At 43.0% G+C, this 45,247-nt stretch carries 33 protein-coding genes, 3 pseudogenes and 1 riboswitch; of the genes and pseudogenes, 12 read left to right on the forward strand and 24 right to left on the reverse strand.

The window, feature by feature from the left end; translation table 11 throughout:
* Positions 1-116 precede the first annotated feature (116 nt).
* The 4 genes from IQ234_RS03680 to speA all read right to left on the reverse strand — a co-directional run bounded on the left by IQ234_RS03680 (position 117) and on the right by speA (position 7,262).
* On the reverse strand, positions 117-626 hold the full coding sequence (locus IQ234_RS03680; protein ID WP_002770856.1) for an inorganic diphosphatase: 510 nt from the start codon (positions 624-626) through the stop codon (positions 117-119).
* 1,096 nt (positions 627-1,722) lie between these two features.
* A complete protein-coding gene (locus IQ234_RS03685) occupies positions 1,723-2,901 on the reverse strand; it encodes an AI-2E family transporter (RefSeq protein ID WP_002732401.1) in 1,179 nt (392 codons plus the stop codon).
* A 228-nt stretch (positions 2,902-3,129) separates the two neighbouring features.
* Positions 3,130-5,145, reverse strand: coding sequence for a ribonuclease catalytic domain-containing protein (locus tag IQ234_RS03690; protein WP_193956082.1), 2,016 nt, complete (start codon positions 5,143-5,145; stop codon positions 3,130-3,132).
* 77 nt (positions 5,146-5,222) lie between these two features.
* The gene (speA, locus tag IQ234_RS03695; protein WP_193956083.1) at positions 5,223-7,262 is read right to left on the reverse strand and encodes a biosynthetic arginine decarboxylase; all 2,040 of its coding nucleotides are present in this window, start codon (positions 7,260-7,262) and stop codon (positions 5,223-5,225) included.
* A gap of 289 nt (positions 7,263-7,551) precedes the next feature.
* On the opposite strand from speA, the gene IQ234_RS03700 reads away from it, so the two are divergent.
* Together IQ234_RS03700 and recR are read left to right on the forward strand one after the other, a co-directional pair.
* On the forward strand, positions 7,552-8,085 hold the full coding sequence (locus IQ234_RS03700) for a DUF4330 domain-containing protein (protein ID WP_004160799.1): 534 nt from the start codon (positions 7,552-7,554) through the stop codon (positions 8,083-8,085).
* 220 nt (positions 8,086-8,305) lie between these two features.
* Complete coding sequence (gene recR / locus IQ234_RS03705; RefSeq protein WP_043999193.1) at positions 8,306-8,896, forward strand: recombination mediator RecR; 591 nt, start codon at positions 8,306-8,308, stop codon at positions 8,894-8,896.
* Here recR and IQ234_RS21900 read toward each other — a convergent pair.
* The 5 genes from IQ234_RS21900 to IQ234_RS03730 all read right to left on the reverse strand — a co-directional run bounded on the left by IQ234_RS21900 (position 8,891) and on the right by IQ234_RS03730 (position 12,223).
* Positions 8,891-9,127, reverse strand: a complete 237-nt coding sequence (locus IQ234_RS21900; protein ID WP_416209665.1) for a cyclic nucleotide-binding domain-containing protein — start codon at positions 9,125-9,127, stop codon at positions 8,891-8,893. The genes recR and IQ234_RS21900 overlap by 6 nt on opposite strands.
* 12 nt (positions 9,128-9,139) lie before the next feature.
* Complete coding sequence (ctpB, locus tag IQ234_RS03715) at positions 9,140-10,465, reverse strand: carboxyl-terminal processing protease CtpB (protein ID WP_416209666.1); 1,326 nt, start codon at positions 10,463-10,465, stop codon at positions 9,140-9,142.
* Between the two features lie 142 nt (positions 10,466-10,607).
* Positions 10,608-11,027: an NUDIX hydrolase gene (locus tag IQ234_RS03720; RefSeq protein WP_042790584.1), complete on the reverse strand. Its 420-nt coding sequence runs from the start codon at positions 11,025-11,027 to the stop codon at positions 10,608-10,610.
* A gap of 66 nt (positions 11,028-11,093) precedes the next feature.
* Positions 11,094-11,453 carry a four helix bundle protein gene (locus IQ234_RS03725; protein WP_002787450.1) on the reverse strand — a complete coding sequence of 120 codons (360 nt, stop codon included), beginning with the start codon at positions 11,451-11,453 and terminating at the stop codon, positions 11,094-11,096.
* A 71-nt stretch (positions 11,454-11,524) separates the two neighbouring features.
* Positions 11,525-12,223 carry an OB-fold nucleic acid binding domain protein gene (locus IQ234_RS03730; RefSeq protein WP_193956086.1) on the reverse strand — a complete coding sequence of 233 codons (699 nt, stop codon included), beginning with the start codon at positions 12,221-12,223 and terminating at the stop codon, positions 11,525-11,527.
* An 89-nt stretch (positions 12,224-12,312) separates the two neighbouring features.
* Between IQ234_RS03730 and folD the strand changes: the two genes are divergently transcribed.
* From folD to IQ234_RS03750, 4 genes are all read left to right on the forward strand, one after another.
* Entirely contained in the window at positions 12,313-13,170 is an 858-nt protein-coding gene (gene folD / locus IQ234_RS03735) for a bifunctional methylenetetrahydrofolate dehydrogenase/methenyltetrahydrofolate cyclohydrolase FolD (protein WP_193956087.1), read from the forward strand.
* A 114-nt stretch (positions 13,171-13,284) separates the two neighbouring features.
* Complete coding sequence (locus tag IQ234_RS03740; protein WP_193956088.1) at positions 13,285-14,295, forward strand: hypothetical protein; 1,011 nt, start codon at positions 13,285-13,287, stop codon at positions 14,293-14,295.
* 9 nt (positions 14,296-14,304) lie between these two features.
* Complete coding sequence (locus IQ234_RS03745; protein WP_193956108.1) at positions 14,305-14,478, forward strand: hypothetical protein; 174 nt, start codon at positions 14,305-14,307, stop codon at positions 14,476-14,478.
* A 39-nt stretch (positions 14,479-14,517) separates the two neighbouring features.
* On the forward strand, positions 14,518-14,850 hold the full coding sequence (locus IQ234_RS03750) for a hypothetical protein (protein ID WP_193956089.1): 333 nt from the start codon (positions 14,518-14,520) through the stop codon (positions 14,848-14,850).
* 277 nt (positions 14,851-15,127) lie between these two features.
* On the opposite strand, the gene ppsA is transcribed toward IQ234_RS03750, so the two are convergent.
* The 3 genes and pseudogenes from ppsA to IQ234_RS03765 form a co-directional block, all read right to left on the reverse strand.
* Positions 15,128-17,569: a phosphoenolpyruvate synthase gene (gene ppsA / locus IQ234_RS03755; protein WP_193956090.1), complete on the reverse strand. Its 2,442-nt coding sequence runs from the start codon at positions 17,567-17,569 to the stop codon at positions 15,128-15,130.
* Between the two features lie 366 nt (positions 17,570-17,935).
* Positions 17,936-18,067, reverse strand: a pseudogene (locus tag IQ234_RS03760) (UPF0175 family protein); the annotation flags it as partial.
* Positions 18,068-18,368: 301 nt separating this feature from the next.
* On the reverse strand, positions 18,369-19,817 hold the full coding sequence (locus tag IQ234_RS03765) for a M16 family metallopeptidase (protein WP_193956091.1): 1,449 nt from the start codon (positions 19,815-19,817) through the stop codon (positions 18,369-18,371).
* A gap of 1,004 nt (positions 19,818-20,821) precedes the next feature.
* Here IQ234_RS03765 and glnA point away from each other — a divergent pair.
* Both glnA and thiC read left to right on the forward strand, forming a co-directional pair.
* Positions 20,822-22,243, forward strand: coding sequence for a type I glutamate--ammonia ligase (gene glnA, locus IQ234_RS03770; RefSeq protein ID WP_193956092.1), 1,422 nt, complete (start codon positions 20,822-20,824; stop codon positions 22,241-22,243).
* Positions 22,244-22,776: 533 nt separating this feature from the next.
* A riboswitch (TPP riboswitch) is annotated at positions 22,777-22,873 on the forward strand.
* 8 nt (positions 22,874-22,881) lie between these two features.
* Positions 22,882-24,264 carry a phosphomethylpyrimidine synthase gene (gene thiC, locus IQ234_RS03775; RefSeq protein WP_193956093.1) on the forward strand — a complete coding sequence of 461 codons (1,383 nt, stop codon included), beginning with the start codon at positions 22,882-22,884 and terminating at the stop codon, positions 24,262-24,264.
* Positions 24,265-24,351: 87 nt separating this feature from the next.
* Here the strand turns inward: thiC and IQ234_RS03780 are convergent, their stop codons facing one another.
* Positions 24,352-24,891: a phycobiliprotein lyase gene (locus tag IQ234_RS03780; RefSeq protein ID WP_193956094.1), complete on the reverse strand. Its 540-nt coding sequence runs from the start codon at positions 24,889-24,891 to the stop codon at positions 24,352-24,354.
* Between the two features lie 378 nt (positions 24,892-25,269).
* On the opposite strand from IQ234_RS03780, the gene IQ234_RS03785 reads away from it, so the two are divergent.
* Positions 25,270-26,190 carry an NAD(+) kinase gene (locus tag IQ234_RS03785; protein ID WP_193956095.1) on the forward strand — a complete coding sequence of 307 codons (921 nt, stop codon included), beginning with the start codon at positions 25,270-25,272 and terminating at the stop codon, positions 26,188-26,190.
* 62 nt (positions 26,191-26,252) lie between these two features.
* On the opposite strand, the gene IQ234_RS03790 is transcribed toward IQ234_RS03785, so the two are convergent.
* The 7 genes and pseudogenes from IQ234_RS03790 to IQ234_RS03820 form a co-directional block, all read right to left on the reverse strand.
* Positions 26,253-28,757, reverse strand: a complete 2,505-nt coding sequence (locus tag IQ234_RS03790; RefSeq protein WP_193956096.1) for a plasma-membrane proton-efflux P-type ATPase — start codon at positions 28,755-28,757, stop codon at positions 26,253-26,255.
* Between the two features lie 395 nt (positions 28,758-29,152).
* Positions 29,153-29,611, reverse strand: a pseudogene (locus tag IQ234_RS03795) (ribonucleotide-diphosphate reductase subunit beta); the annotation flags it as partial.
* Positions 29,612-29,654: 43 nt separating this feature from the next.
* Positions 29,655-30,332, reverse strand: a complete 678-nt coding sequence (locus tag IQ234_RS03800) for a GIY-YIG nuclease family protein (protein WP_193956097.1) — start codon at positions 30,330-30,332, stop codon at positions 29,655-29,657.
* A gap of 296 nt (positions 30,333-30,628) precedes the next feature.
* Positions 30,629-31,234: pseudogene (locus tag IQ234_RS03805) on the reverse strand (ribonucleotide-diphosphate reductase subunit beta); the annotation flags it as partial.
* Between the two features lie 53 nt (positions 31,235-31,287).
* Entirely contained in the window at positions 31,288-31,734 is a 447-nt protein-coding gene (locus tag IQ234_RS03810) for a DUF29 domain-containing protein (protein ID WP_193956098.1), read from the reverse strand.
* 214 nt (positions 31,735-31,948) lie between these two features.
* Positions 31,949-32,347: a DUF29 domain-containing protein gene (locus IQ234_RS03815; protein WP_193956099.1), complete on the reverse strand. Its 399-nt coding sequence runs from the start codon at positions 32,345-32,347 to the stop codon at positions 31,949-31,951.
* Positions 32,348-32,427: 80 nt separating this feature from the next.
* The gene (locus IQ234_RS03820; protein ID WP_193956100.1) at positions 32,428-34,740 is read right to left on the reverse strand and encodes a ribonucleoside-diphosphate reductase subunit alpha; all 2,313 of its coding nucleotides are present in this window, start codon (positions 34,738-34,740) and stop codon (positions 32,428-32,430) included.
* A gap of 570 nt (positions 34,741-35,310) precedes the next feature.
* On the opposite strand from IQ234_RS03820, the gene IQ234_RS03825 reads away from it, so the two are divergent.
* Positions 35,311-38,226, forward strand: coding sequence for a plasmid replication protein, CyRepA1 family (locus tag IQ234_RS03825; protein ID WP_193956101.1), 2,916 nt, complete (start codon positions 35,311-35,313; stop codon positions 38,224-38,226).
* A 125-nt stretch (positions 38,227-38,351) separates the two neighbouring features.
* On the opposite strand, the gene IQ234_RS03830 is transcribed toward IQ234_RS03825, so the two are convergent.
* From IQ234_RS03830 to IQ234_RS03840, 3 genes are read right to left on the reverse strand one after another with little or no spacing between them, the layout of a single operon-like run.
* Positions 38,352-39,020 (reverse strand): histamine oxidase, encoded by a 669-nt coding sequence (locus tag IQ234_RS03830; protein WP_193956102.1) that lies wholly within the window; start codon positions 39,018-39,020, stop codon positions 38,352-38,354.
* Between the two features lie 6 nt (positions 39,021-39,026).
* A complete protein-coding gene (locus IQ234_RS03835; RefSeq protein WP_193956103.1) occupies positions 39,027-40,442 on the reverse strand; it encodes a mechanosensitive ion channel domain-containing protein in 1,416 nt (471 codons plus the stop codon).
* A gap of 9 nt (positions 40,443-40,451) precedes the next feature.
* Positions 40,452-41,102 carry a nitroreductase family protein gene (locus IQ234_RS03840; protein WP_193956104.1) on the reverse strand — a complete coding sequence of 217 codons (651 nt, stop codon included), beginning with the start codon at positions 41,100-41,102 and terminating at the stop codon, positions 40,452-40,454.
* 461 nt (positions 41,103-41,563) lie between these two features.
* On the opposite strand from IQ234_RS03840, the gene IQ234_RS03845 reads away from it, so the two are divergent.
* Positions 41,564-42,988: a PP2C family protein-serine/threonine phosphatase gene (locus IQ234_RS03845; protein ID WP_193956105.1), complete on the forward strand. Its 1,425-nt coding sequence runs from the start codon at positions 41,564-41,566 to the stop codon at positions 42,986-42,988.
* 13 nt (positions 42,989-43,001) lie between these two features.
* Here IQ234_RS03845 and IQ234_RS03850 read toward each other — a convergent pair whose 3' ends face one another.
* Positions 43,002-44,243 carry an AmpG family muropeptide MFS transporter gene (locus IQ234_RS03850; RefSeq protein WP_193956106.1) on the reverse strand — a complete coding sequence of 414 codons (1,242 nt, stop codon included), beginning with the start codon at positions 44,241-44,243 and terminating at the stop codon, positions 43,002-43,004.
* 307 nt (positions 44,244-44,550) lie between these two features.
* Between IQ234_RS03850 and IQ234_RS03855 the strand changes: the two genes are divergently transcribed.
* Positions 44,551-45,171, forward strand: a complete 621-nt coding sequence (locus tag IQ234_RS03855) for a GNAT family N-acetyltransferase (protein WP_193956107.1) — start codon at positions 44,551-44,553, stop codon at positions 45,169-45,171.
* The last annotated feature ends 76 nt before the right edge of the window (positions 45,172-45,247 follow it).

The following is a 45,247-nucleotide window of genomic DNA, read 5'->3' on the forward strand; positions in this document are numbered from 1 at the left end:
ACTTTTCAGTTATCAGTAAACAGTAAACAGTAATCAGTGAACTGAAAACTCACATCTGATAACTGATAACTGATAACTGATAACTGACTCCAGCAACAAACTTTTTGCCGCAAACCTTACTTATAAGCAGCAATACACTGTTCAACTAAAGCATTTACTGCGTCCACATCTTTCCAACCGAGAATTTCTGTGACTTTTTTCTCTAGATTCTTATAGGTTTTGAAAAACTCGGCGATTTCTTCCAAGCGATGGGGAGAGACATCTTTGAGAGATTTTACCTCTGCATAACGGGGATCTTTAGCGGGAACACAGAGAATTTTTTCATCGCGATCACCACCATCGATCATTTCTAGCATACCAATGGGACGCGCCGTAATCACACAGCCGGGGAAAGTAGGCTGATCCATGATCACCATACCATCTAAAGGATCGCCATCATCGGCGAGGGTATTGGGAACAAAACCATAATCACAGGGATATTGTACCGAAGAATATAGAACGCGATCGAGAGCAAAGGCGTTTAAATCCTTATCAAACTCGTATTTATTCTTACTACCGGCGGTGATTTCCACTAAAACGTTAATTAAACCGGGTTTCGGTTGGGCAGGAATGCGCGATAAATCCACAAGCTTTCTCCAAATACAAGACAATAGCGCCTTTAGAGTCACCTAAAAGCGCAAGGGAAATTAAAAGACACTTTGATTAACTCCGATCCAAATTTTACCCATAAGGGGGATCGGGACGAAGAAAAAAATTTTTATCTTGGCAATCGTCTATCTCAATTCTGTCACCTCATTTGCCTCGTTAGGGAGTAGGATGTGTTACCGGTAAGGGGTTCTTCGGTATAGTTAGGCGTGGAGTTATATCCAATCGCTAACAAGGGTAACGTTAGGGTCAGAATTGCGATCATGGTTCCGAGTAAATTGGCCCACCTATGACTAGGAGGTTCGGAAGTCTTCCCTGACGGGTTGCTTGATTCCATAAAGGGGTCGTGTTGAACTCGACAAGTAAAGAATACGAGAGATATATAGAGCAGTCAGCCATCGGCTTTGAGCTTTTGGCAAATTACTGCTATTTTTTGCCTTTGGGCTTGGTTAACGTCTCGTTAAAAAGCGAAACATTAACAGCAATACTCTCCCTACTAATTATATTTTACCAATTCTTTTCCAAGAGTTCACTCTGATACTTTTCTTGACGATCTCTCCAGATCATAGTCTGTTGGTGTTTGTCCATGTCATACTAAATCAGTTTTTAATAACTGGATCTAGTATCAATCCACAAAAAAAATGTCTGAAAAGCCCAAATATTAAGCGATTCAAACATTTTCTCATTGCAATCGGAGGGTGATATTGACTTTATGTCTTAACTTCGAGCTTACGATAGAAACCTGGCTGTTAATGTAGCCTATTTAACCAAAATATCGATTTTTTGCTGATTTATCGGGATAGACAATCACCTTTTCTCAGAAATCATCCGAGTTTAGAGATAATTGGTTAGCTAATCTCCCCATAAGCAAGACTCCAGAGACTGGCAAGGCATCCTCAAGGCTTGATTTGTCCTTACTTGTCGTGGACAGCGATCAGGACAATTGGAGTTAATCTACCAATATTTACATCATAACTCGATCGAGGGAGAAAAGCCAAGAACCTGCGAGAAAACTGCCGATTTATCCCAGCCAATATTACTGATCAGATCGCCCCAGATGATGCCATCGGTCATTTTTCAGCGAGAAACCACCTCGCTAGAGGATTCCGATTCTAGGGGGAGAGAGGGTTTAATTATCCCGTATTTTGTCTCCTCCGGTGTCACCTGACGGATAACCTCCAAAGCTTCCTTAATCATTACTGCCATGGGAACCGCGACAATCACCCCCAGTAAACCGCCCACTCGCGCCCCTGTCAAGACCGAAACCAACACCCAAAAGGGATTTAACCCGGTGACACTGCCCAAAATCCGGGGAGCAATGCCGTTTTCGACAATTTGCTGCACCACTACAGCTACGGCTAAAACTTGCAGAGCTAAACCAATATCGCGCAAAGCTAGTAAAGCTGTCACTGTCACAATGCCTACGGTTCCTCCAAAAGGGATTAAGGCCATGGTACCAATCAAGAGGCCGAATAGAAGACCAAAAGGAACTTTAATCGATAAAAATGCCGTGACTAATCCCAGGGCCATGCAGGTGGCACAAATCACCTGGCCGACAAAGTAATTCTGAAAACTTAAGCGTAGGGTTAGGGAAAAGGGTTGTTGGACGGGTTTGGGCAACCATTGGATAATGCTCCTCCAGATATCGGGACTGTGGAGAAGTAGATAAAAGGTGAGGATAATGGTTAGCAGCACATCAAGCACCCGCACCACGGTAAAAACGGTGAGATTAAGGGCTAAATTAACGCTTCTTCCCGCTAAAATTTGCAATTCTGCCCCTAAACGACTGTTAAACTGGGCGATAACACCATCGAAACTGATCGGAATCGGTAGATTCATCGTGTCGATTTTGGTATCTAGTTGCATCAGTTGGCGCTGTCCCGAGTCTAACCATTCTGGCAATCTGTTGACAAATTGCTGCGCTTGGGTGAAGACCAAGGGAACTAGGGTGATTCCCACGGCCACAAAAATTAAAATCGTGATCAGGGAAACCACGATCGCAGCTAAACCCCGTTTTAATCCCTGACGTTCCAACCAAGTCACTGGATAACCCAAGAGAAAAGATAGAACGGCCGCTATCAGTAAAATAACAAATAAAGATTCAAAATAGCCAAAAATTGCCGATAATGCCCAGGCATTCAGAACTATAAGTGGTGCAGCTAGAGCAATCACCAGTAAGCGAGATAGGGAATTCAGGGATTGCCACCACGTCTGAACCCAATTGCGTTTCGGGGGAACGACTTTAACTTCCACCATGAAGCCTCTTAAAGGGTTTGTTTCAATACTTGTATTCTGACAGATCGAAGCCTAACCCGCTAACTTAACCGGGGGAAGTGGGGTAGTGGGGATTATGAATTATAAATTATGAATTATGAATTGGGAAGGGGGGTAGTGGGGTAGTGGAGCATTTGGCTGAAATTTCCCTAAACCCCTAAATCCCTATCACCCTATCTCCCGACTCCTGAATTCTGACTCCGCGAGAGATTAACTTGCTTGGAAGGAGACAAAACCCGATAACTCGCGAAAACGGATCTCATCGCGGTGGGGATCAGAGCGACTAACTTGTACTTGAAAGCGATCGCCTAAAGATACCGATCGCTCAAAACGATGGGGTAATTCTAACCCCAATTCCTCCAATAAAATCAAGCCTAAATTTTCCTCTTCCCGCAGCCAGCGTAAAACCAAAGCTTGCCAGACTTGATCTCCCTGTCGTCGCAAAAATTCCAAACTCCAATAACGATTAGTTTGTCGTTCCACCGAGGTGGCTTCCACGGCCGAACTAGCGACACTATAGAGAATTTCCTGCATTCTATCCCGGGTAAAAGGCAGTTGATCGCCCCGAAGATGGGCTTTTAGTTGAAAATGGGTCAAAAGGTCAGTATAACGGCGAATTGGCGAAGTTACTTGGGAATAGGTATTCAATCCCAGACTAGCATGACGGTTAGGAATAGTCGTCATCTCACTGCGCGGCATACAGCGACGCAAGGCACAGGAACGCACCGGGCCCGCAGGTAGTAAAATTAACTCCTCATCGGGGGGTAATTCCGGTTGTGGTTGTCCGCGGAAAGGCACGGGTATCCCGTGTTCCTGACAGTAGCGACCGGCGATTTCTCCGGCTAAAATCATCATTTCCGCCACTAATTGCCGAGATGGGGAAACTTCCTGCAATTCTATGGTAATTTCGTCGTTAGCCTTCACCTTAATAGATGATTCTGGCATTTGGATGTTAATCGATCCCTGAGATTTGCGCCATGCGTGGCGTTGTTTGGCCCAACGGTTGAGAATCTTCACTTCCGGTTCATGCTGCAGATCCAGATGTAACATTTCGTCCACATCTTCGTAGGTGAGGCGATAGGTGGGTTTAATTGTACTAGGATGGATCCGATAATCGGCGATCGCTCCCGTTTCATCGAGGATTACCCCAAAACTCAATGCGGGACAAAGTTTACCCTGTACCAAACTCATTGGACCGGCGGCCAATTCTAGGGGAAACATGGGAACCATTCCCGTGGGAAGATAGAGACTGGTACTGCGACGACGCGCTTCTAGGTCTAATTCATCATCGGGAAGCACTAAACGGCTAGGATCGGCAATATGGATCCAGAGACGATGACCACCATCCGCGAGCATTTCTACCGATAATCCGTCATCGATTTCCTCGGTACTTTCATCGTCGATGGTATAAATTTTTTGGTGGGTTAAATCGAGACGATTGTTGACATCCGCATCCGCAGGGGGATTGAGTAAATTAAGACGCGTCACATCAAGTACCTTTTTCGAGAATTGAACAGGGTAGGAACTGCGTCGCAGGAAAAGGTTTTCGTGACTACTCCACCATTTCAAATCGACTAACAATTCAAAAGCGGCCTCGGGGGTTTGGGAACGGCCCAGCAGGGAGAGTATGTCGATGGCTGCTGGATATTTTTGTTCGGGTTGGAGGATAAATTTTTCTAGAGATTCCAGACGAATTCGATCGCTTTCTGACCATTCTACCGTTTCACCGGCCAGGGCCTGTTGGAGACGTTGGAGAAATTGGCCTTTTTCCCGTTGACGCTGTTGTTCCACCTCTAGCTGGTGTTTGATTTCCTCTACCTGATTTTCTGAGCGGGCCTCGTAACCATCCCCTTTATTTTTAAAATAAACTTTATCATCACTCAAGAGACAATGGGCCGCATAGCAAAACTGCGGACCGCGATCGGAAAAGAGGATCTCGGCCATGGTTTCGGGAGTGACTAACTGATTTTCCCCGGCTAATAATTCCCAGGCCACTTCTAAACCACTAGGATCTAGATAGGGTTGGACTTCCCGCAGAAAATTTCCGATCTCTTTATAGTTGGATGGACCTGCTTTGATAATGTAATCGAAGCGTTGGGGACGCAGTTTATGCGGGTTTCCCCCTTGATCGATGACGATCCAATCTTTTTTCCCTTCTGGGCGATCGATCACCCCTAAGCGCCTTTCTCCTTGCACCCGAAATTCTACCAGCGTTCCCTTTTCCACTGCTTCCCCTTACTGCCTATCTATTTTGTCTATTTTCTATCATCCTCGATCGATTACTCAATCGGCAAGAGCAATCATCAATCACCACCCACTAGATAGGTGTAACGTCGCAAACTGCGTTCATAATCCTGTAGGAGTAATTGGGATTCTTCCACAGTCATGCGATTTTCCTGCAAAGCTTGTTCACAACGAAGACGAATTCTTTCTAACAGATCTTCTGCGGAATACTGCACATAACTTAATACTTCCGTGATCGTATCTCCTTTGACTAGATACTCGATATCGTATCCCTTGGGACTCATCTGAATATGTACCACGTTAGTATCGCCAAAAAGATTATGTAAATTGCCCATAATCTCTTGATAAGCACCCACCAGAAACATTCCTAGATAATAGGGTTCTGGAGAATGTTTACCGTTTTTGTACTCCAACGGATGCAATTCTAAAACAGATTTTACGTCCCCGCGCAAATCGATAAACTGGGCAATTTTCCCATCACTATCACAGGTTAAATCGGCGATAATTCCTCTTTGGGTAGGTTCTCGATCGAGACGATGGATCGGCATAATTGGGAATAGTTGATCGATCGCCCAACTATCGGGAACTGACTGAAAAACCGAGAGATTGGCATAATAAATTGAGGCCATAATTTGCTCTAAGTCTTCCAAGTCATCGGGAACATAATCCTCTTGTCGGGCCACTTGCAGAATTTTGTGACAACAAGCCCAGTACAATTGTTCGGCTCTAGCTCGTTCTTTGAGACTGAGATAACCGAAATTAAACAGACTAATTGCCTCCTCTTTGAACTGTCCCGCATCGTGATAAGCTTCCTGATAATTGCGCTCATCGATACCCGTGTAGGTTTCCCAGAGATTACGGAGGATAAGATGTTCTTTCCCATTGCAGGGATCGGGAGGGTTTTGGGGAACCTCGCTACTTCCCAAGATATCAAAGACTAACACCGATTGATGAGAAGCGATCGCCCGGCCACTTTCACTGATGAGAATTGGGGGTGAAATCTGAGCATCTTCACAAGCCTCCTTGACCTCAGCCACGATATCATTAGCATAATTCTGCATATTGTAGTTTTTTGAGGCGTAGAAGTTAGTTTTTGAGCCATCGTAATCGACCCCCAAACCACCTCCCACATCAAGATAGGTCATATTTGCCCCTAATTTTGCTAATTCCACATAAATCTGACTAGCTTCGCGAATGGCATCCTTAATGACGCTAATAGCGGAGATTTGCGACCCGATATGATAGTGCAGCAGTTGCAGACAATCTAACATTCCCGCTTGTTCTAATTCCGTCACCACCGTCAAGATTTCCGGGACGGTTAAACCGAATTTTGCCCGGTCTCCCGTGGAACATCCCCAACGGCCCACCCCTTTTGTCCCCAGTTTCGCACGCACTCCCAAATGAGGGGCAATTCCTAACTGACGACTGACGCGCAGGGTTAAATATAATTCTTCCAATTGTTCGATGACAATCAAAGGCCGATGACCGAGACGAGTGGTCAAAAGAGCAGTTTCCAGGTATTCTTTGTCCTTATAGCCGTTACAAATTAGTAATGGTTGTGTTTTGTCATTTTTGCCGCTTAAGGCTGGTTCTAGGGTAGCTAAAGCAATCATTAGCTCAGGTTTTGAACCAGCCTCCAACCCAAATTGATAGGGTTTACCAAAACGCACTAAAGACTCGACGATGTGACGGTGTTGATTGCACTTGATCGGATAGACACCGCGATAGACGTTGGGATAATTATAACGGGCGATCGCTCGGTTAAAACAGGCATTCAGGCGCTCGATCCGATCCTCGAGGATGTCACTAAACCGAATTAGCAAAGGTAAACCGATATTTCGCCGCTTAATCGCCGAAACTAACTCGTATAAGTCCAAAGAACCGCCCCTTTCTCCCTGGGGCGAAACGGTAATATTTCCTGCGGCATTAATCGAGAAATAGGGTTCTCCCCAGCCTTGGATGCGATAGAGATTTTCGCTATCTTCGATCGACCAATGTTTGACGGGGGCAACTTTTTCGAGGTTGTTACCGTCAGAAGGGGTCAGATCGAGTGGAGATAATTGCTTTTCTTGTTTCTTAAGTTGAGTTTTACCCGCCATTGTCTATCGATCGCTCCGTGTGAGACTCCGATCTTCTATCTTAAGTCAGACTTCCTGTCTGCGACCAAGATTCCGATCGTGATAGAATCTATTAGCCATCAGGAGACAGGAGACGGTCGCCAGGAGACAGAAGACAGAAGACAGGAGACAGGAGACAGGAGACAGGAGATTATTTGTATTTTCTCCCCACTTCCCACTTCATAATTCATAATTCATAATTCATAATTCCTTCTCCCCATCACCCCGTTCCCATGTTCCCTGCTACCAAAAATTTTATAGTGAACCGCTTATGCAATTATTAGACTCAAAAGGACGTTTATTCGGTAAATTTAGCTTGCTTGATATCGGAGCGGCCTTAGTAATTTTATTGACAATTATCGGTATTTTTGTTGTACCGGGGACGAGTGGTAAAAGTACGATCGCTCAAGTTACCAAAGAACCCATAGAAGTGGATGTTATTGTCCGGGGTTTAAGTGTTCTCAATCCCAATGCTTTGATTAATCAATTCAATACCGAGAAGAAAACTAATATTGTTATTCGTAATCAACCGGCCGGTCAAGTGGATATAAAAAATGTTAAAGCTTTATCGAGAAATGTCTTAGTTCCGCAGCCAGATGGTAGTGTAAAAGTCCTACCCGATCCCCGCACAGAAAACTATTCTCAAGATATGATTATGACTCTCAGTGGTCAAGCGGAAGTTACCGATACTGGTGCGGTTGTTGGTGGTCAAAAGGTGAAAATTGGCACTTTAATCGAGTTGGAAGGAGATAATTATAATTTCAACACCAGTGTTATCGATGTCCGTTTACCAAAAAGGTCTTAAGCAGTGACCAGTAATCAGTGACCAGTAATCAGTGACCAGTAATCAGTAATCAGTGACCAGTAATCAGTGACCAGTAATCATTGACCAGTAAACAGTAAAAAGACAGTAGGAAACTTCCATGTAACACTGCTCACTTGAAAACTCAAATCTGATAACTGATAACTTACCCACTGATAACTTACCCACTGATAACTGATAACTGATAAGAGGATTAACTGCTATTTATACACCGCCTTTAGCTCGTTTGATCGAGCAGTTACAAAAATTACCCGGAGTGGGACCCAAAAGCGCCCAACGTTTGGCCCTGTATATTCTCAAACGACCGGAACAAGATGCGATCGAATTGGCCCAGGCGATCGTAGCAGCTAAAAAACAAGTAGGATTATGTCAGGTTTGTTTTCATCTTTCGGCCGAACCGATCTGTGAAATTTGCCGCAATCCTAACCGAGAAACGGGGACTATCTGTGTGGTAGCTGACTCCAGAGATGTGATTGCTTTGGAGAAAACTAGGGAATATTCGGGCAAATATCACGTTTTAGGGGGTGTTATCTCACCGATGGATGGCATTGGACCGGATCAATTAAATATACAGTCTTTAGTCACCAGAGTCAGCCAGAAAAAAATTCAGGAAGTTATCTTAGCTATCAGTCCCAGTGTCGAAGGGGAAACCACGACTTTGTATATTGGGGGTTTACTAAAACCCTTCACTAAAGTTACCCGTATCGCTTTTGGGTTGCCCATGGGCGGCGATCTGGAATACGCTGATGAAGTAACTTTAGCGAGAGCTTTAGAAGGTCGTCGGGAATTATAGAGCAGGGTGTGAGGTTTTGATCAGTTGACTTTTTGGCGAATAATCGAGTATTTGTATCCGAAGATACAGTTTTATACTTCGTCTTATGATTAGTTGCAGAATTTGTAGCTGCAGAAATCTTTGGGGGGGAATCACCAGCAAATGCACGGGAGAAAGAGAGATCGCTGTTAAAGACTTTAAATGCTGTTCTAGAATCGCCATTTCGCCGAAACAGTCGCCGTTTCCCCAGATTTCCTAGTACAATTATTCGGCCCGACTACTCAAAGGGTTATTGAGATTGCCAGTGCCGGGACGTTTAACACTATGGGATTGTAGGAGTGAGATCGCCTGTTGATACTGGGGATCATCCTTAGTTCCCAGCAAAGAAGGATCATCGCGGAAGCGCAGCTGTTGTTCTTGGGTTAACTCGATCTGCACATCGGGTTTAATGCCTTTTTTGTAGATATTTTCGCCGTTGGGGGGATAATAACGGGCAATTGTCACCGCTAAACCGGAACCATCGGAGAGGGTGTGTACCGATTGGACGGTACTCTTGCCATAAGTCGATGTACCTACTAAAGTCGCCCGTCCATTTTCTTTTAGCGCTCCAGCGAGGATTTCGCTGGCACTCGCTGAACCTTTATTAACCAAGACTACTAGGGGTAAATCGGTAATAGCGGTGTTATTGGCGATAAATTGGCGATCTCCGCCCCGTCGATCAATGGTGCTAACGATTTTGCCCTGTTTCATCCACATCCGAGCGATATCGACACTAGCAAATAGTAAACCGCCGGGGTTGCCCCGCAGATCGAGAACATAGCCAGATATCTGTTGTTGACTTAATTCCTCGATCGCCTCTTTCATTTGTTCGGCTGCGTGGGAACTAAATTCATCCAGTTTGATATAACCAACTTTCACCCCACCTTCCTGTTTAAGGGTATAGCTAACGGAGGGGATTTCGATATCTACCCGGGTCAAAGTCACTTCAAATACCCCTTGATCGGGACGGGCAAGCTGTAAACTAACGCTAGTACCCACTTCTCCCTGTAGTGCCTCCATTGCCTGTTCTAAGGTCATTAAAGCGGTGGGTTTGCCATTAATTCTGATCAGGCGATCGCCGCTTTTCACTCCCGCTTCCTTGGCGGGGGATTTTTTCACCGTATCGACAACAACCAGATCGCTAGTGCGTTTATCGAGAGCTAAACGTACCCCAATTCCCGATAATTCTCCGGAAGTTTGACTGGTGAGGACAGAAAATTCCCTAGGAGTTAAAAAACGGGTATAAGTATCACCCAATTCCTTTAAAGCTTCGCGGATTGCTGTGTAAGCTTGTTGGGGATTAGTATAATTTCTGCTTAACAATTCTTGACGTTTTTTTTGCCAGTCAATTTGATGAAAACCACGATCTACAAATTCATTATTAACAATTTGCCAAACCTGGTCGATGACTGCTTTCGGGTTATCTTCTAGGGGTTTTTCCCCTTTGGCTGCGGGGGTGAAGACCATCAGGGAACTAACTGCTAGGGTAGCGATCGCACCTCCAGATAGGAGTTTCTGCACGGAAACGAACGAGGGACGCGACTGGTTCATAAAGACAAAGCCAAAATAAGATTGACGTTTCAATAAAGCCATTCAAAAAGCGGGAGCATTTTGCCTTCGAGGGAGGTGAGGAGCAGTGTTAACTACGACTTTCGTATAGATAAGGGAGTTCCTTGTCTGGCTCTAATATCCACTATAATTCTAGTTCTATAAAATCGAGCAATATCTGGCGATGAATTTTTCCTAAAGGACGAGTCTGATTAATCTTCTGGGAATAGTATTCCCCTTGACGGATGGCAGCCGGGGGTAATAATGCTAAATCTTGTCCTTCCGTTTGCACTAATTTTTCTAATTCCACGGTCAGGGGTACATGATAAAGATAACGAGAGAGATTATCATCGTTATAAGAGCGAAAATAGCGTAAACTAGGGGCTTCGTAGTTAATTTCTTCTTGTAACTCTCGTTTTAACCCTATTTCTGGACTTTCACCCGCTTCTAAGTGACCACCAAATAAACCCCACACCCCCGGATAGAGAATTGTCGGGATGTCGTCGCGCAACTGCATTAAAAAGCGACCGTCCTGTTCTAAAATCGCCAAAGCAACGAATATCATCAGTTATCAGTTATCAGTTATCAGTTATCAGTTATCAGTTATCAGTTATCGGTTATCGGTTATCGGTTATCGGTTTTTGGTATTTTCTTGGCAGGTTTTTAGAATAGCCCAAAGCATTTTCCCAATTTCCTCCGCGTCATCATTAATACTTTGAAAGGCTCTTTCCTCTATGTAATTCGTGTCTTTCAATAGAGACAGCCAATACTTTGTTTCTAGACATTCTTTATAAGCTATTGACATTTTAGCTCGAAAATCAGCTTGAGAAATAGCTCCATTAGCCTCGGCAATGTTAGCCCCGATTGAAGTGCCACTCCTTAATAGCTGTTTTGACAAAACATATTCTTGTTTAGTCTCACACAAATATTTATAGCCTTTAACAATCCTAATGGCAAATTTATAAGCTTTGTCATAAACTTTACTCTCCATCTGTTTACCCCGCTACTAATTACTGATTACTAATTACTGATTACTGATTACTGATTACTGATTACTGATTGCTATTTCTCGCTTTGTTTATGGGGTAAAAAGAAAGCATCGAGGGGATCTGGGATGGGTTTAACCACTGCGGGGGGTTTGGAGGGAATCGCTTCCGCGACGGGTTGCGCGGGGGGATTGGGTTTAACGGGGGTAACGACGGGAGTTTCTGGGGGTTTTGTTGCGGTTGCGGTGGGAATTGTCACCTGTCGGGGATTTTCCAGGGGTTTAGTGGAGACTGGGGGAGAATTATTTTCTGGGGGTTTAACTTCTGAGGTGGGGGAAGGTTTAATTTCCGGAGACGGGGAAGGAGTGGGAACTGAATTAACTGCTACTGCATCCATCTGTTCTAATTCCACCACATACACTTCGTTAACGGTTTGGGAACCCTGGGGAATAGCCTCAAAGTCAATTTTGCCCTTAATGACGATTTCTTCGCCTTGACGGGGTAATTTATTGCTATTGGTGCGAATCCAAATCTTGCCGGATCCATCCTGCAAAAGATAGGCTCCTCCCGCTAAAAAAGGGGCATAATTGCTGACAGTTCCCCTAAGATAAACTAAAGCGCCTTTTGGTTTTTCCTGTAATTGCTCGATCGCTGTTAGGGGAGGATCACCGATGTAGGGAACGGCAATACCGAGGTCAGCAAGGGTACTACAACCGAATAACCCTAGCAATAATAATAAACTGCCGATGCGCCCTACACGAGTCTGAATAGACATTCTTGCTTTAACCTTAACGAGTGCGATTAGCCAATCTTTTTGACCATAGAATAGATCCGAAAGATTTTTGTTCTCGGTATTATCATAGAATGTCCGTAACTACTTGCCAAATTCTCGACGGGAAAGCCTTAGCTCAAAAAATCCAGCTTGGTCTAGGAGAGCGCATCCAGACGCTAAAATCTTCAATGGGAAGACCTCCGGGGTTAGCGGTGTTGATGGTGGGGGATAATCCTGCTAGTGCCGTTTATGTACGCAATAAGGAGAAAGCTTGTACTAAAATCGGCATGGCCTCTTTTGGTCGTCATTTTCCTACCAATACAAGTGAACTAGAAATTTTAGCGGAAATTGTCCGTCTCAATCAAGATGAGCGGGTGGACGGGATTTTAATTCAATTACCCTTACCCAAGCATTTAGACGCGGTTTCCCTTCTCTACCAAATTGACCCGAAAAAGGATGCTGATGGTTTACATCCTCTCAATTTAGGCGGTTTAGTGCGGGGTGAGGACTGTATCCGCAGTTGTACTCCTGCGGGGGTCATGGCACTGCTGAAAGAATATAATATTTCCATAGCCGGTAAGCACGCGGTGGTGCTGGGTCGCAGTATTCTAGTGGGGAAACCTTTAGCTTTAATGTTATTGGAGGAAAACGCTACGGTAACTATTGCTCACTCACGCACGGAAAATCTGGCAGAAATAACCAGAAGTGCCGATATTTTAGTACCTGCGGTCGGTAAAGCGAATTTAATCACCCCAGATATGGTAAAACCGGGTGCGGTAGTGGTGGATGTGGGGATTAATCGCGTCGCTGACCGTTTGGTGGGGGATGTGGACTATGCTGGGGTTTTAGAAGTAGCTAGTTATCTTACTCCTGTACCGGGTGGTGTCGGTCCGATGACGGTGGCAATGTTATTAAAAAATACCTTGTTAAGTTACGAACGCAAGTTATAAATCCGCAGCTACCAGCTATCAGCTATTCAGTGATTCTACCGATACAATCCTTGATTTTTTTTAACTATGTTGGTAGAATTTTACAAAACTGGATAGACTAGGAGATTTTTGGTCATGATCTTTATTATCCCGATTATTCTTGGTGCGGCTGCCTTAGTTACTGCTGGTGTGGGTGTTAGTGCAGGTGCTGATGGTGTCTCCAAGCTACAAAAGGCGGAAAAAATTGGCAAAAGTGCCGAACAAAGATACAAAAAAGCCAATAAATCCCTAGAAAAAAAGTTTCAAGCTACCCAAAAATTTGCGGAAGAATACGGTCAACTACAAATTAATGTCAAAATCAACACTATCGGCAGATTTGTTAAGTTTATTAGCAGAATTGATCAAAGAATTAGTCAAAGAATTGGTCAAAATGCCTCCCCATCCCATCAACGCTTCTTAGAAGGGTTTGAGGGATTTTCTGCTGAACAATTCAAGGAATTTAAAGCAGAAGTGTTAGACGCGCAAAGTTTGGCTGTGGGGGGTTTAAAAGTAGTGAGAGTCGCTTCGGCAGCCAGTCAGACAACCCTAGGATTAATTGGTCTTTTCGGTACTGCTAGTACAGGAACAGCAATTAGTGGACTTAGTGGGGCAGCTGCTTGGAATGCTACCTTAGCATGGTTAGGAGGTGGTTCTTTAGCTGCCGGTGGTGGTGGTATGGCTTTGGGAACAGTGGTTTTAGGAGGTATTACCGTCGGACCTGCTTTAATGATTGGTGGTTTTGTCTTAGGAGGAGAAGGGAAAAAAGCTCTAAGTAAAGCTATCGAATACGCCAAGAAAGTGAATAATAAAATAGCTCAGTTAGATAAAAGTAAGGGTTTTTTAGGACAAGTTCAGCGCAGAATTAAGGAGTTACAATACCTCGTTAATAGTCTGAATAGTAGAGCTATTACGAGTTTAACTGAACTGGAGTCACGAGCTAATTTTAATCTCCATCTAGAGGAAGATGCGGCCAAGTTTCGGGAGGTACTGCTTTTAATTAAAGCCTCATCGGAAATCATGAAACTACCTATCCTAGACGAAAAGGGAAAATTAACCAAAGCAACGGAAAATCTCGGAGAAAAGTACCGCCATCTCTTAGAAAACTAATAATTATTCTTGAAAATCTATGAATGTTATCAATTGGTAAATCGCTCTTTATCCTCTGGTGATAATCAAAAACTTTCCTTAATTTTAGAAGAAATTACCATCTTAATTTTGCTCTATTTCTTTGAGAATTTTAGTCAATTATCGATGGTAAAAGCCGCGTTAAAAGATGATAATTACTGTTGAAAATTTCCATTAATTATTTGTCAATATCTAAGGAGAAATATGACTCTAGAACTGCATAATTTTATCTGGGAAGAAGAACGTTTAGTGCAGGTGGAAACCCAACCCCATAACATCGCAGGGGTACTAGCGGTAATTCAGGAAACCATGAATGATTCCGATTGCGAATGGGAGGATGTTTATTCCGCTTATTACGAGTGCGAAGATGACGGTACAATCACTTTTTATGAGGGAGAAAGTGCCGAGGAAGATAATCCGGGTATCTGGACTTATGTGGTTTATGAATGTGCCGCAGGAGAAGAAACAGTGATGACTAATGTTAATATCAATACCTTTGCTCCTCTCTTGCAATTACAACAATTAGCGGGGGTTTAAAGACAGTAACGCACAGAAAACGGGTTTCTCGGAGAAACCCGTTTTCTACTCATGCACTCATGGAAAAAGGGGAATAAATAATCAGTCTTTAATAACCAGATTTAGTATAATATACCCTAAATTTTTATATTATTTAGGACTTGCTGAATAATGCTAAAACCCTTTTAAAATAAGGCTTTTGACCTGTCGGGTACTAACCCCACCAACAAACTTTTTCAGCAGATCCTACTTATATCAAGACGAAAAAAGGTGGGACTTGCCCACCTTTATCACTAAACTATTGTCCTTTCTCCACTGCTGCCACCATCAATAAAGTTTTGAGGACAGAATCAGGATTAAGACTGATGGAATCGATGCCTAATTCCACTAAAAATTGAGCAAATTCGGGGTAATCACTGGGGGCTTGACCACAGATACCGATTTTGCGATTATGGGCTTTAGCGGTTTCAATAGCCATTTTCACCATGCGTTTAACTCCCTCATTCCGTTCATCAAAAAGATGGGCAACTAGGGCAGAATCCCGATCTAATCCTAAGGTTAATTGGGTCAAATCATTAGAACCGATCGAAAATCCGTCAAACACCTGAGCAAATTGGTCGGCAAGAATTACATTACTTGGTAACTCACACATCACATAAACTTGCAAACCATCAACCCCGCGTTCGAGACCATTTTTCGCCATTTCTTCGAGGACTCTCATCCCTTCTTCGGGGGTACGACAGAAAGGAATCATCGGAATCACATTAGTTAATCCCATTTCTTCCCGGACCATTTTCAGCGCCCGACATTCCAAAGCAAAAGCCTCGCGATAATTAGGATCAGTATAACGGGAAGCGCCGCGCCAACCGATCATCGGGTTTTCTTCCTTGGGTTCAAAGGGTTTGCCACCCAATAAATTAGCGTATTCATTGGATTTAAAATCGGACATCCGCACAATTACATCTTTGGGGTAGAATGCGGCTGCAATCATGGCAATTCCCCGGGCCAATTTATCGACGAAAAATTGGGGTTTATCCTCGTAGTGTTTGGTTAATTCGGCGATTTGGTCTTTTACGTCTCCTTCTTCCAATTCGTGAAATTTCAGCAAGGCGCTGGGGTGGGCCTGAATATGGTTAGCGATAATAAACTCTAGACGGGCTAAACCGACCCCTTGGGCAGGAATATCGGCAAAAGCGAAGGCTTTTTCGGGATTACCGATATTCATGAGGATTTTTGTCCGAGTTTGCGGCAAATTATCCAGGTGAGTTTCGCAAATTTCAAAGGGTAGCAATCCGAGGTAAACTTTCCCTTCATCCCCTTCCGCACAGCAAACGGTGACTTCCTGACCGGTTTTAATCGTTTCCGTGGCATTATTGCAACCCACGATCGCCGGAATACCCATTTCTCGTGCGATAATAGCGGCATGGCAAGTACGACCACCTTGATTAGTCACGATCGCGCTTGCTTGTTTCATAATCGGTTCCCAGTCGGGATCCGTGCGATTGGTGACGAGAACTTCTCCCGGTTTAAAGTTGTTGATTTTATCTACACTGAGGATGACTCTGGCTTTTCCTTGACCGATTGCCGCACCTACACTCCGTCCCACCGCTAAAACTTGACTTCTTTGCTTAATCTCGTAGGATTTAAGGATATTAGCGGCTTTTTGCGATTGTACGGTTTCTGGACGGGCCTGAACGATAAACAGTTCTCCCGTGATCCCATCTTTTGCCCATTCGATGTCCATGGGGGTGTAGGTTCCGCGCACTTGCGAGTAATGTTCCTCGATTTGGGCTGTCCAACGGGCTAAAGTAAGGATTTCTTGGTCACTAATGCAGAATTGATCCTGTTCTAGTTTGTTAACTCGGATATTCTTGGTTAGACGAGATCCTCCATCATCGTAGATCATCTTGATCGCTTTACTGCCGAGGCGTTTTTCGAGGATGGGTTTGTAACCGTTTTTAAGAGTGGGTTTAAAAACTAGATATTCGTCGGGGTTAACAGCACCCTGCACGACATTTTCCCCTAAACCGTAGGCTGCCGTGATTAAAGCGGCATTTTTGAACCCTGTTTCCGTATCGATGGAAAACATCACCCCGGAGGTGGCTAGATCTGAACGCACCATTTTTTGGACACCGACGGAAAGGGCGACGGCAAAGTGATCGAAACCGTTATGATGACGGTAGGAAATAGCGCGATCGGTGAATAAAGAGGCAAAACATTTATGACAAGCTTCTAAAACTCCCCTCACTCCCTGCACGTTGAGGTAGGTTTCCTGTTGTCCGGCAAAACTCGCTTCTGGTAAGTCTTCGGCAGTGGCGCTCGATCGAACGGCCACATCGATGGAATGATAGAGATCATCGCCATAACGTTCACAGAGTCGGCGATAGGCAATAGCGATCGCATGACTTAAATCATCGGGGAACGGTGTATTGAGGATTAATGTGCGTGCTTGTTTACCTTTTTCCTGCAAGTTCTGCACATCGTTTTCGTCTAAATCTTGGAAAATTTGTCTTAATTGTGCGTCTAGTCCGGCTTTTTCAACAAAGTGACGGTAAGCGTAAGCGGTGGTGGCGAATCCTGTGGGGACATTAATCCCTTTTGGGGTTAATTGTTGGATCATTTCGCCTAAGGAGGAGTTTTTGCCGCCGACTAATCCCACATCTTTGCTGTCAACTTCTTCAAACCACAGAATTAATGCTTGTTCTCTAGAGGTTCTCGCAACATCTTGTAGTAGCATCATAAGTATTTTTACCTCTGTAATCTATACTTTCAGTTTAGCTACATACCATCTTCAAAAATCCTTGAGTTTGATATTTATTTACAAAACTCTATAATAGTCAACTCAGCCACGATCACCCTATCTCTAAAGGGTTTAATTGTCTAGGTATTTAACACAAAAATTAACAAATTAATCAGGAGTCTCAACAGTAACTTTACTCAATGATAGCCTTAGTTATCTCAAAATAGTTACAGCAGTTATCTCAATGGTGAGATAGGAAGTTTTCTTTTTGGGGAGTCGGTCGTCAGCAGTCAGGAGTCAATACTAAATTAGGTTATACTTTTTTTATGAGAAGGGCTGTAATTTAGCAATACGTCACCTTCAGTTTTAGGCATTTTCCAGGTCTGATAATAGTTCTTCTTCTGTTAAGTCAATTATCCCCACGCCAAAATCGGTCAATCTCAATAAAAAATTAACCCTATCCACTCCTAATAAATTGGCAGCCATACCCGATGAAATAAGTAGCTGGTTATAATTAAATTAAAAATGGATTTTAGGTTCGATCCCCCCTTAATCCCCCCTTAATAAGGGGGGCATCTGATAATTTTTAACGCCTACCTACTTAGGTTTCATCTCAAAGAGTTTTACTACCATAGATCAGGTTGCTTCTCTCTCGAATTACTCTCGTGTTTTTTGAAGAAAGTTGGGTAAATTTTCAGGATAATTTATGGTGAGTTGTAAAGTCATCTATCGTGCTATATTTATCTAATTTTTCTAGGTTGGATTTCACCTAGTTTAGCTCAATCCAACCTAGATTTATTTATAGTTGTGTGATGGTGACATCAACAGTTTTAACCGTAGTTCCCAAACTGGATAAGGGAGGTTGAATTTCCTGTTCATTACCCACCACAAGAGTCACAATTTGATTCGGTTGTAGATATTGTTGGGCCACTCGTTGAATATCGGCAATTGTCACCCCTTTTACCGCTTGTTGATAACGGAAGATAAAATCTTGGGGATAACCATAGTATTCATAGGTCATCAATCGCGATAAATTTTGACCAGGTTTCTCAAACTTAAAAACAAAAGAATTGAGAATAGCATTTTTAGCGTCTTCTAATTCTTTGGCAGTAACGGGTTGATTGCGAAGGCGCTCAATTTCGCCTAAAATTGCCTTAATAAAAGGTACTGTAGCATCGGTGCGAGTTTGACCTCCGGCAATAAATAAACCGGGATAATCATAACGACTATTCCAGACACCATAGACAGAATAAGCTAATCCTTGACGGGAGCGCACTTCATTAAATAAACGACCACCAAAACCGCTTAAAATCTCATTTAATACCGTTAAAGCGGGATAGTCAGGACTATCCAAACGACCCCCAAGATGACCTAATAAAACGCTACTCTGGGTTAATTGAGGTTGATTGACAACAAAGACACCTTGAAGATTTTTTTGGGTTGCCGAAGGGGTGACAATTTTAGGAGCAGTGGCGGGATTTTTCCAATCGCCAAAAGTCTTATTGATTAATGCTTTCATCGACGGAGAATCAAAATCACCGACAATCCCTAAAATTATTTGGTCGGGACGAACATAGGTGCGATAAAAATCGATTAAATCCTGACGGTCAATATTAGCTAAAGTGCTATATTCTACAGTACGAGCGTAGGGGCTATTATCACCATAGATTAGCTTTTTAAACTCCCGACTAGCAATATCATCGGGATCATCATTACGTCGGGCAATTGCTCCTTTTTCCTGAACTTTAGCTAATTCCACTCTCTGATTTTCAAAAGCTGGGGAACGCAAAACCTCAGCAAAGAGATTAAAAACTGTTTCTAAATCTTCACTAAGGGTGCTAAAACTGGCAGTTCCATTGTTAAGATCGATCGAGGTTTCTACTAGGGCTGCTCTTTGTTCTAATAACTGATTTAAGACATTAGAAGGATGGTTTTCTGTGCCACCACTACGCAGCACGGTTCCAGTAATATCGGCTAATCCGACTTTTTCTCCGGATTCTAATCTTCCTCCCGTCCGAATCATCGCCGTACCACTCACTAAAGGTAAGCTCCGATCCTCCATTAAATAAACCACCATCCCATTATCTAGTTGATAGCGCTCGTATTTTGGAACTGTAACTTCAGGAAGGGGAGGAAAATTTAAATCGGTAAAATGTCGCGGGGTTTGGGCAATTGCCGGGGAACGAAAAGCGAGGACACCTATCAGGGTGATCAGGATTAAACCTAGCCATTGTAAGCGTTTTTTCATGATTTGAGTCAAAATTATCGAGAGGAATAGATAAGAGGGAGCAAAAGGCAAACCTGGCCGCTTTTTGCTTTTTACGGTAGTCCTCAAGAAGTAATGATGATAGAATAGTCGCTAAAAATCAAGTGTCTCTCCGCCATGCCTAATTGTCCAAAATTCCCTACGGATCGGGGAGATATAGTATTTTATCTATCACTATAATTCCTCTTTGGATTTATCATTACTTGTTTAGCACTACCAATTTCAATCAGATTCTTGAGTATTTTTCGTTCCCCCTACAAACCCATTCTAAACTAGAGGTCGGCATTGCTGCTCTGGCAGCGCCCCGAGCATTCAAACTCTCGAACTAGCTTTTACAGAGACTCGAACCATCGACGCGCTGATATTCTTGGATTCTCGGAGGCCATGGCCTTAACTTATTTGTCACTATAAGTCAAGCTTAACCTCTTAACTTATTGCCAAAAAAGCTTTATTTATTTTTTTCTGTTGGACCTTGCTCAATCAAGCGGTGCGGATAGCATCGTCTGGGGCTTGATATTGTTTGGTTTTAGCCTCAAGTTAAACTCTAGGACAAACATTGACGCTACAATTTCAAAAATAGACCCATATATAGCGTTTCCTGTTCTCACGAGGTACATTGTTGATGGTAAAAAGTTTAATCAGCAGAAGTTTGACTATACCACACAGGTGTGAGAAACGCTATATGTAGTTGGGGAACCTTAAACCCAGATTTTCGGTAAAATCTGGAAGCTTTTAATTGAGCAGAAAATCTCCAGACGGCGAATGTTGGTAAAAACGAACCTCCTTGAGGAGTGGCAAGAGGCAGTGGAAGCTGATGGGCAAATCGCCATTCTGGGCCATTACCGACCTGAACAAGGAAATTACAGATTTTTTCAAGCTAGGATCAAAGATTTTGTATCGAAAAATACAAAAACGGTCAAAGTGACTGTTTAGGATGGGTTTTTTGAGAAGCTTAAGAACCGATCCATACATCAAAGGAGTTTTCCATGCCCGAAACGCCACAAGAAGTCTTGAAAATGATTCAGGACAAGAATATTAAGATTATTGACCTGAAATTTATTGATATGCCTGGTATCTGGCAACATTGCTCGTTCTACTACGACCAAATCGATGAAAGCTCTTTCAGCGATGGTGTTGCCTTCGATGGTTCCAGTATTCGCGGTTGGAAAGCAATTAACGAATCCGATATGGCCATGGTTCCCGATCCTACCACTGCTTGGATCGATCCCTTCTACAAGGAACCTACCCTAAGCATGATCTGTAGCATCAAAGAACCAAGAACCGGTGAATGGTATAGCCGTGATCCTCGCTCTATTGCTCAGAAAGCGATCGATTATCTGAGCAGTACCGGTTTAGGTGATACTGTATTTTTTGGACCAGAAGCAGAATTTTTCCTCTTTGATAGCGCTCGTTTTGACCAAACCGCCAACTCCGGCTATTATTACATGGATAGTGTCGAAGGTCGTTGGAATAGCGGTAAAGACGAAAAAGACGGAAATCTTGCCTATAAACCCGCCTACAAACAGGGTTATTTCCCCGTTAGTCCCACCGATACCTCTCAAGATATTCGCACGGAAATGCTCTTAACCATGGCCGACTGCGGAGTTCCCATCGAAAAACATCACCACGAAGTCGCTACCGGTGGTCAAAACGAGCTAGGGATTAAATTCTCTACCCTAGTACGGGCTGCCGATTACTTAATGACCTATAAATACTGCATTAAGAACGTGGCTAAGAAATACGGTAAAACCGTCACCTTTATGCCTAAACCCATCTTTGGTGATAACGGTTCTGGGATGCACGTTCACCAGTCTATCTGGAAAGATGGTCAACCCCTGTTTGCCGGGGATAAATACGCCGGACTTAGCCAAATGGCACTGTACTATATCGGTGGGTTGCTTAAACATGCTCCCGCGCTCTTAGCTTTAACTAACCCCACCACCAACTCCTACAAGCGTCTCGTCCCCGGTTTTGAGGCCCCAGTAAACCTGGCCTACTCCCAAGGTAATCGCTCCGCTTCGATTCGGATTCCTTTATCGGGAAGCAACCCGAAAGCTAAACGTTTAGAATTCCGTTGTCCTGACGCGACTTCTAACCCCTACCTCGCTTTTGCAGCCATGCTCTGTGCTGGTATCGATGGGATTAAAAATCAAATTGAACCGGGAGAACCTCTCGATGTGGATATCTACGAACTCAGTCCCGAAGAATTGTCAAAAATCCCCTCTACCCCCGGTTCTCTAGAAGCAGCTCTAGAAAGTCTCGAAAAAGATCACGCTTTCTTGACTGATTCTGGTGTTTTTACCGAAGACTTTATCCACAACTGGATCACCTACAAACTCGATAACGAAGTTAACCCGATGCGCTTACGTCCCCACCCCTACGAGTTCTCTCTCTACTACGATGTCTAAGGTGTGATTGATTAATTATTAATCCTAGGGCAGGCTTTTGTCTGCCCTTTTTTTCCGAATCAGCAGGGGAATTATGAATTATGAATTATGAATTATGAATTATGAATTATGAATTATGAATTATGAATTATGAATTATGAATTATGAATTATGAATTATGAATTATGAATTATGAATTATGAATTATGAATTATGAATTATATAGCGGTTCTCGCATCTGTGCGGCACACTTAAACCTTTGCTGATTAAGCTGTTCAGGATCGGGAATGTACCTCTTGTGAATCAGAAACGCTATAAATTATGAATTATAAATTATGAATTGGGGAGTGCGGAGCAGCGGAGATGGGATAATAAATAAAAGCTGACCACTGAATACCCTCCAGAAACTAATACTAAATCCGGTTATTAAAAACTGATTATTTATTCCCCTTTGCCTTTTGCCTTTTGCCTTTTGCCTTCAGAAGCTGATAACCGCCTAATCAAACAACAATCTTAAGCTTGATCTCCTCAGTCGTCAACAGTGATACAATTGCCGTCATAGCTAGGGGTGTCTGAGATAATCAGGCTGAGAAAGACCCTTAGAACCTGAGACTGGGTAATTCCAGCGTAGGGAAGCTGTTTACAGAGGAAATAAAATTATGAGACAAGAATGGGTTGCCCCCCGGCGCGGACAGGTAAATGTATCGCAAATGCACTACGCCCGTCAAGGGATAATTACCGAAGAGATGACGTATGTGGCAAAACGGGAAAATCTCTCTCCCGAATTGATTCGCAGCGAAATCGCCCGAGGAAGACTGATTATTCCCGCTAATATCAATCACCTCAACCTCGAACCTATGGCGATCGGTATTGCTTCTAAGTGTAAAGTTAATGCTAATATCGGGGCTTCCCCTAACTCCTCGAATATTAACGAAGAACTGGAAAAATTACACCTAGCGGTCAAATACGGCGCGGATACGGTGATGGATCTCTCCACCGGTGGCGGTAATTTGGACGAAATTCGCACTGCGATTATCAATGCTTCTCCCGTCCCCATCGGTACTGTACCCATCTATCAAGCGGTGGAAAGCGTTCACGGCAATATTGAAAAACTCACCCCCGAAGATTTCCTCCATATTATCGAAAAACACGCCCAGCAAGGGGTAGATTACATGACGATTCACGCGGGAATCCTCATCGAACACCTGCCTTTAGTCAAAACCCGTCTGACCGGGATTGTCTCCCGGGGGGGTGGTATTATTGCTAAGTGGATGTTACACCACCACAAGCAAAATCCTCTCTACACCCATTTCGACGAAATTATCGAGATTTTCAAGCGTTATGACGTTTCTTTTAGTCTCGGTGACTCCCTACGTCCCGGTTGTACCCACGATGCTTCCGATGCAGCCCAATTAGCGGAATTGAAAACCCTCGGCCAACTGACGCGTCGCGCTTGGGAACACGATGTACAGGTGATGGTGGAAGGACCGGGCCATGTTCCCATGGACCAAATTGAATTTAATGTGAAAAAACAAATGGAGGAGTGTAGCGAAGCACCTTTCTATGTTCTCGGTCCCCTTGTCACCGATATTGCCCCAGGCTACGATCATATCACCTCGGCGATCGGGGCGGCTCTGGCGGGTTGGTACGGAACGGCGATGTTATGTTATGTCACCCCGAAAGAACATCTCGGTTTACCCAACGCTGAAGATGTGCGAAATGGCTTAATTGCCTACAAAATAGCGGCTCATGCGGCAGATATCGCCCGTCATCGTCCCGGGGCGCGCGATCGTGACGACGAACTCTCCATTGCTCGTTATAATTTCGATTGGAATCGTCAATTTCAGTTATCCTTAGATCCCGATCGCGCTAAGGAATACCACGATGAGACTTTACCCGCAGATATCTATAAGACTGCGGAGTTTTGTTCGATGTGTGGACCGAAATTCTGTCCGATGCAAACTAAGGTCGATGCCGATGCAATTACGGAATTAGAGAAGTTTCTCGCTAGTCAGAATCAAGACAGTTTAACCCCAGTTTAAAGGGAAGTTATGGGAAGGGCTGACTTGATTTCAGCCCTATTCCTAGGATAAAAGTCAAAATTATGGGAATAGCCGCCATTTTTTTGACTAATTGACCCGTTTTTCTAGATATTGACCGATCATCAATTCTTGGCCAGCGCGAGAGATAATAGTTTGTCGGGTGCGATATTGTTGACCGATAAGTTTAATTTCCTCTTCAAAGACAGAACCGGCGTATTCTGTTCTCAGACAGAGAGTAGAGGGGTTAGGAAAGGTATAAATGGCACTAACGGGTTTATCCGTCGCAAATCCCCGATCGCGATAGAGAATATTATCTAAAATACCGAATATAGTGGAACCGTTGGAGGGTTTTTTACTCTGGGGACGGAGATAATTACTTTGCCAAGTCACTTCCGTGCCACCTAATAAAGTTGTATCTTCCAGATTATGTAAACGGGCCAGTTGAATTAATGATTCGCTGCCTTGGGGTAAATATTTAATCTCGATGGCACTGATAACTTCTTGGGGTTCCGTTTCTTGGGTGAGGGTGTAATAACGTCTCTGGGATTGCCAGCGTCCTTCTGTCTGCTTAAAAAAGGCTAAAGCCAAAGTTTCTAGGGATAATTGGGCGGTTTGAATTAATGTCATAGAAATAAAACCTTTCCTGTTTTTTGGTAGAGCAGATTTGTTATCCTTTGTCAAGAGTTTGCCAGAGAATTGTTACACATCTTAATACAATTATAACTCTGCATGGAAATTAAATGGGAGGGGTGTTGAGGGAGATAATTGGGAAAAAGCCGCACAGATACAGCAGTTACAGGGAAAAAAGGGAATAAGATTGCTAAAACCTGCCAGCTTATCCTAGTTACTTCCATTTACTCTTATCTATCGATTAATTCTGTCAAATTGGCTACAGTCAGGCCGAGGTTCTTCCCCCAACCCCTTTTTTACCTTTTACTTTTCACCCGATCTGCCCGGTCTTGCTATTGTTAAAAATATAGAACCTCCGAACAAGGTCTCAACTCTGTGCAGTTAAAACAAGTCATCATCGCTCATAAGGCCAACCATCCCCAAAGTAAAGCATGGGCGGAAAAATGCGCTAAACAGTTAGAAGCCCGTCAGTGTAAAGTTTTAATGGGACCCAGTGGCTTTAAAGATAATCCCTATCCCGTATTTTTAGCCTCAGCATCGGGAAAAATCGACCTCGCCATCGTTTTGGGGGGAGATGGAACCATTTTAGCCGCCGCTCGCTATTTAGCTCAGGAAAACATTCCAATTCTAGCGGTGAATGTTGGCGGCCATCTGGGATTTTTAACGGAACCTTTGGAGATTTTCCAAGATACGGAGACAGTCTGGGAGCGTTTACAATCCGATCACTACGCGGTACAACAACGGATGATGTTAACGGCTAGGATCTATGAAGGGGATAAAAGAAACCCGCAGCCGGTGAGCGAGGCATTTTATGCCCTGAATGAGATGTGTGTGAAACCTGCTAGTATCGATAGGATGCCCACCTCAATCCTCGAAATCGAAGTGGACGGGGAAATAGTAGATCAGTACCAAGGGGACGGTTTATTAGTGGCTACTCCCACGGGATCCACCTGTTACACCGCATCCGCTAATGGTCCGATTATACACCCCGGCATGGAAGCGATCGCTGTCACCCCGATTTGTCCCTTGAGTCTCTCCAGTCGGCCGATTGTCATTCCCCCGGCATCTCTGGTCAGTATTTGGCCTCTAGGAGACTACGAATTAAATACTAAACTCTGGATGGATGGTGCTTTAGCCACTTCCATTTGGCCGGGGCAATGGGTGGGAGTTACCAAAGCCGAAAAATTCGCCCAATTTATTATCCTGCGGGAAAGCTATTCTTTTTATCAGACTCTACAGGAAAAATTGCAATGGGCTGGGGCAAGAATTCATTATGATGGCAATCGTCATAATTAGGACTGGCTAAAGATTTTCTGGGGAAAGTGCCTGATTAGCTTGGTTTTCCCCAGGATAGGGAACTACGATCGAGTTTTTAAATTCTCCCAAGTGGATTGATAGGTGTTGCCTAAATCTGCCTTGCGACGATTAAAAATCGAATAGAGGGCTAATTTGACTCGATCGATAATAAATAACCAGACTAGGGCATAGAGCCAGCTTTTTGCCACTCCCTCAAAACCGATCGGGGCGATCAGGATTCCGAACAGCGAAATCAGCGAAGATATAATGACCGAGATGCCAGTAGCGATCGCTAGAGGTTTAGCAGGGGCCAAAGACCAAAAGGGACCTTTTGCCCGCACCGAATAGAGAGTCATCATCCCTAAGAGAGCGATATTGAGGAAAATATAGGTTTGCACCTGGTCGGGAGTCATTTGCCATACCCGTTCAGCTAAATAGTACAGCAGGAAAGTGGCAATGACGTTGACCACTCCCAAAACCGAAGCAATGGTGAGAACTTTCGGCATATCCCAAGCTTGGGGTACTTTCGAGATCTTGGCATTATCGTAGGCGATCGTCATGATTGCTCCATCGTTAAGAATTGCTAAGAAAACGATCATAATTGCCGTAATCGGGTAGGAATTAAAGAACAGAATCGCCAAAGTGGTAAAAACGAGAATCTGAATTGTGGCGATGATCCGGTAGAGAACATAACTGGTCATCCGTTCAAAAATCTGACGACTTAACTTAATCGCATCGACGATTACCGATAAACCGGGGGTAAGGAGAACGATATCGGCCGCTGCCCGGGCTGCATCGGTAGCCCCGGAAACCGCAATCCCCGCATCGGCTTTTTTCAGCGCCGGGGCATCATTGACCCCATCACCGGTCATACCAACAATGTGATCGGTTTTCTGCAAGACATCGACGATATGATATTTGTCCTCTGGGAAGACTTGACCGAAACCATCGGCACTGAGAATCTGTTCATCGAGGGTTCCTAACTGATTGGGGGGGACTTCCCGAAAAATTTTGGCATCGAGGATATTGTTACCTAAACCCAATTGTCGGGCGGTTTCCTTAGCGATCAACACCTGATCCCCTGTGATCATCTTGACGGGAACCCCTAATTTTAGGGCGGTTTGTAGAGTTAATTGGGAATCAACCCGTGGTGGATCAAATAGGGAGATAATGCCCAAGAATTGCCATTGACCTTGGGGGTTAGTTTTTGCCACTCCTAGGGCGCGATAGCCTTTTTTGGCGTAATCTTCGATGATTTGATTGACCGGCCCCTCGATTTCCTCTTTATTGTAGGCTAGATCGAGCATTACCTGCGGTGCGCCCTTACTGGTTTTAAAAGTCTGACCATCGGGGGTGGTAATATCGGCTTCGGTGCGTTTAGCGACAGGATCAAAGGGGGTAAAGTGGGTGACTTGATAGTGATCGAGTACCGTGGCATCTTTTAAACCGGCGAGAATAGTTTTATCGATCGGATCATCATCGCTAGTTTGGGAAGCGAGGGAAGCGGTGAGAATTAGATCGTCGGCACTGATCCCCGGCAGGGTGTAGGGATCGCCTAAACTCAGTTGATTAAGGGTGAGAGTGCCGGTTTTATCGGAACAGAGCATATTCATGCCCGCTAGTTCCTCGATCGCCGCCAAGCGTGTCACCACGGCGTTTTTATCCGCTAGTGCCTTTGCCCCTACCGACATACTGACGGAAAGAACTGTGGGCAAGGCGACGGGAACAGAAGCAATGGTGAGAACGAGGCAGAATTTCAGCAAGCGGATCACTTCTACGCCCTGTTTATCGACAATACCGTTATAGAGACGGTAAACAACGATAATAGCGATTAAAATCAGGGCAATGACGATGAGAAAGTCACCGATTTTGAGAACTGATTTCTGGAAATGGCTGACGTTTTCGGTACTGGCTACCAGTTTAGCGGTACGACCGAAAAAGGTATTACTGCCAGTCCCGTTAACTATGGCCTCAGCTTGACCTTTTTTCACCACTGAACCTGAGTACACTTGTTCGCCAGAACTGCGATCTACGGGTAAGGATTCCCCCGTTAGGGCAGCTTGGTCGATTTTGACGGGATCCCCCGGCAGCAATCGGGCATCGGCCGGCAGCACATCGCCGATCTTGATCCGGATCACGTCTCCTGGTACTAATTCCCTAGCGGGGACGGAGATAAATTTGCCGTCTCTTTTGGCATCGGCATTGAGGGCGAGTTGCGCTTTCAGGGCAGCCACTGCATCCCCGGCGGTTTTTTCCTCGAAGTAGCCGATCAAACCGTTAGCCACCAGTAGAATGGCGATAATCACGAAGTCCACCCAATCACCGACGATAGCGGAAAAAATTACCGCCGCTTCGATCATCCAGGAAAAGGGATTCCAAAAGTAGGAAAGGAATTTGAGCAGGGGGCTGACTTTTTTCTCGGCAATCTCGTTATAACCGTCGCTATCGAGGCGATTTTTTGCTTCACTGGTGGTGAGACCGTCGGGAGATGTTTTCAGTTGGATCATTAAATCTCGCATGGAGATTTTTGAGAGATCGTTTGTCGGTTTATCGTTAGTAGTGGTCATCTTTGGTTAATTTTTAAGCAATGTACGGCAGTTGCTCGGTTTTTTTAACGCTTTTATTCTAGGGCAACTTGGGAAAATTAACGCTAATTTTATAATTTTCTCAGGTCAGTTGGGGTTAAATGTGATTTCGATGACAATACTACTAAATCCGTTGAGTACAGGCTAGTTATGAGGAGAGGAAAAAGGCAACAGGCAATAGGCAACAGGCAAGAGGGGGAATAAATAATCAGTCTTTAATAACCAGATTTAGTATTACTTAAGCAAAAAAAGGAAGAAATTAGCGCTAATTTCTTCCTTTTATACAAATGCTGCTAAGTTTTGTCAAAAGTTGTCAAAAAAATTGACAAAGTTGCCCCTTTATGGTAGGGAATTGGGTCATTTTTGTCGCGTAAATTTTAAATTTCATCCCATCCACTTAAGCCAGAAGACATAACATAACTGGTAACGGTTGCTTCAAAAAAGTTCGCTTTGGTGTGGCCTTCTTTTTTGGTATCAGAGAAGCGTTCCAGATGGTTATAGGGACTTTTGTTATACTTTTCTTCCCTGTATAAAGGCTCAAGTCCGATCGCTTTCAGTCGAATATTAGCGAGGTATTTGGTGTACTGTTCGGTACTGTATTCGGTAATACCTAAAATGTCGTTGCCAACAATGTGATTTGTCCAGCGACATTCGTGTTTAACCGCATTATCGAACATCTCGTAAATCTGTTCAACAGAATGGGGAAAAATTGCCATGGCTTCAGGGATAATTTTCTGATACAAACGGACGTGACTTAATTCGTCCCGGTTGATCATTTTGAAAACGTCAGCGCTACCGGACATTAGCTGTCGAGAAGCGAGATTATAGAAAAAGATGACGCAACTACCCATCCTTTCAGAGTGGGGCTAGAACATACCATTATCTTCTTGAACCTTTTCTTGAATCGATAGAGCGTATTGGATAACTATTATCATCCAAGACTTTTACAGAGTAAGTTCCTGCGTTAATCTTTCTGATAACAGATTCTGATTCCCATCCGAACATTGCCGCTATCTCAGAGAAAGAGATATTTGTGTCAGACAGCAGTTCATGAATTAACCTTAACTCATCTATAGAGAGTTTTTTTCGTTTTACAGTGCTGCGTCTGATTGGATAGGTTATTGATGGATCGTACCAAGCTTTTCCACAATTGATATCAGATATAGTAGAGGCATCAATATTAAAAAACTCTGCAATAACGGAAAACTTAGTTTTCTCTGTCTTGAGGATTAGCTTTATTTCATTGACTTGTATCAAAGAAATTTTTTCATTCCCACTATACAGACATTCGTTATACCCGCACTCAATAGAGTTAAGCTTGTTTATCCAATAACTTTCTCTTTCTCTTAATCGACAAAGAGTTACTCCAGACTCTAGTATCTGAAAGTAAAATTTTTCAGGATACTTTTTTAACTCTGGGTAAAATCTCAATGATTCGTCTCCACTACTTGATAGCAACAAGTGTTGACCTATCCTTTGTGGAAAATTTCGGGTACACCCAACATACGCTCTTTCGTTTTCAAGGTTCTGCACTTTGTAAATAACACCAGTCTCCATATCTGTAAAAAAACTTTTTACATTTATAATTATGGCATATTTACCAAGCGGAAGAAGATACTCACCCTCTGTTCGTTGAACCTTCCCCTTTAAAATAGAGGCTTGGCTGCTGATTACCCATTGTTTTTAATAGCTGCCTTACGGCTTTTATTAAATCCCTTAACTTTTTTCTGCTCTCGCTCCTTTACGCTTATCTTTTCAGACTTCGCTTTGGCATAAGGGCTTTAGGGCTTCCCAGCAATTTGGCGAGTTTTAACTAACACCTCACGATGCTAGTGGGCTACCTCATTATTTAACCCGTTATAAAAATACAAACTCTCTAGCAAATAATCGGCAAGAAGGGCGATAAAATAGCTTTCAGTAGTTTGTTTGTCGATATACTGCTGGTAGAGACTAGCAATAAATTCACAGCGATCCTTGAGAACTTTATCGGTGCGCCAAAAGTCATAAACTTCACTTCTGCGATCCGAGGGAATAATTGTTTCAATTAGGTATTGATAACTTTGATTGTGCATGGCTTCTTGAGAAATTTGTTCCGCCATACAAAGACTAATTTCTGGCGCAGTGACGCTACCTTTGAGGTGGGGAATATTACAGGTTTGCACGGAATCAAGAAAAGTTAGATAGGACAAAATACCATCATAAGCATATCTTTCTTCGTCGGTAAGATGCCCGTATTCAGTCACGTCTTGAGTGATATCTAAGCGTTGCGGGATCCAGAAATTTTCCCGCATTTGTTGATATAAACCTACCGCCCAGGTGTAGCGGACATCGTTTAACTGCATCAGGTTGGTGGTGTTACCAAACCAGATCGAACGGTTTTCGATCGCATCATCTCCCGACGGATTGAAGATCGGGGAAATGGGCATCGAATGGCAAGAATTGACCAAATGTAAGGACATGATTACTTGGATATTATGGCACTTTTAGGTTATAGTAGATTTTTGGTAAAAAGTCAAATGTTTTGATTAGGGATAAATTCAAAATCTAGGGCTTCTGCCAAAGTAAATGGGCAATCCTTCGGGAATTTATCTAGGTTTATCCCTGTTTCAATAGCGGCTTTTTGTCTGGCTTTATTATAGCATTTTTTAACATCATCTTCTGTTAAAAAACTCTTAAGACTAGGGCTATTTTCTAAATCTTCTTCGATTCTCTCGCGATGCTCAAAAAGGGTTAATGCCCAGCTTCTGGTTTGTTTTTCTGGCTCTTGTAAGTATTTTAGTAAATGCCATAAAATCCCGATCAGATTGCTTTTTAATGCTTTCTGTTGACTGATAGACATAGATTTTATTTCGTCAATTAAATTCTCTAAATCTAAATCAGAAAATTGATGATTTTCTAGTAAATTAATAGTTTTATCTAACCAGAGATAGTAATCTTTTTCGTATAAGTTCCTTTCCATAATTATCCCCATTATTTTAATATTTCAGGAAACCAATCCTCATTTAACGCCTGTTCTATAGTGCAAATTGTATCTAAACTGACCAAATTTTCAGCCACTCCCGATAATTCGATAAAAGAAATACGGCTCTTCTGGTTTCTGTGTGATCAGTTTAACTTACATTATGATCGATCTTTGTGTCCTTTGTGTCTTTGTGGTTCGTTCCACTCAGTCGCTAGGAGTAATGTATCTTAGAATACATTTTACCCACCAAATCTAAGAGAGCCGAAATACGAGCTTCTTGAAAAGAGTTGTTAAAAATTTCAATCAGATAAGGCTGTAAACTAGGACTATCGGCAATAATTCTTTTTATGGCACGACGGAAATTCCTGATTTCACTTTTCCATCCTCTTTGATTATATTCTAATTCCGACTGCCAGTAAGCTAGTTTCAGCAAATATTCTAATAACCGAGTTAAATAACTCTTTAAGCTTTGTCGTTGACTTTTGCCCATGTCGCTAATCTCCTCAATGAGATTATCCAAATCTAAATCGGAAAATTGATGATTTTCTAGTAAAGATATGGTTTTCTCTATCCAGAGATAGTAATCCTGTTCGTATAAAGTTTTATCCATAGCTGTGATTAGGTGATCAATAAAACTCACTTTAAATTATATAAAAAAATTAAGGTGGGCATTGCCCACCCAAGTTAACCTTAATTAGCGCAACTAGAACAACTATCGTCAGACTCTCGAAAATTGTCCTTTTGTACGGTACGGATATAATAAATCGCTTTACAGCCCAATTCCCACGCCATGATTAGAGTATCAAAGATATCTTTAGCAGTGAGACAACGGTTGGGTTCTGCGGGGAAATAAACCCCTTCATTGAGGTTGAATAATAATTCCATAGAAATCCCCGTATCAATCCATTCTTGCATAGTAGCGATCGCTTTTACCACCTGCTGCTGTTCGAGATTTTTATTCTCTGGATAAAACCAGAAAGCTTCTTCAATAAAAGGTGGTGCGATGGGAACGGTTCCCTTTGCCCATTTATCGTAGAAAAAGCGACTATAAACCGGCAAAACACTAGCGGTACATCCCTGTACCAAACTGGAGGAAGTATTAGGAGCAATGGCGGTAATATGGGAATTACGGATGCCAAATCGTTGAATATCTTCGGCTAATTGTTGCCATCTTTGCGGTTGCACTGCGTTATTTAAAAACCATTCCACTGGTTTAGCACCGATTAATTTACCTTGACTCCATTCGCTATCCAAGAAAGCTTGATAAGCACCGCGTTCTTTGGCTAATTCCATCGAGGAATAGGTACACCAATAGCCAATTTCTTCAAATAAATTACTAATTTCTGACAGGTTATTGTAGGATAATTTCCGTTTAGCTAACCAGTCAGCCAATCCCATCGCCCCTACCCCAATAGTGCGATATTTATCGTTGTGGTTTTTAGCATTATCAAAGGGAGGATTAGTAATATCGATAGTATTGTCGAGAATCCTGACAGCGATTTGACAATTAGACTCGATTTCTTCCTTGTCAATGTTGGCTAAATTAAGGCTAACTAAATTACAGCAATGGGCAGTTTGATCGGGGGTGACATTGCTAAAAGATTCGGTGCATAAATTTACACCGGGGATATAGCCATCGTGTTTATTAGGATTAGCGCGATTGATGGTATCTTTGAAGGCAATGTAGGGCATTCCTGTTTCCACTTGGGAACGCATGATACTTTTAAATAAGTCCCGGGCATTGATTTTTTTATAGAGGAGAATCTCTTTATCTAAATTAGCCTCTACTAAACGATAAGCCTCTTCAAATTCTTCCCCCCATAGTTCCGCTAATTCTATACCTAATTTTGTGCGAACTTCGTAGGGATCTACTAATGTCCACTCGGATTTAGTTATCACCCGACGCATAAATTCATCGGTGATAACTAATTGGGGAAAAATATCATAAGCTTTGCGTCTTTGATCACCGTTTTCTGTCTGCATTTCCAGAAATTCTGGCACATCTAAATGCCAGATGTCAACACCGATAGTTACTGCCCCGGCGCGTCTTCCCCCCTGATTTACTGCAATAGCTGTATCGTTGAGTAATTTAATCCAAGGAATAATCCCCCCGGAAGCGTTAGCTTTCCCCATTACCCAGCTACCAGTGGCGCGAATTCTACTCACATTCACACCGACACCGCCACCATTTTTGGAGATGCGGGCAGCATTAGTAATCTCGCTAAAAATACTTTCTAAACTGTCGTCAATGGAGAGGATAAAACAACTGGTTAGGGAACCTTTTGGTGTGCGTAGATTGGCTAAAATTGGGGTGGCAAGAGAGATTTTTCTTTGAGCAATCCCTTGATAAAATTTCTTAGCCCAGGGGAGTCTATTAGCTGGTTCTTCTACACTGGCAAGCAGTAGGGAACAGGTTAATAATGCCTCTTGGGGTAACTCATTTTTGAGTAAATAACGGCTAGTGATTAACAATGCCCCAGCGTAATCATAATCGATATCCCAATCGGGATTAATCCAAGAACCAGCTTCTTTTAATTCTGCCTCAGAATAGATGAGAATCCTTTCGTCGTACAGCCGATTTTTAACTTGAGTTTTGACAGTTTCCTCGTAATTTCCGTACTGATAACCCCGTACTACTAAGGTATCTTTCCACAGACTCCAAATATGCAATCTTCCCGCCACATAGCGCCAATCCGGTTCCTCGGGACTACACATTTCTAGGGCGCAATTAATTAAATTATCCTGTATTTCCCTAGTGGTAATCCCATCCCGCAGGCGTGTGGTTAAACCCGCTTCTAAGGCGATTGAATTGACTTTTTTACCTTCACAAGCCCACTCTACCACGTCGCGAATTTTGCCGATATTTAAGCTTGTGGTGGAACCATCGCGCCGAATCACTCTAATTGTATGGCTGCCCATATTAGCTAAAGGGGTAGAACGAAAGGGTATTACTTCGTTATTTTTGTGAATGGAAACGGCAGTAGTCAAGGGCTTCGATTGCATAATTGGGAAATTGCGGCGTTAAAAAAACTTGACAAATTAATCTATTTGTACTAGGGTATTTTATCAGATTTTCTAGGAAAACACAACATCTAGCGTGTTAAATAATTTTATAACTCTATATGTAGTAGAGCTAGGATTGTTTTGTTCCCCAAAAAAGTGTTTTGGATAACATTTTCCGCAAAAAATGGCTCTCTTCGGTTTGGTGGGTAAAATGTATTCTAAGATACATTCCTCCTAGCGAGGGGGTGGAACGAACCACAAAGACACAAAGGACACAAAGATCGATCCACAGTAGGAAACTTCTATTTAATACTGCACATTTAAAACTCAAATCTGATAACTGATAGCTGTCTGCTGTCTCCCGTCTCCCGTCTCCTGTCTCCTGTCTCCTGTCTCCTTTTGCACGACTACTTAACTTTTCGATAATTTAAGACAAGAGTGGATTAAAAGTCAAATTTCCTCCGAGAACCTCTGAGAGAGTAAAATTTCTCTTTTCGCTATTTAGTGGCTTACCGCTAGAATAATAGGATAAAAACGCTATATATAGCGTCTAGCCAGTAGAGGACAAGGATGAAATATTTAGAAGAATGGCGTGGTAGCGGGGTGGATGCGGAGTTAATCACTCTCAATGTCACCGGTTTAGCGGGGCTATCTCCCAGTGAATACCTACTCTACTCCCAAGAATTACCGCGACGCAATGATGGCAGAGTTAGGGATAGTATTCTCAAGCGTTATGAACATACAAGTCAAGGCGGTTGGTGGTGTTCAGGAATTGACCTACTAACGGGCAATTATGACTCTTGGGGCTGTTTTAAGCCCGATTTTCCCCGTTTAAGCTTCGATAAGGCTAAACCGATTAAGTACGAACATCCTCCCCAAACCCCTACGGGAGTCTTTGCTTTGCGGGTTCCCCTGAAAATTTGGCAAAGGATAGCCCAGCGTATCAATGTTAATATTTTACCTGAAGAAGTGGATAATAAGCAAGAGGATCTCGGTTTTTGGTCCTGGGTAATCAAACACCCAGAGATACCTATTTGTCTTACGGAAGGAGCGAAAAAAGCGGGGGCATTACTAACAGCAGGTTATGTGACAATTGCCTTACCGGGGATTCACAATGGTTATCGTACTCCCAAGGACGAATTAGGTAGGAGAATCGGCAAATCTCATCTAATTCCGCAGCTAGAAAAATTAGCTAATTCCGGACGAAAGATTTATCTAGTTTTTGATCAAGAAACTAAACCGAAAACCCAACAAGCGGTTAATTTAGCTTTACAGAGAATGGGTTATCTATTCACTCAGGCTAACTGTGAGGTAAAGGTAGTTGCTTGGGATGCTGCTGACGGTAAAGGGGTGGATGATTTACTAATCAATCGAGGAGAAGATTACTTTAAACAAGTCTATCAAAAAGCTACCTCTTGGGAGATTTGGAAAGCAGCAAGTTTAAATAGTTTAACTTTCCCACCTCATCTAGAATTAAATAGCCGTTACTTGCCAGATATTGCCATCCCGACATCAGCGCAGTTAATGGCGATTAAATCGGCTAAAGGTACGGGAAAAACTGAGTTTTTAGCCAAGATAGTTAAACAGGCTGTTGCTAATCAACAAAAAGTTTTAGTTATTGGTCATCGGGTGAAACTGGTAGAGGAGTTATGTCAACGCTTTGGTTTAAACTATATCAGCAAAATTAGGGATAATCCTGCGGCACAAATTTACGGTTATGGTTTATGTATTGACTCTCTTCATCCCCAATCACAAGCTAAATTTCAAGCGGAAGATTGGCAAGGAGCTATTATTATTATCGATGAGATCGAACAGGTTATATGGCATGGGTTAAATGGGGATACTTGTAAAACTAATCGCGTGGCAATTTTAAAATCCCTAAAGTCCCTGGTGCAAACTGTGGTCAGCAGTGGGGGAAAAGTCCTAGCTGCCGATGCTGATTTAAGTGATATTTCCCTAGATTATTTAACTTCTCTAGCGGCAATTGAACTAGAAACTTTCTTGATTAATAATGAGTGGAAACCCACTTATCAGGAAGCTTGGCGAGTTTATAACTACTCTGATAATACTCCCCAACGGCTAGTTAATGATTTGGTCAAACATATTAAAGAGGGAGGAAAACCCTTTGTTTGTCTATCAGCACAAAAATTAACCAGTAAATGGGGAACAATTACCCTAGAATCCTATCTAAAAAAGCAATTTCCTTATAAGAAAGTTTTGCGAATAGATTCAGAGTCATTGCAAGATTCTAGTCACCCTGCCTATCAAGCGATTGGCAATTTAAATCAGTTGTTGCTTAACTATGATATAGTTCTAGCTAGTCCCGCGATCGAAACGGGAATTAGTATTGATATTCAGCAACACTTTTCCTCGGTTTGGTGTTTAGCACAGGGAATTCAGAATCCCACTTCTATCGCTCAATTTTTAGGAAGAATTAGAGAGAATATTCCTCGTTATATTTGGTCAGCAGTGTACGGATTTAATCAGGTGGGCAATGGGTCCACTTCTATCCCCAAACTTCTCACCTCTGGACACCGATTAACCGAGGTGAATATTCGCTTACTACACCAATCAGATTTAGAATCTCTGGAGGATTTAGATACAACTTTTCAAGCGGAATCTCTTCTCTGCTGGGCTAAAATGGCCGTGCGAGTCAATGCTTATATGCTTGATTATCGTCAGTCAATTCTAGGAATTTTACAAGCAGAAGGTCATAGAATTAAAGAACGAAATCAGGAAGAAGAACTAGACATAACTAATCAGTTAACGGAAGCAATTGAAGAAATTATGGAACATAATTATCGTTCTGAATGTGATGCGATTGCCAGCGCAGCCGAGATAACGGAATCAGAGTGTCGTCTGCTAAAAAAACAGTTAGTTAAGTCAGTAAAAGAAAGGAGAATTATCAGGAAATATGACCTATACAAACGCTATGGAATTCCTGTCACACCACAATTAGTAATTAAAGATGATCAAGGATGGTATCAAGAACTACGCCTACATTACTTTTTGACAATTGGGCGACAATTTTTGTGCGATCGAGATGCTTTAATTGCGCGTAAACTGATAGAATCAGGTCACGGAAGTTTATTTATTCCCGATTTTAATAGTAGTCAATTGGGAGTGATTATCGGGACGTTAGAATTGTTGGGAATTCCCGTATTATTAGCTAACCCTGAAAGAGAATTAAATAATCATGATGCCGATTTACAAAAAATGGCGGAAATTGCCATTAAAAACCGTAACGAGATTAAAACTATCACCAAGATTAACCTCGCTAATACTTCCCGTCCTCTGACAATTATTCGTAATTTTTTAAACTTGTTAGGTTATAAATTAACTAGCAAGGGCAGCCAGAGAATTGCTAAAAAATCTCTAAAAGTTTATCAGATTGTTGCACCCTATGACGGTAGAGAACAAGTGTTTCAACAATGGTTATTTAGAGACGAAAGATGTGCGGGAAGTTCCGAGATTTGGTATGAATAAGGTTCTTAGATAGTTGTTATACAATTAACGAAGGCAGGAGGCTGTTTTTGTAACGGGGATTTATACCCCGCTCCAAAAACTTTTCCACTTAAAAGGCAAGGTTTTAGACCCAGTTTTTTCGATAATTAATTTAAAGAATCCTCTAGGTTATTTTTCGGGACATTCAAAACAGGATTTTGGTCAAACAAACCCCAAGACATAATCTTAAAACCTGCTGGATGTACGGTCATAATTGGCCATTCTTCGGGACGAGGAATATGGGTAACACCGTAGGTGTACCAGACGACTAAATCCTCATTGTCGAGAGATTCATTATCAGCAGTATATTGCGGTAAACATCGGCCTTTTTTGCCTTGATTGAGATAATCTACCGCTGCATAAAGTTCGTTCGCTTTGTAACGAGTTGCCCAAAAATGATGGGTAGCAAATTCACCCCGTTGACGATAATCCGCTTGGAAATTCGGATAATAAATTGAATTTGCCGATGGCATTAACATATAACTTGTCGGCATTCCTAGGGAGTTTTTCTGATTCTTATTCATTACCATCCAAGCGCGACTTTCAGCTAAATTCACATCACGAATTGCCTCGGATTCTTGCCGAATATTTCTTGCGGACATAGTGAAGGCATTACCAAAGGGATTCTTTTCTGGTGATAAAGTAGAAACCAGAAGTGTTGAACATAGTTCCCTACTGTGCTGCTTCCAGCGTTGCCTGTTCCCTAAAACCACCAGACTTCCTACCTCATTATTAAGATAACTGCTAGAGAAAAAAGGCTGTAAATCTGTTGTCATTCCCTTTTAAGTCGCAAAAAAGCTCTTTAACCGTTGTCGTAGCCAAGAGACGGGATTTTTCAGGTCTTCCGAGTCTAAAAGCCCCATTTCTCCCAATTTCTGCTGACATTCGCGCAATTCCTCCTGACGTTGGGTGAGTGCCTGAGTGAATTCTTCCGCTAGAGCGGGATAAGTAGTGATAAGATGCTGAAAACCCTGACGATCGAGCAAAAATAACAAGGTTTCCCCCACTGCTTGCATAGTGGTGGGATAGGGAACCTCTAATATTAACGGTAATTCCCCAAAATATTGACCTTTATTAAAAGTAAAAATTTTACGACTGATTTTATCGTTTTCATAAAAAGCATCCACTTGTCCCTGCAAAACAATACAGAAATAATTAGTTCTTTCTCCCTGTCTAATTAAAATCTCCCCATCCTGGAGATGTTTACGACAACCCATTTCAATTAATACACGCAATTGCAGATCGTTAAAATGTTTAAAGTAACTCACCTCCAATAACATTTCTTTTAACGATAGCGGTTTTGAAGGTTTAACTATCTCCCGATCCTGTTCCTTAACTGCCTCAAAACTGTCGGTATTATGCAACCATAACTCTCGCTGGGGAAAAGGAATCGTTATGCCTCGATGACGCAGATTATGCTCGATAATGAAGTGTAGGGAACTTCTCAGAAAAACGGCCCGTTCGACTTTTTCCACCCATACCCACAACTCAAAATTTAAAGCACTATCACCAAAACCGTTAAAAATCACCTTGGGAAGCGGATTAAAGGCAATTTCTCCCGACATATAGGCTGATTGCAACAGAATTTCCGTTACTATTAAAGGATCCGTACCGTAGGCAACTCCCACCGGTATAATGACTCGAATGCGCGAGTCGGTATAATGCCAATTCTGGACGCGATTGCTAGTTAGGATTGTGTTAGGAACGATTAACTCTGCACCATCAACAGTGCGAATGGTGGTGGAACGAATCGATATTTCCCGGATATAACCCTTTGTTTGCTCAAATTCAATAAAATCGCCCACTTTTAACTTGCGTTCCACCAACAAAGTTAAACCGCTGGTGAGATTCTTGGTTAACTCCTGCAAACCGAAACCGATACCCACCCCCAAACCACCGGCTAAAACAGCGATCGAAGCGAGATTAAATCCAGTCAATTGTAGAGCGATAATATAACCAAAAGCCCCAAAAGCAAAACTAGCCAGAGTTGCGATCGCTTCTCGATTACCCTCATCAAAACCGATACTTTTCAGCAGACGATTTTTTAGTAAACTTTTAAAAGCGATCGTCAGACAGGTGACAAGAATAAACAATACAAGAGTACCAATAATCCAACCAAGAGTGATGGATACACCCCCAGCGCGCCAAAGGGGAGTGTTAAAAAAGGGCGTTAACCAAGCTGAGGGAGAGAAAGTCATCGCTAAAGTTTAGATTTGATAGGGATTACCCAAGCGATCCACAAAAACATTGTAATCTAAGGGTAAACGCCCCGGATTAAGCCTCGGTTCCGCCGCGTAACCGATGGGAACGACAACAGCGATCGCCAGTTCAGGATGATCGGCAGCACCGATCACCGCTTTTACCTTGTCCTCGATCCAACCGTTAAGAAAACAACTAGATAAACCGAGACTTTCGGCAGCTAAAACCAGATGAGTAGCGGCAATCATGGCATCCTTAATCGCGTATTCCCGGGTTTTTTCGCCCAAATCCTTTTGAAATCCTGGGATTGCCTGTTGAAAATATTTTACCGTGCCTTCGCTCCAAGCACCCGTACTGAGAGCCTGTTCATAGATAGGAGTCAGATCTCCTCCTCCTGCGGCAGCATCGGCAGCGAAAACAAAAGTAACCGGCGCTTGGATAATTTGCTTTTGTCCCCAAGCGGCCTCGGCTAAAGCGGCCTTTTGTGCCTCATCTTGTACTAAAATAATTCGCCAATCTTGGATGTTGAAACTACTAGGTGCGGCAACGGTTAATTCTACTAGGGTTTTCAGCAGTTCCGGTGCGATCGGATCGGTGGTAAAAGTTTTAATAGAACGACGTTGATTAATCGCCGTGGGAACATCGAGAGGTAAGGTCATAAAGTCAGTGGATCGAGTTACATATTCCTAATTATTATAGGGTCAAGCTATCAGCCTCAGCCTTCGGTGTGGCAAAACAAAAATGGGGTGCATCTCACATTTGCAGAAATACCGACAATCAGCAATTATCAGTGACTTTTAAATGATGACAAATATATCAACAGCTTTCTGTAAGCATCCCACCGAAAAACTAATGCGCTCCAGGGTTTGGGGGGTAGAACCCCCCAAAAGCTGGGATTGAGTGATAAAATCGAAAGTAATGCCCAATTTTAAAAGAGAGTTTCCCCTGAAAAATCCCAACTTAGTAGATTGACAAAAATGAGATGCACCCACAGAAATAGTAAAACATCAGGGTTAAATTGTGGCAGTCATGAAAAGATCCACTATACTGTTAAACTTAAACAGGTCATAACCCAATGACCATCTAGCTATAATCATGTCACCGCCACAAAGATCATTTTATGCTTTCTGATCCGGAACCGAGCGACACCCTCACCACTGCCACGGTCAATACAGGCCCTCCGGGGGCTGATATTAAGCCAATTTTAGCTTTAAAAGAGTTGGTTGCCAGTTTATATCGCGAACAAAACAAAGTTCAAAATCTCTTAAGTTCCCTCGGTTTTGCCCTGCGGAGTTTCAATAATTTAAACCAATTCCTCGATCTTACCCCCCTGATGGCCGCACGAGTGGCAGATGCAGAAGGAGGGGCGTTGATTTTGAGTAAAAATAACGGTCAAGTGGCGCTTGATCAACTCCATTGCCAAGATAATCAAATTAATGGGGAACTACGCCGACAATTAGAGGCAATTATCCGACAATTAAACCAAGAAGCGGCACTTGAGAATAAAAATAGTCGATCGCTTCTCGATAGTCTCGATCATCAGATCCGGCAAACTCTCGGACAGGGTACGCAGATTTATAGTACACCTGTTTTGGTAAAAAATAGTGAGCGGGGACGTTTATACGTTTTCAGTCGCGATCCCGATTATGGTTGGACCCCCACCCGTCGTAAACTGCTGCAGCTAGTGGCCGATCAAACGGCGGTAGCTATAGCTAATAATGAATTAACGATCGAATTACGGGCCAAGGAACGTCAGGATCGAGAGTTAGAAATCGCTTCCGAAATCCAAAATCGTCTTTTACCTCGGCAATGTCCGAAAATTCAGGGGGTAGAATTGGCAGCCCACTGCAAAACGGCTAATCGCGTTGGTGGCGACTATTATGATTTTATCCCCTGCAACTACGATCAATTTAAACCGGCAAGGGAGGCGGAAAGGGAGGCTAGTACCGCTCCTTGGAGTATAGTCATCGGTGATGTCATGGGTAAAGGTGTCCCGGCAGGATTATTGATGACCATGACCCGGGGAATGTTGCGAGCGGAAGTGTTAAATCGTCACTCCCCGGCCCAGATTTTGCGTCATCTCAATCGGGTTATGTATGCCGATCTCGATAATTCTCATCGTTTCGTGACATTATTTTATTCCGAGTATGATCCCCTGACGCGCCGTCTTGGTTACAGTAATGCCGCCCATTATCCCACCCTCTGGTGGCGGGCCAAAACGGGAGAGTTAGAGTCTCTCGACACGGAAGGGACATTAGTTGGTTTAGAGGCCGATTCTATCTATGATGATGCCCAAGTGCAATTAGAAGCGGGAGATACGCTAATTTATTACACCGATGGCTTTACCGATGCAGTCAACTCGAAAGGGGAAAGATTTGATCAGAAAAATTGGCTATCGGCAGTTAAAGAAGCCTGTCAACAGTACACCGATCCCGAACAGATTCTAGAATATTTATTTGGAAAAGTGGCCGCTTTTACTGGATTAGGAAATGACAGTAGTGACGATATGACTTTAGTAGTTATGCGAGTGAAATCGGAGGAATAAATCATCAATTAGCTCAATTCTCCTCTTGCCAAGGAGCAAATAAAGGCAATAAAGCTAACCCGGGTAAAGCGGCAATTACCGTGATTAAAAAGAACAACTGCCAACCGATCGCCTCGGCTAAAAGTCCGGCGGGAGCTACTAAAATATCGCGACTAAAGGCCATTAAACTTGATAAGAGGGCGTACTGAGTAGCGGTAAAACGAGCATTACAAAGACTCATTAAAAAAGCCACAAAAGCGGCAGTACCTAGACCGCTGCAGAAGTTTTCAATATTAATAGCTAAAACCATAAAAGGATAATTTTGCCCTAAATTTGCTAAAATAAAATAGGCTAAATTACTAATAGCTTGCAAGCCGCCAAAAATCCAGAGCGATCGATTAATTCCCCAACGACTTAATAGGGAGCCACCTAATAAAACTCCCACCATAGTTGCTATCATGCCCATACCGCCTTGGATCGCTCCGATATCGGTTTGACTGAAACCAGTTTTTAAGAGAAAAGGAGTCACCATATTATTAACTAAAGCATCCCCTAAACGATAGAGAACAATAAAGGCGAGAATACCGATTCCTTGACCTATTTGATAGCGTTGAAAAAACTCCCAAAAAGGCAACCAAACCGCCTCTAAAAGGCTTTGAGGAGTATCATCCCTAGGGGGAGTAGCTGGGGCGAAAAAAGACCAAATAATCGTTAAAGCCATTAATGCAGCTAGGAAAAGATAGACGAGGGGCCAGGGAAAGTGATCGGCTAAAATTAAAGCGATCGAACCCGTTAAAATTAAAGCCAAACGATAACCTAAAACCCCGATCGCCACCCCCGCACCCATCTCCCATTTTTCTAAAATATCTGTGCGATAGGCATCGTAAGCAATATCTTGAGTGGCACTAAAAAAAGCGATCAGTAGAGCATTAATTGCCAATAAGTCCAAAGATTGTTTTGGTTGTTGAAAAGCCATGAAACCAATCGCTAAAGTTAAACAAATTTGAGCGATTAAAATCCAACCGCGACGACGACCAAGAAAAGGAGGAACATAGCGATCAAGTAAGGGAGACCAAAGAAATTTGAGAGAGTAGGGGAGAGCGACTAAACTAAATAAACCGATCGATTTCAGATCAACTCCTTCGGTGGTCATCCAAGCTTGCAGGGTGCGACTGGAGAGAAATAAGGGCAATCCGGAAGCGAAACCTAAGAATAACAAAGCCGCCATTTTTTGACTGCGGAACACTTGCAAATAAGCGGAAATTTCTTTGATCATAGAGGGGGATAGGAGGATAGATTAGATTAAAGAATATAGTTAATTGACCCAAAAAGAAAGAAATTAGTTCTGACCGGCATCGTCCCATCTTAACCATTGCCCAGCGATCGAAAAAAGTTCCCGAAAAATAGCGGTCTTTCCCCCAGCCGGGGCTATAGGCAGTAGAATGGATGAGATTTTGATTCAGTAGTCTTGAAAAATTGCGGTATTCTCCTTAAGATAGATGCTTGATTCCCCCAACTAAATCCCACCCCTATTTACCCTTCCCGGATAAGGACTGCCATCCCCATCTTCCCTCCCGACTCCTGTGATTAAAGTGGACTCCTGTTTTATCTCATACCTATTGTCTCATCCCTCCGACTCGGAAGCGATCGGTGACACTGCCGCTATTACCGTCGAGGTGCGTTTGGCCCAAAGCCAAGATCTCAAAAGGTTGGCGGAGATTCTCACCGATAGTTTTTTCCCCACGGCCAATTATTGGTCTTTTCTGCGTCCTATCTTTAAATTAGGCATTTACGAGGACTTACGAGGACGATTGCGCGCCGATACCCCTTACTATCACTGTCTAGTAGTCAGTCAAACCAGCGTCACCGCCACGGGTTCTCAGGAAATTATTGTCGCTACGGCGGAAATCGGCTTAAAATCCAGTTATTTTTTAGCTGTTCCCATTCCTTATATTTCTAATTTAGCCGTTAGTCCCGATCGCCGGCGTGCCGGTCTGGCCCGGAGATTGCTGCTCAAGTGTGAACAGATCGCTAGAGAATGGGGTTTTGAAGAACTTTCCCTCCATGTTCTCGATAATAATCTAGCGGCCCGGTCACTGTACTTAAGTAGCGGTTATCGTCTGCAAAAAACCGACGGTTGGTTGAGCAATTGGTTATTTAATCGACCACAAAAGTTATTTCTGCACAAGAAAATCAGCCAATGAGGGGATAGGAGATAGGAGATAGGAGACTCCGAGACAGGTTTTAGGTGTTGGGGGTTGGAGTTTTGGGGTTTTGGGG

Origin of the sequence: Microcystis aeruginosa LEGE 91341, from assembly GCF_015206885.1 — a bacterium.
Lineage (GTDB): Bacteria > Cyanobacteriota > Cyanobacteriia > Cyanobacteriales > Microcystaceae > Microcystis > Microcystis aeruginosa_H.

Bases quoted from the DNA above. Each gene is read 5' to 3' on its own strand.
- IQ234_RS03845 (WP_193956105.1), top strand. From the start codon at position 41,564: ATGCTTTCTGATCCGGAACCGAGCGACACCCTCACCACTGCCACGGTC.
- folD (WP_193956087.1), top strand. From the start codon at position 12,313: ATGTCCGTAACTACTTGCCAAATTCTCGACGGGAAAGCCTTAGCTCAA.
- IQ234_RS03840 (WP_193956104.1), bottom strand. From the start codon at position 41,102: ATGACCTTACCTCTCGATGTTCCCACGGCGATTAATCAACGTCGTTCT.
- IQ234_RS03720 (WP_042790584.1), bottom strand. From the start codon at position 11,027: ATGATATTCGTTGCTTTGGCGATTTTAGAACAGGACGGTCGCTTTTTA.
- IQ234_RS03835 (WP_193956103.1), bottom strand. From the start codon at position 40,442: ATGACTTTCTCTCCCTCAGCTTGGTTAACGCCCTTTTTTAACACTCCC.
- IQ234_RS03740 (WP_193956088.1), top strand. From the start codon at position 13,285: ATGATCTTTATTATCCCGATTATTCTTGGTGCGGCTGCCTTAGTTACT.
- IQ234_RS03850 (WP_193956106.1), bottom strand. From the start codon at position 44,243: ATGATCAAAGAAATTTCCGCTTATTTGCAAGTGTTCCGCAGTCAAAAA.
- IQ234_RS03780 (WP_193956094.1), bottom strand. From the start codon at position 24,891: ATGACATTAATTCAAACCGCCCAATTATCCCTAGAAACTTTGGCTTTA.
- glnA (WP_193956092.1), top strand. From the start codon at position 20,822: ATGCCCGAAACGCCACAAGAAGTCTTGAAAATGATTCAGGACAAGAAT.
- IQ234_RS03810 (WP_193956098.1), bottom strand. From the start codon at position 31,734: ATGGAAAGGAACTTATACGAAAAAGATTACTATCTCTGGTTAGATAAA.
- IQ234_RS03800 (WP_193956097.1), bottom strand. From the start codon at position 30,332: ATGGAGACTGGTGTTATTTACAAAGTGCAGAACCTTGAAAACGAAAGA.
- IQ234_RS03700 (WP_004160799.1), top strand. From the start codon at position 7,552: ATGCAATTATTAGACTCAAAAGGACGTTTATTCGGTAAATTTAGCTTG.
- IQ234_RS03765 (WP_193956091.1), bottom strand. From the start codon at position 19,817: ATGAAAAAACGCTTACAATGGCTAGGTTTAATCCTGATCACCCTGATA.
- IQ234_RS03815 (WP_193956099.1), bottom strand. From the start codon at position 32,347: ATGGATAAAACTTTATACGAACAGGATTACTATCTCTGGATAGAGAAA.
- IQ234_RS03825 (WP_193956101.1), top strand. From the start codon at position 35,311: ATGAAATATTTAGAAGAATGGCGTGGTAGCGGGGTGGATGCGGAGTTA.
- IQ234_RS03730 (WP_193956086.1), bottom strand. From the start codon at position 12,223: ATGTCTATTCAGACTCGTGTAGGGCGCATCGGCAGTTTATTATTATTG.
- ctpB (WP_416209666.1), bottom strand. From the start codon at position 10,465: ATGAACCAGTCGCGTCCCTCGTTCGTTTCCGTGCAGAAACTCCTATCT.
- IQ234_RS03725 (WP_002787450.1), bottom strand. From the start codon at position 11,453: ATGGAGAGTAAAGTTTATGACAAAGCTTATAAATTTGCCATTAGGATT.
- IQ234_RS03790 (WP_193956096.1), bottom strand. From the start codon at position 28,757: ATGACCACTACTAACGATAAACCGACAAACGATCTCTCAAAAATCTCC.
- IQ234_RS03830 (WP_193956102.1), bottom strand. From the start codon at position 39,020: ATGACAACAGATTTACAGCCTTTTTTCTCTAGCAGTTATCTTAATAAT.
- speA (WP_193956083.1), bottom strand. From the start codon at position 7,262: ATGGCGGGTAAAACTCAACTTAAGAAACAAGAAAAGCAATTATCTCCA.
- ppsA (WP_193956090.1), bottom strand. From the start codon at position 17,569: ATGATGCTACTACAAGATGTTGCGAGAACCTCTAGAGAACAAGCATTA.
- thiC (WP_193956093.1), top strand. From the start codon at position 22,882: ATGAGACAAGAATGGGTTGCCCCCCGGCGCGGACAGGTAAATGTATCG.
- IQ234_RS03685 (WP_002732401.1), bottom strand. From the start codon at position 2,901: ATGGTGGAAGTTAAAGTCGTTCCCCCGAAACGCAATTGGGTTCAGACG.
- IQ234_RS03750 (WP_193956089.1), top strand. From the start codon at position 14,518: ATGACTCTAGAACTGCATAATTTTATCTGGGAAGAAGAACGTTTAGTG.
- IQ234_RS03820 (WP_193956100.1), bottom strand. From the start codon at position 34,740: ATGCAATCGAAGCCCTTGACTACTGCCGTTTCCATTCACAAAAATAAC.